Here is a 57,671-nt window from a genome sequence, read left to right as displayed (position 1 = left end):
ATTGCTCCCAGGCCTCGAGTGCGGTGGTGAGGTCGTCGCCGTGGGCCGCGAGGGCGGTACCGAGCCGGTCGGCGCCGTCGAGGGCCAGGGCCGCGCCGTAGCCGGCGAAGACCGTGACGCACCAGGCGGCATCGCCCAGGAGTACGACCCGGCCGCTACTCCACCGGTCGATGACGATCTGGCCGACCGAGTCGAAGTAGGCGTCGGCCGGGTCCGCGGCGAGCTGCTCGAGCGCTTCGGCCACCCCGCGACCCAGATCACCGAACGCCGCGGTGAGCGCCGGTGCGGCGCCGCGGGCGAGCTCGGCCGCCGGGTCGGCGCTGCGGTAGGTGAAGAACGCCGAGGACCGGTCCGGGCCCAGGTTCATCACCGCGGCGGTACGCCGGGGCCCGAGGAAGGTCGTGCCGACACCTTCGGCAACATGCTCGGGCACGGTGTCGAGCGGAAAGGCCCCCACCATGTGGTTCAGCTCGACCAGATAGTCGGATTCGGGGCCGAAGACGAGTTCCCGGATCCGGGAGTGCACACCGTCGGCGCCGATGAGCAGGTCGGCCCGCAGATGGGTGCCGTCGCTCAGGATGGCCTCGACGGCACCGGGTTCCTGGGTCACCGCCCGCACGGTGGTGCCGAATCGGATATCGATGTGTTCGGCCACCGCTTCGTACAGCGCCGATTCCAGGTCGCCACGGAAGAGACTCAGCGCCCGGTCTCCCACCGCGGCCTGCGCGACGGCGGGGGGAACGGTGAACTTCTCCCGCCCGTCGGCGTGGACGAGCACCGAGGTGAAGAACCCGATATCGCGCGGAGCGAGCGCGGGCACGAGACCGAGCCGCTCGGCGGCGTCGTATCCGGGCCCGTGCAGGTTCAGCAAGTAGCCGCTGCTCCGCCGTGCCGGGGCGCGTTCGAGCACGACGACGTCCCAGCCCTCCCGGTGCATCCGCAGGGCCGCCGCCAGCCCGGCGATACCGGCGCCCACGATCACCACCCGTCTCGCCCCGCATCCGCCGGGGTGCCGCACGGCGTTCTCGACATCGACCATTACCGCTCCTCGGAATTCGCTGCTGCGCCCATGCCGTCAACTAATAGTTGACGAACTCCACGCCGTCAACCTAAGGTTGACGAAGGCGCTACCGAGCGTCGGCGGCATCGGAGCTGCGGCACCTCGATACCGACCCCGGGAAGATCGAGCGGCCCGAGCGGGGCGGATCAGTCCAACGCGTTCGCGAGGCGGGCGTGCAGATCGAGCAGTTCCGGGATCTGGCCGGCCGGGCGGCGTCCCATCCCGCATTCGGTGGCGATCCCGAACTCGGGCAGGAACTCGGCCGCGGCCTTGATGCGGCGGCGAGCACCGTCGAAACCGTCGGAGGCATGCACCAGACCCAGGAAGACGGTGGTCTCCGGTTCTGTCGCCAGGCCCGCGAGCGGGGAGAAATACGCAGCGTCCGAGCGCTCCTTCGGGACGGGCAGGTGGATCCAGTTCAGCGGACGCTTCAGCGCGGTGGCCACACCGGAGGCCACATCGACCAGTTTCGAGGTATCGGCGGGTTCGACGAAATGCCGATGACCGAAATCGCCGTAACAGAGGTGATAGCCCAGCTCGACCCCGCCGGGGACCGCATCGCCGAGACGGGTGAGCCGCTCGATCACGCCGCCCAGCCGGGCGGGATAGTCGTCGCCGAACCAACACGGGAAGACGCCTTCGAACAGCGCGAATTCGACGGGCGCGTCCCACTGGATCGCCAGATCCTCATGGGGAATCGCCGAGGTGATCTGATCCAATTCGGCCAGGATCGCTGCCTCGTAACGGATCTCCAGTTCCGCCTGGGGGCCCGCGACGAACGCGCCGATCACCGAGATCGGGGTCGGCAGGCTCACCTGGAACCGGATGCCGGGCCGGAGCACACCCTGCGCGCGGAGCTGTTCGAACACCCGCCATGACGCCCGGGCGGCCTGTGCATACCCGAGCGTGCCGAAATCGATTGCCGACGCATCGATTCCGGGCGCCGGCTGCACCCGCTCGCTCGGTCCGTATTCCGGGCTCGGCGGCGGCACGGTGACAAGATTGGGGTGCGCCTGCAGTCTGGGCAGCTGCCACACCACGAAGTTGTCGCGCTCTCCGGTCTCACCGTCGGGGACTCGGGCGATATGCCCACCCAGCCGGGTGGCCACCTGCGCGAAGACCGCCGCGGCGTCGGAGAGCGGCACACTGCCGCACAGATGGACACCACGACCGGACATAGAACATACCTCCACACATTTGTCGGTTACCGCCGAAAGGAGTGTAGGAGCGCCGGCGCGGTTGCGCGCGCGGAACACTCGGCCCGGGCGACCCGCCGAACCGGACTTCGACGCGGGAGGTGTCGTAATGTTCGGAAAAATCCCCCGGGAACGGAGAATGATTTGACTCAACCACCGGCAGGCCCACCCCCGACCGGACCGCAGCCGCCCGACGGCAACCGGCCCCCACGGAAGCGGCGCACCGGCCTCATCGTGGGCGCGGTGGCGGCCGTGGTCGTGGTCGTCGCCGCCATCGCCGCCGTGGTGGTGCTGACCATGCAGGGACGCACCCCGCTGTCCTCCGACGACCAGCAGATCGAGGCCTCGCTGCGCGAGTTCTACGGCACGCTCAGCGACGACGGTTTCGCAGCCGCCACCCGGCTGGCCTGCAAGGCCGACCGGGACGAATTCGATGCCATGTCGGACGCGGAGAAATCCGAGGCCGAGAAGCTCGGATTCACCGTCGCCATCGACTCCGTCGACAATATCGTCGTGACCGGAGACCGGGCGAAAGCCGAGATCAAGGGCAAGTTCAGCCTGTCGGCGCCGGGCGGGGGCGAGGACGAGGAGATGGACGACAGCTCCGAAGAGAACCTCGTGAAAGAGGACGGCGAATGGCGGGTCTGCTCCTCCTCCGACAGCGACCCGAAATGATCGACGGCGGGTGCCGATGAGCTGCTGCGGACCCTCGCGCCGCACCGTGCTGGGCGCACTCGGCCTCGCGGCGCTGCTGCCCGCCGCCGGATTCTCCGGTACGGGCCGGGCGACGGCGGCGCCCGGCCCGGCGCGGGCGACCGAGCTGGAAGTCGTCACGGTCACCGATACCGCCGCCGTGCTCACCTGGACCAGCCGTGACCCCGGCAGCGCGCTCCCGGTGCCCACCGACGGCGAGCTACTGCTCGGCCCGGCGGACAGTGCCCGCCCGCTCCGGCCGGTCTGGGCTTCCGAGAGCCCCACCCCGTTCCACTACGCGCAGATCGACGGTCTGGAGCCGGGCCGCGCCTACCGGTTCGAGGCGCGATCGGCCGGAATACGGGCGACGCCCGCGCTCTCGGTCGCGACCGGCGCGCCCGGCACCCCGGAGACCACCGCGACGTTCACCACCCTGGTGCCGCCGCCGGGAAGGCTGTTGCGCACCCTGGCACTCGCCAACGACGCCCACTACGGGGAGACCGTGAGCGGTCTGGTGGCGGGCGGGCTGCCGCCCGGGATACGCCAGGAACCGGGTCTGCCGCCCTATCCGGAGGTCATGTTCGACGCCGTTCTCGGCGATCTGCGCCGCCCCGATCGCGGCGCGGAACTACTGCTGCTGGCCGGTGACCTGACCGCCGAGGCCACACCCGCGCAGGTGCGCGCGGTGCGTGCCCGGCTCGACGGCTGGGGCATCGACGGTCAGGATTACCTCGCCGTCCGCGGGAACCACGACCGCCCGCACACGGGCGCGGAATACGCGGACTGCCCGGCGGTTCCCGGTGCCACGGACCACCGTGATTGCTGGAGCGAGGTTTTCGGGACCCGGCAACAGGTGGTCGAACACGAACTCGGCGGTCTGCGCATCCTCGGCCTGGACACCAGCGCACTGGACGGCGCGGGCGGGGTTCTCGACACCGCGCAGTTCGACCGGGTCGCCGAACTGCTGCGCGCCGAACCCGACCGCCCCACTGTGGTTTTCGGTCATCATCCGATCACCGTGGAGGCCGGGCTCACCAATACGGCCGGTCCCGGTTTCGTGCTCGACCGCGCGACCGCGCTGCGGCTGCAGCGGTTGTACGAGGACGCGCCGGGGGTCTTCCTGCAGCACAGCGGCCATACCCACCGCACCCGCCGCACCCGGCCGGATACCGCGTGCGCGGTGGAATTCCTGGAGGTCGGCGCGATCAAGGAGTATCCCGGCGGGTACAGCCTGCTGCGGATCTACGAGGGTGGTTACACGGTGAACTTCTACAAGACCCGCACCCCGGAGTCGCGACGCTGGAGCACACTGACCCGCGCCGAATACTTCGGCCTGCTCCCCGAGTACACCCTCGGTACCTTCGCCGATCGCAATCACGCTGTGCTGCGGGATTTCTCGGGCCTCGGCTGACGAACCGATCCGCGCGCGGCCCGGGCCGGAATCGCCGACGATTCCGGCCCGGGCCGGCATACCGAGCGAGCGGCGGGAATCGAACCCGCGTAAACGGCTTTGCAGACCGTTGCCTGAACCACTCAGCCACGCCCGCGTGACTCGATGATCATGGCGTGCCACCGCCGCGCGGCACACAGTTGCGCTCAGCCGGATCGCAACCGGTGACAGCGCCCGGACCGGTGGCGGCGCGGCCCGGCCTCGCGGGTGACACCCGCCACCGGGGAGCGCCCACGACGCGGCTCACCGGCGCGGTGCCGTGCAATGATCGAACACATGTCTCGCCCCCGCCCGCTACCCCTCGACCCGATCCAGGAGGCCCACCGTCAATGGGTCGGCCACGGATGGGGTGCGGTCGCCGACGGGATGGCCGCGGTGACCTCACTGGTCCGCGCCCAGCAGATCGTCATGGCGCGCGTCGACGAAGCCCTGCGCCCGACCGGCCTGACCTTCTCCCGCTACGAACTGCTGCAACTGCTGAACTTCAGTGCCACCGGCGCGCTGCCGATGGCGGTGGCCAGCGCCCGGCTGCAGGTGCACCCGACCAGTGTCACCAATTCGGTCGACCGGCTGGAGGCGGCGGGGCTGGTGAACCGGGTACCGCATCCCAACGACCGCCGGGCCACCCTGATCGAGATCACCGATGCCGGAAGGGCTCTCGTCGCCGAGGCCACCGGCTATCTGAACGAGCGCGTGTTCGCGCGACCGGAACTGCCGCCCGACCGGTTGCGGACGCTGCTGCAGTTGCTCGCCGAGTTCCGCCACACCGCGGGAGACTTCGATACCGGCGAGGAACCGGCCCGCTGGGCCGAACCCTGACCGCATACCGGCCGCCCGGTGCGGGGAGCGGCAAACCCGGCCCGGAACAGGGCGTATCGGATGTTTGCCGGACCGGCACGGCGGCGAACACATGACAGCCGGGCACCCGTTCAGCAAATTTCTCGGGGGTTCGGCTTGGCAACGACCGACCCGCGGCGCACCATATGTTTATGGTGCTGGTTCTCGGGGTATCTGTAGGCGCCTCAGGTGCGCGTGCGGTGCTCACCCATTCGGATCAACCGCACCTGCCGCCGATCGATCGATGCCATATCCCGCGCCCGGCCCGCGCCTCGGTGGCCGAACCGGCTCTCATCGCGATCCGCCGCATGTACGGCGCCGCCGACCGGCGCGACGAGTACATCACCGGAACCGCGGTGACCTGCCATAACCGGGAGCAGGCCGAAGTGGTGGGTGACGCCCTCGGCACCGGCCGCGTCACCCTGGTGGACGAGCCGCTGGCACAGCTGCGCTACCTCAGGTTCACCGAGAAACTGCCGACGACCGGGGTGGTCTCCCTGTTCGACCTGGGCTCCTCCGGTCTGACCCTCACCCAGATCGACTGCCGCACCGATACCGTGCTGGCCGGGGCCCACTGCCCGGGTCTGGGCGGCGACGGCTACAACGAACTGCTGTGCGAATGGCTGGACTCCGCCGGTGTGTACACCGACGAGACGGCGGCCCGGCGGTACCGGGAAGCGCTGAGCAGCGCCCGCGTGGTGACCGCCGCCGACCCCGATACCGCCGAACGCGCGGTGATCACCCGAAGTGACCTCGCCGAACTCTGCGCGGACGCGGTGCAGTCGGCCGCCACACTGGTGCACCGGGTGGCCGAGCAGACAGAGGCGGCGCCGGATGCGGTGGCCCTGCTCGGCGGGTGCGCCCGCAACCCCACTCTGCGCACCCGCCTGAGCGAACTGCTGGACCTGCCGGTGGTATGCGATTCCGAACCGGAGTACGTCTCGGCGCGCGGCGCGCTGCTGTTCGCGGCCGAACGGCCCGCCGCCGGGATCCGCACGGCGCATATCCGGGCGGGCGGGCAGGTGGTGCCGCTGGCCCCGCCCACCGTCGGGCGGCGCAAGGTCTACGCGGCCGCGGCGGTGACGATCGGGCTGGGCGCGACCGTGGCCGGACTGCTCACGGCACAGAACGGGGCCGCGCAACCCACCCGGAACAACTACGTCCCCACCGACATCCTGGACGCGCCACCCGCGCCCTGAACCGGGCGCGGGCCGCGCACCGCCAAGATCAGCGGTTGATGAACTTCGCGGGCCGCTTGTCCACGAACGCCGCCATACCCTCGGACTGGTCCGCGGTCGCGAACAGCGAATGGAACACGCGCCGCTCGAACCGCAGGCCCTCGCCCAGCGTGGTCTCGAAGGACCGGTTCACCGCCTCCTTGGCGATCATGGCCACCGGCAGCGACATCGACGCGATGGTGGCACCGACCTCCAGCGCGGTGTCCAGCAGTTCGGCGGCGGGCACGATCCGGGCCACCAGACCGGCGCGCTCGGCCTCCTCGGCATCCATATTGCGGCCGGTGAGCACCAGATCCATGGCCTTGGCCTTACCGACCGCACGGGTCAGCCGCTGCGAACCGCCGATACCGGGGATGACACCGAGCTTGATCTCGGGCTGGCCGAACTTGGCGGTATCCGCGGCGATCAGGATGTCGCAGATCATGGCGAGCTCACAGCCGCCGCCCAGCGCGTAACCGGCGACGGCCGCGATGGTCGGCTTACGGAACTGGGCGAGCCGCTCCCAGCGGGCGAAATAGTCGTCCATGAACATGTCCATGTAGGACTTCGGCTGCATCTCCTTGATATCCGCGCCGGCGGCGAAGGCCCGCTCCGAACCGGTGATCACGACCGCACCGATCTCGTCGTCGCGTTCGAGCTCGTCGAGAGCGGCGATCACATCATCGAGGACCTGCGCGTTGAGCGCGTTCAGCGCCTTGGGCCGGTTCAGCGTGATGAGGCCGACCTTGTCCTTGCGCTCCAGCAGAATCGTCTCGAAGTCGGTCACAGCACATCCTCTGGTCGAAACGGTTATGAATATCGGTGACGATACCGCGCGGGTCGCCACCGGCGGCCAGGTGGTTTTGCCCGGTTGCGCCCACTCGGCGGACTAGACGTACCTCCGCCTTCGCTCCGGCCATGCGCGGACTGCGGACGGGCCAGGCCCGGCAGCGCCCTCTAGGCGGACAACCTGGTCATGATGTGCGCCATCTGCGCATCCACCCAGTCGGCCTGGGCGGCGCTGTCCATCCCGGTCGCGGTGTCGACCGGTTCACCCACGGTGATCGCGTACCGGCCGTCGCCCGGAACATCCCGCCAGGCCAGCCCCACCTCGACGAGGCCGCGCGCGCGGAACCCGAGATGGCCCTGGATCACTTTCACGAAACCGCAATCGGTGAGCGCGGCGGCGGGCGCCACGGCCGGCGCGACGTCATCACCTGCGTAGGGCTCGTTCCCGGCGTCCGCCAGTTCCTCGCGCACCGCCGCGGCGTCGCGTCCCGCGACCGCCTCGGGCAGCAGGCCGATCACGGTCCGTCCGAGTTCGGCCGGCGGGCAGTCGGCGATATCGAAACCGCCCGCATGGGCCAGGGTCTCCCCCGGCCGCTGGGTGATCACATAGCCGCGCGCACCGCGCCGCACGGCGTGGACGCGGGTACGCCGGCCGGGGTCGGCCGGCGCCCGGGTGTCCCAGGCGTGCGCGACGACCATGAGATCGGGGCGCGACAGAGTGGCGGTGAACGCGTCGAGTTCCGAACCGGCCACCCGGGCGAGACCGGCGCGCACCGCGGCCTTCTCCACCTCGTAGTCGTCGGCGTAACGAGTGCGGCTGGTGAAGACGAACGGGGCGGGCAAGCCGCCGATCCGGTGGTCCGCGCACAGCAGCACGAACTCCAGATCGGTCAGCTCCCGCCGACTCCCGGTTCCCATTCGGTCACCGGCGGTCATTCCTCGGTCTCCATATTGCGATCCAGCCGGGCCACCACCACGGCGACCTGCTCGTCGACCCATTCGATCATCCGTTTGGTACCCATCGCCGTCGCCGACGGTTCCGGCTGCCCGAGTGGGATCACATACCGCCCGTCGTCGGGCAGATCCCGCCACAGCAAACCCATTTCCACGATGCCGCGCGGTCCGAACTTGGACCGGCCCTGGCTCACCTGGACATAACCGGTGCCGGTGGCCGGGGTGTTCAGGAAGGCCGCGGTGTAGGCGGACCCGTCGTCATCGTCGTCGTTGTCGGAGATGAACGACAGGAGAGGCCCGCGGTCACGGTCGGCCGCCGCCGGGTCCGGTATCGGCATATCGGGCAGGCGCCCGGCCCGGGCGAAGGGCACCAGGCCGAGCACGGTATCGGCGAGCGCCCGCGGATCGCAGCCGACGATATCGAAACCACCACTGTGGTCCATGGTTTCGCCCGGACGCTGGGTGATCACGAAGCCGCGCGCCCGCTGCCGGAGGGCGTAGGCGCGAGTGCGCGCCTTCGGATTGTCGAAATCCTGATCGTCCCAGGCCTGAAGAGTGACGACGATATCCGGTTTCGCCAGCGCACCACCGAACCCGCTCAGTTCACCACCGAAGCGGTCACGCAGTGCCCGGCGCGTCTGCGACACCTCGTAGGCGTAGTCATCGGCCAGCCGGGTGCGGCTGGTGAAGGTGAACGGGTCGGGCATTTCGCCCTGCCGGTACTCGTCGCAGAGGACCTTGAACTCCAGATCGGTCAGTTCCCATCGCTCGCTCACGGCTCGATCACCGGCTTCACCTTGTCGGGCCCGTCATCGAACACTTCGTCCAGATTCGCCCGTGAGGTCAAGAACTTCGAGGGTTTGTACTCGTTGTTCTGCCCACCCTGGGCGGCCGAGCCCGGAGCGCCGCCGCCCATCATCGGGGCACCGCCCGGGCTGCCGTAACCCGAAGACCCCTGCTGCTGGCCCAGTGCCTGGAACTGCTGGGATTCCGCCGCGGGCAGCGCGGCGCGCGGGAACAGCTGAGAGGAACGGGTCTCGACGGGCTGGGTGGCGGGCACCTCGGGAGCGCCGCCGCCACCGCCCATCCCGCCGCCGGCCCCGCCACCCGCGCCGCCGCCGATGGCCGGTTCGAGCAGTCGGCGCAAACCCTGTTCCAGCTGGGCCGGATCGGTGAGGCGCTGGAGTTCCTCGAGACCCGGGAACATACCGCCGAGCTGGGTGAAGGCCTGTAAGCCCTGGGTGAGGGAACCCACCAGCTTGTCGAGGATGCCCTGCAGCGGGGACGACGATCCGCCGGTGCCGCCGGTGGTGCTGCCCGGATTGTTCGGGTCACCGGCCCGTGGAACATTCGGATCGTTGCCGCCGGTCTGCGACGATTCGCCCTCGCCGCCCAACATATCGGTGAGAAGGTCGGACAGAGGCAGGTTCTTGAACGAATCCGCGACCTTGGAGGCGTCCACGCCGGGAATGTTCTCCAGCAGTTCGCCGACCGTGGGCATCTTGCCTCCGAACAGGCCGTTCAGCAACGATTCGAGTCCCGACCCGGAACCGTCGGCACCGCCGCCCAGGAGATCCTCCAGGGCGGAGCCGGGGTCGTTGCCGGTGAGCAGATCCTCCAGCGACGGGATATCGGGCGTCTGGGGGGTACCGCCGGGCGAGGATTGGCTGCCGCCCTTGCCTCCACCCTTACCACCGCTCTGGCCACCGCCCCTGCCGCCACTCTGGCTACCACCCGTACCGCCACTCTGGCCGCCGGGGATCCCGCCGCCGGAGCCGCCCTCGCTACCGCCGGAGCCGGAACCGGAACCGGGGCCTCCGGGCATATTGCCCGCCACGTTCTCGAGCTGTTCCTTGCCTGCGGTGAGGCCCTCTTCGTAACCGGTCTGGTAACCCTGCTCGTACTGCTGCTGACCCTCGCCGCTGCCCGGGCCGCCGGCCGAACCGGAACCGCTGCCCTGGCTCGAGCCGGGCCCACCACCGGAAGAACCGGGCCCACCACCGGAACCGGCGGTTCCACCGAAGTCCGCGCCGCCGCTCCTGCCACCGGCACCCGAGCCGGAACCGGAGCCGGCGCCGAAACCTCCCGGACCGCCACCGTAGCCACCGCCGTAGTCCCCACCGGAGCCGGAGCCGGAGCCGCCGGCGCCGCCGCTGCCCTGCCCGTCGGCGAAGCCCTGCTGGTAGCCGTCCTCGTATCCCTCCTGATAGGTGCCGCTGCCGGAACCGGATCCGGAACCACTTCCGGAGCCCGAACCGGAGCCGGAGCCGGATCCCGAACCGGAGCCGGAGCCGGAACCACTGCCCGAACCGGACCCTGAACCACTTCCGGAACCCGAACCGGAGCCACTACCCGAACCCGAACCGCTACCCGAACCGGAACCGCTACCCGAACCTTGACCGGGCGGCGCGGCAATGGGCCCGTCCAGGACCGGCATGACCGATACCGTTTCCTTCAGCGGATCCAGGTAGTACTTCTGGAGGAAGTCCCGGAACCACCCGGTGATCTTGCCGGCGCAGCACCCGCTGGGCGGGTTGGGATCATTGGGCATGAACGCCTTGGTGAAGCTCAGCCACGTCGCCGTATAGGCGAGACTGTCGCGTACCTGCTCGAGTGCGCCGACGAGCGGCTGAATATCTTTGCGATAGGTGCGAATAGCATCCAGAGCGGCCGCGGAGCCCGCACCTTTCCACGAACTGCTCAGTGGCATGATCTTGTCCACCAGCGAATTCAGCTTGGCGTTCAGATCGCCGGCATACGATCCCCAGGTCGCCGAGGTGTCCATCACGGCCTGCGGGTTGATGGACTGGCCGTGATCGTACATCTCCCGCCAGCCGACGGAATCCTTGTTCTCGATCTTGACGATATCGCCGGGATCCTTGTTGCCCGAGTAGTACTTCATCCCGGTGGGGATCGGGGGCAGCGAATCGGTCGGGATCTCCCCGCCGGAAGTACTCGGCTTGTATACCGCCGCACCTTCGGGGATCTTGATATTGCCCAGCGTATCCGCCGACGACTGGTCGACATCGGTGTAGGCCTTACCGGCCGCCACGAAGAGCTCCTTGAAACCCTCCAGGATCTTGGCGTGGTCGTTCAGGATCTCGTAGAGCCGGCTGCCCTTCCCCGAATAGACACCCGCCAGCTGATTACTGGAGCCGAGTGCACCGAAGATCGCCGGATCCAGCATGTCGATCTTCAGGTCCACGATGGACTGCGCCATACCGCGCATATCGTCGACCAGATCGGCGGCCGCCCGCGCCGCGGTGATCGCGTCCTTCGGCGAGAACTGCAGATGGCCCTCGTTCGCCTGAGTGGTCAGGTCGGTCAGAGTGCTCGGTTGCAGTGCCATGGAAATTCACCTTCCGTAACGCGTATCACGCGCGGTCGTGACGAACCGGTTCGCGGGCCGGATCGAGAATCGGCCGGCGCCGGGCGTGCTCTGTCAGTCTCGGTCCGCGACCACCGACCGCGGCCCCGCGTCGTCCGGGTCGTCCGATGCGTTGCCGGGCCATTCGGGGGAACTCGGCGCCACCGTCGGGGCGGGCGTCGGCTGTGGGATCAGCCCGCCCAGATCCGGTGCCCCTTCGACCATCTCGGACAGCTTGGGCAGCGAACCGCGATGCTCCAGTAGCGGATTCATCAGTTCGCGGGCCTTGACCTGAACCTCCCGCGCCGCCTGCTGCACCGCCAGGGTGATGTTCTCGGCGATCTCGTCCATGGTGAGGTCGGCGACGTCCTCGGCGAACCTGGTCTCGATCAGCAGACCGTCGGCATTGACCGTCACCTCGATCCGCTTCTCACAGACCAGCGCGGTCGCGGTGAGCAACGAGCGTTTCTTCTGCACCTCGGCGATACCACGCATCTGAGTGCTCAGTCCGGCGAGCATGGTCGCCATATCTTCCTGCAGACGTTCGTTCACCACGGCGCTACCTCAGTCCTTCCGGTCCGGGAGTGGACCCGCACCGCGGGCCACTTCCCGGATTACAGCGCAGCACATTGAATACCGAGTGGCGCGCAAGGAAATTCGGCACACCACCCCGCGCGGACCGGGCTCAGAACTGCTCGTCCATCGACCGCAACTGCCCCACCGCGTCACGCTGACCGGTGGCGAAAGCGCCGAAAGTCCCCGAGATACCGTCGACACCCTCGAGCAGATTCGGTTTCGAGGTGCCGTAGCCGTCGTTGTTCTGACCGTTGACGAACTTCTCGCCGAAGGCGTCGTTACCCCACGGCTGATTATCGGCCTCGTCCTCGAGCCCGTCGAGCCGGCCACGCAGCCGCTCGCCGACGCCGTGCACGGAATCGGCGAGTTCCTGGGTCAGCACCGCGGCCCGCTCGAGCTGGTCGGGGTCGACTTCGACACGATCCACCATAATCGGATCTCCTTCTCTTTCCGCTGGTCACCGCCGCATCACGTCAATGTGAACGGCACATCCACGCCCGCGGAGTCGTTCCCCGGGGCGCCACCCACCACTTCGCCCGGTTGCACAACCGCGCCGTCGGGCACCACGGCGCCGGGCAGCACCACCGCACCGTCGCCCATCACCGCGCCCTTGCCCACCACCGCACCGGGATGGATCACGACGCCCCTGTGCACTTCGGCGTCCTTGCCCACCACGGCGCCCTCTTGCACCTGCGCCCCGGGGTGGACGACCGCGCCCTCGTGCACCTCGGCGTCCTTGCCCACCACCGCACCGGCGCCGATCTCCGCCCCGGGGCCGATCGTCGCCGAGGGGTCCACCGCCGCTTCCGGATCGATGACCGGGGGCGGCGGAGTGGCGCCGGGCGGCTCATCGGCCGGATCGTCCGGCTCGTCATCCGGCGGGACGGCGCCCTCGGGCAACCAGTCGCCGGTGGGCACATCCGGCCCCTGGAAGTCCACGATCGGATACGGCACCTTCATCGGCCAGCGCTGGGGCCGCGGCTTCCCGCGCACATCCTTGCCCTCGCCGAGTTCGTCGTGGATCGGGTTGTTCGCCCGCTCCGCGTACGCGTCCCGGTACGCCTCGTAGGCCTCTCGCGAACCGGGCTCCAGGCCCCGCAGCTGCCACAGTGGTAGTGGCTGCGGCACCGGTGGCCGGCCCGGCGGGGCTCCGGGTAGCGGGGGCAGGGGCCCGGACGGCGGTGGGCCGGGTGGCGGTGGCGGCGGACCCTGCTGCTGCGGCAGCCCCGGCGGAGGCGGGGGCGGACGCCACGGCGCCGGTGGCGCACCCTGCTGACCCGGCGGCGCCGGGGGCGGACGCCACGGCGCCGGAGGACCGTGCTGCTGCAGCGGTTCCGGCGGAGCCTGCTGGTGCGGAGGCAGCGGGAAATTCGACAGGGACACCGAATCGTCGGAGTCCGACAGCGGTGATACCGGCCGGGACAGCGGCGAAACAGGTCGCGACAGCGGCGAAACAGATCGCGACGGTCCGGATTCATCGTCCGTATCCCGAGAGAACCCGAAGTCGTCGTCGGCGTCCCGATAGAACCCGGACCCGTCGTCCGAATCCCGGTACAGCCCGGATTCACCCTCCGAATCCCGGAAGAACCCGGGCGGGTACACCGGACGCGGTGCCACGGGCGGCGGGTCCGGCCGCAGCGGTGGGCCCTGATGGCCGCCCGGTGGTGACGGGAACTGCGACAGCGACACCGAATCCTGCGAACTATCCGATAGCGACTCCCGGTCCCACGACTCCCGCCCGGGCGGCAGCGGGAACTGCGACAGCGACACCGAATCCTGCGAACCGTCCGATAGCGACTCCCGGTCCCACGACTCCCGCCCGGGCGGCAGCGGGAAGTCCTGACGGGGGTCCCACGAACCGTCGGAAGGCGACTGCCGCCCGGACAGCGAGCCGGTATCCGATCCCGAGTCCGTATCACCGAACCACTGCGATTCCTGCTGCCGGCCATCGCCGGACAACCCGGCCGGAGGTACGGACCTCGAGGGATCGGGTTGCCGGGAGGGCTGCTGCGTGGACTGCGACGACTGCTGCTGGGCGGCGGAGGACTGTGCGGCGGACTGCTGAGTGGACGACTGCGGCTGACCCGCCGGCTGCACGGTATGCGATTGCCCCGGTGGGGGTGGGGGCTGGTGTGAGGGCTGGGTCTGCGGCGAAACATGCTGCACCGTGGGCGAATCCGGCCGCGGCGTGCCCGGTTGCGATTCCCCCGGTGGCGATCCGGTGTTGTCCGAACCCGAATCGGAGATGAATCCGTACCGACCATCGAACCCGTCATTGCCGCCCACCGGCCCGAACTGCCCACCGAACCCGTGGTTGTCGCCCGCCGGGCTGTTTCGACCGCCGAATCCGTCGTCACCACCCATCTGGCCGAACTGCCCACCGATCCCGTCATCACCACCGAAGTGGCCGTACCGACCACCGAACCCCTCGTTGCCGCCCGCCGGACCGAACTGCCCGCCGAATCCGCCGTTCCGGTCGTCCCCGCCCAGAGCGCCCGACATCATCGCGCCGTCGGAGCCCTGTATCGGCGTTCCGCCGACGACGGCACCACCCGAGCCCGGCGTCCAGTTCCCGCCGGGCGAAACACCACCCGCGGTGGACAGCGAGGACTCCGAGGAGAACCACGAGCTCTGAGGCATGTGATCGGACCTGAACCCGCCCGGGTTCCCGCCGGGACCGCCCACCTGCCCGCTGTTCCCCTGGATGTTGTTCAGCTCGATGCCTCCGCCCCGATCACCACCGAAGCCACCGCCCCGATCACCACCGAAGCCACCGCCCCGATCACCACCGAAGCCGCCACTCCGGCCCCCATCGCCACCACCGGAACGACCCCCGTCACCACCGGAACGACCCCCGTCACCACCGGAACGACCCCCGTCACCACCGGAACGACCCCCATCGCCACCACCGCCGCGACCCCCATCGCCACCACCGCCGCGACCCCCATCACCGCCGTTGTGTCCCCCATCCGACGAACTCGGTGCGAACAGGCCGGGGCCCTCGTATTTGGGGATACGCCACGCCTGCCCCCGGAACCAGTACTCCGACCGGAACGCCGACACATCGGTGAACCCGTCGGCCGTTTTCGGGATATAGCTGTTGAAGGACGCGCCGCCACGTACCCCGCCGACAATGCCGCCCTGGGCGATATTGCCGACCCAGCCCGGCGCGTTGGAAAAGGCGGAGAAGTCACCGCCGGCCGCGAGCGCGGTGGCGAGGTTGCCGAAGACCGCGCCGAAAGCGTCCGAGGTGGCGCCGATGAACATGCCCCGGAAGGTGCCCATGCCGGGGTTGTAAACCAGTTTGGGCGGTAGTTTGCTGAGGCCGTGGTCGACGAGTTCGCCGAAATACCGGCCGAATTCGCGGGCGGGAATCGCGCCGGCCGCGCCACCGAGGGCCCCCAGGCCGAACTCCTTACCGTTGAACTCGTGACGTTTGCCGTCGGCGATCTGGCCGGCCTGGATACTGCCGTTGATCGCCATCGGCACCACCGCGCCCTCGATGGCGCGGGCGCCGTACACTCCCCAGCCCTTGGCCGTCGGCCAGACCGGGTTGCCCTTGGCGAGCTCTTTCCAGAAGTGCCGTTTGGTCTGCGAACCGGCCGCGCCCAGCCGCCGGGCGATATTGGAGATGGTCTTCTGCACGGCGTCCTGGATGAACTTCAACGCCGAGCGCGTCGAGACGATCGCGGCGGCCTCCACGGCGGGGGCGGTCGGCGGGAAGAGCCAGGCCCAGGCGATCTCGATCGCCAGCCAGCACAGGGTCACGATGATGGTGAGTTTGGTGGCCTGCAACTCGGTGCCCATATCGAACGTCGAGTCGTACTGCGTCATCATCAGATTCGCGATCTGCTCTAGTGAGTGATCGCCGCTGCGGAACTGGTCGTAGCGCGCACCCATCTCCGTGCGCGCGGCGCCCTCCGGATAGGCGCCCATGGTCGCCTGCTTCGCCTGATCGATCTTGACGAGCAGCGCGGTGAGTTCGTGGCTCGCTTCCTCCCAGGCCGCGGCGACCGCCCAGGCCTTGTCCTCGTCGCCGTCGGGCCACTCGGCTCCGGCGATCCAGCCCAGCCAGCGCAGTTCCTCCGGTAGATAGAGCGTCATACCGGCCGGGCCGTGACCATCCGACCTTGCTGGCTCACCGCTACCTCCCTGACGGCCGACACCGAAACCATTCCAGCGCATCCGGCTTAATTCGCAGTGGCGCCCCGGCGAATTCGGCTCGAGGAGCGCGCGAATACGCCCCGGTCAGGGGGTGAAGGGTTTGTCCACCTCCGGCGGCTCCGCCGCACCGCTGTCGTCCGGTACCCGGGCGTCCTCGGCCGCGGGCCCCGGATCGGGAGCGGGGGTCGCAGGCGTCGCGCCCGGAGGCAACCACGTCACGTCCGCGGCCTCGGGGGCCCGGAAATCCGCCGGCAGCGACCACTCGACCGGACGCCGGCGCTGTGGACGGCCGTGCCCGTGGTAGAAGCGCCGCCCCGGAACGGCATTCAATATTCCGTCGTCCCCATTTCCGGCCACACCCCGTCCTGCTCCTGGCGCCAGGCCGCCCACGACGCCGCCACCATCGCGTCGGTGCTCGTCGGTTGTGGCAGGCGTGTCGTCTTGTCGATCACCATCGAGAAGCTCGCCGCCGGTTTCCCTGCCGAGCGGACGCCGATCCGATACTCGATCAGGTCCGCGGTTTCCGCGATCCGCAGGAGTTCGACCCTGTTCCGGCGCGGATAGATCTGCCGTGCCGCCGGTTCCCGGCCGGTGGTCGCCGCCTCCGTGTAGTCGTCCAGCACCGTCGAACCCGACCAGCTCGGATATTGCAGGATCACGCCGGTTTCCGCGTTCACCACCAGACACGACATCCCGACCGTACGGCCCGTCTCCCAGTCCTCCTCGGTGGTCTCCGGCTGGAGCAGCCAGGCGCCCACCGGCATCCGGCCGATCAGATACCGGTGGTCCCCCGGCAGAACTTCCCGCACGTAGTTCCGTACTTGGTCCTCGGTCTGCAACGGCGGATTCATCATTCGCTCCTTCTGAGAGGTGGTCGAAGTACGGGTCGCCCGCGACGGCCTGCGCCGGGCCGGGTACCGCCCGGGCGGGCGCCACGGTCCGGCCCGGTGGTATCGCGACAAAGTTGAGGTGCAGGGTGCGCTGGATCAAGGCCGGGGACGGGTGTTCCGACACTTCGCCGGTCACCGGATCCCACCACACCGGCTGCGCCGCCCCCTTGGGGAAGACGACCACCGGGGCTTCGGCACCGGTGACGACCAGCTGGTCCTCGGGCAGTGCGCGGTCGAAGGTCCCCGTATTCGGATCCACCTCGACGGTCGCGCTCACGGCCACCGCCGCGGCGCCCGGACCGAGACTCGCGACCCAGTCGTGCAGTGCGGCGAACTGCGCCACCACAGGACTCTCCGGGAAAGTGTTCAGGCCGGTCTTCGCCCAGCCCAGCAGCCGGTCGAGACCGTCGCCGGCGCCCATGTCCTCGTCGTCGGACCCCGCGGACGGCTGCCGCGGCGCGGCCACCAGCGGCGTCCCGAGGAAGGTCGAGACCGCCGCCATGGCCGCGTCGAATTTGTTGAGACCGAACGCGGGAGACGGCGGGTCGGTCACCTCCACCAGTGTCCGGTAGGGGTTCTCGGGTGTGGGATACGTCCGCGGATCGGCCGCGGTGACATAGTTTCCGCGACTGTCGCGCAGAGCGTCCTCGAGCGCCCGCTGCGCGGCCGGGTCGACCGGGTCGAAGAACGGGTCACGGGCGGCCGCGGGATCCGCCAGGCGTGCCGGCGGCTGCGGCGGATCGAATTCCGGCCGGACCAGCGGCCCGACATTGCGCTGCGCGAACGGCGTATCGATGATGCGGCGGCCGGGCGGTATCTCCAGGAACCGGAAGTCCACGGTCTCGGGGTACGCGTGCACCGGCGGTGCGTCCCACGTCTGCCCGGTCACCGGGCTCCACCACACCGGCCCCGCGGCGTCGACCGGGTAGACCACCAACAGCATCTCGGTCTCGTCGTCGAAGGTGGAGACGAGTTGCCCGGAATGCGGGTCCACCGTGCCGAGCCCGATCACGGCCACCGCCGCGGAGCCGGGACCGAGCCCGCCCACCCAGTCGTGCAGTGCCCCGAAATGCGCCGACTCCGGACCCACCTCGGACCCGAACCGGCCGAGATTCGTTCTACCCCAGTACTGCAGGCGGTGCAGGGCGCCGTTCTCGTCGTCGTGATAGTGGAGGCCGAGCCCGGGATCGGGATGACGCGGTACCGCCACCTGCGGCTTGCCCAGAAAGGACGACAGCCCCGACAATACCGCGTCGACCCTGTTGTATCGGCGTTCCGGCGTCGTCGGGCCCCCGGCGTTGACCAGTTTTCCGTAGGGCAGGTCAGGGGTGGGATAGGAGCGCGGATCCGCACCCGCCACGAAATTCCCGCGCCTGTCGCGGAGGGCATCCTGCAAGGCTTTCTGATGTCCCGGGTGTTCGAGCCGGTCGAGGTGGAACCGCTCGAACCGGCGGCTGTCGGTGATATCGGAGAGCAGCATCGCGGCCGGTCGCCGCCGCCGCGGCCCGACCGCGGGCAGCGGGCGCGACGCCGGTCCCGGAGCCGGCAGGGCGGGGTTGCCGGCGGGTGGTTCGGTGGCCACCGTACGACCGGGCGGGATGGGCAAGAACCGCACGCTCGCCGATTTCGTCGCCATCTCGGCCGGTGGATCCCCCGATATCTCGCCGCTCTGCGGGTCCCACCACACCGGCCCGTCGGCACCGGGCGGGTAGACGATCGCCACCGCGTGTCCACCGGCGGTCTTCGGGGAACCGTCGGCTTCGAACAGCGGAGCCTTGGTCACCGGATCCGTCGCCTGCCAGCGGTTGGTGACGAACGCGGCCGAGCCCGGTCCCAGATGTTCGATCCACGAGCCGATGGCCGCGAACTGCTCCGGTACCGACCGGCCGTCGTGCGCGTAGGACTCGAACTCGGTCCGGAACATGTGGACCACCCGGTCGAGCCCGGCGGTCTCGCCGTAGGTCGGACTCACCAGGCCGTCGACCACGTGGAAATAGGAGGGCGCGGCCACGACCGGGTATCCGAGGAAGGTCGACAGCGCCGACAGAGTGCAGTCGACACAGTTGGTGTCGCGCCCCGGCACGGATTTGCCACCGGCATTGATCAGTTCACCGTACGGCCGGCCACCGGCCGGGTGGACCCGAGGATCGGCGTTGACCACGACGTGGCCGTCCTGGTCCCGCATCGCCTGATCCAGCGCGCGCTGGGCCTGCGGGCTCTCCAGCGGAGCCATATGGCCCGTGCCGAAAACGCGGCTCCGTGTCGGATCCAGCACCTGCGCGAGAGGCGGGCGGTGTCCGGGCCGCGGCGAGGGCGGTGCAGAGGGCGGTGCCGGAGCGGGGGCTCGAGTGGACGCGGACGCGGGCGGCTCCGGCACCGGGCGTTCCGAGTCGGGTATGGACTGTTCGGCTCGCGGTGGCTCGGGCGACCGCGTCGCCGGCTCCACCCGCGGCGGCTCCACCTCCGATCGATGCAGCCAGTGGCGTATCCGCCGGCGCAAATGGAACGGGGTACCCGCCGGGTCCGGCCGCCGCGCCGGGTTCACCGGCGAGTCGCCGGTCACCTGATCGACAGATACGGCAGCACGGTTGCCCGATAGCCGGAAAGGCGTGCCGGCGGGGTCCTGTCGCGGTCGGCCGGATATCGAGGCGGGCTCGGCGCCGGAATTCCGGCACGGCGGGTACCGGGGGTCGTCGCCTGTTCTCGTACCGAGTAGACCCGTATCGGCCCCGCCGCCGGTAGCGGTACCGGCGGCCGGGGTCACCGTGGGATTCCCGGCCGGATCGCCGATCACCCGGCCCGCGGGGATGGGGACGAAGGTCAGCTCTCCCGTCTCCGCCACCAGGCTTTCCGGCGGCGCGTCCCAGGTCTCCCCGGTCACCGGATCCCACCACACCGGCCCGGGTGCGGCGGGCGGGTGGACGACCACGAGGGGTTCCGGCCCGCCGAGGACGACGCTGCCGTCCGGGGAACGAAGCGGCGAGCCGGTCTGCGGATCGAGCCGGGGTTTCACCGGAAGGACCAGCGCCGCCGAGCCCGGCCCGAGATGGGTCACCCAGTTGTGCAGTGCGTCGTACTGCCGGGCCATCGGCAGTGCGTCGTCGAAACCGGCCGGGTCACTGCGCAACCACGCGACCGCGCGGTCCTGGCCGCCGGTTTCGTCCGCGCGGTCGTCGCCGGGAATGGCCGGATCGGGCTGACGGGGCACGGCGACCTCTGGTTTACCCAGAAAGGTCGCCAGCGCCGACAATGCGGCATCGAACCGGTTGGTGTCGCGACCCCGCAGGGCCGTGCCGCCGGGATTGACCATCTGCCCGTACGGATACTCCGGCCGCGGAAAAGTACGCGGATCGGCCCCGGTCACGAAATTCCCGTCACCGTCGCGCATGGCGTCCTCGAGCGCCTTCTGGAACCCCGGGTGCTCGGCCGCGCCTAGGCCCCCCTTGCCGATGCGCCGGCTGTCGGAGGGGTTGGCCAACCGCGGCGGCGGATCCGGGCGGGCGGGTACCGGTGCGAGCACCGGTACCCGCACCGGCTGCCGCGGCACCGGGGCCTCCGGCGGTGCGGGCCGCTGTCCCGGGGGGAGATCGTCCAGCACCGTGGTCCCCGGTGGCACCGGAATGAACCGCATCATCACCGTGCTCCGCGTCAGCCGCAACGTCGGCCGGTCGGAGGCGATATTGCCCTGCGGATCCCACCACACCGGACCGGGCGCACCCGCCGGGTACACGATCAGGGTCGCGTGTGAGCCGAGAACGGGCTGCCCGTTCACCGACAGCGGTCTATCGGTGTACGGATCCCGTGCCTGGTAGACGATCTGCACATAGGCCGCCGAGCCCTCGCCCAGATTCGTCACGTACTCCTGGAGCGCGGCGAACTGTTGCGGGATGGTACGCGTACCGTCGTTGAAATCGTTGGGCTGATTGCCGAGCATCCGGTGCAGCCGGAACTGGTCGAGACCGTCACCGCCGACGGTATCGACCACACCGTTCACGATCCGGTGGTAGCGCGGCAGCGCGACCTTCGGCTTTCCGAGAAAGGTCAGCAACCCCGAGATCACACAGTCGAGGCAGTTCTTGTCGCGGCCGGGCGTGGTCGTACCGCCGGGGTTGATCAGCTCACCGTACGGTCTTCCGCCGGCCGGATGGGTTCGCGGATCGGCGTATCGGACGATATCGCCCCCGGAATCGCGCATGGCCCGGTCGAGTTCCTGCGGCAGCGCCGGGTCCTCCAGCGGTGCGAGCCATCCCGGCCCGAACATCCGGGCATCCGAGGCATCCGCCAACAGCCGCGGCGGCCACGGCCGGTTCAGGCGCGGCCGGGGCGAAATATCCTGCTGCGAACCCGGATGCGGCGCCGGCGGCGGTACCGGTACCGGATTCCCGAGGCGGGGTCCCGGCTGCTGCACGAGGGGGCCCGACGACACCTGCTGCGCAGCCTCCAGCAGTGGTTTCTTCGCCGGGGACTCATCCGGCCGGGGCTCGGGCAACGGCCGCTCGGTCCCCGCGGATTCGGCTTCGGTGCCGGCGTTCCCGCTCGGCTCGCGTAGCGGTTCGAACGTCCCGGCCGCTGCCGTGCCGTCCCGCCCGGCCGGGCTGCGCGGCGCTGTGTCGGTCGTGGAACTGCCCGCCGCCGGTGGCGCCGCGGGTGGATCGACGGTCCGGCCCGGCGGTATCGCGAGAAACCCCAGCCGTGCGGTGGTCGTCACCGCGCTCGCCGGCGGATGGTCCCAGGTCTCCCCGGTCACCGGGTCCCACCACACCGGGCCGTCGGCGCCGGGTGGATAGACGACCACCAGGGGTTGCATGCTCGTCACCGGACGGTTCTGTGGATCACGCGCGATCGTCCCGGTCCTGGGATCGATCTCGGGGACGACACGGAAGGCCAGCGACGCGGCTCCCGGACCCAGATGGTGCACCCAGTTGTGCAGATTCGTGAACTGCTGCGGTATCGGCAGGGCGGGGTCGAAATGGTTGGGCCCGGTCCCCAGCCATTGCGTGGCCCGCAGATAACCCTGGTGCTCGTCGGTGTGGGTGTACAGACCCGGTCCGCCGTCGGCGTGCCGTGGCGCGGCGACCTGCGGGTTGCCGAGGAAGGACGAGAGCGCCGATATCGCGGCGTCGAACCGGTTCGTGGCGCGGCCGGGCAGGGCCGGACCACCGGCGTTGATCAACCGTGCGTACGGATTCTCCGGGCTGGGATGGGTCCGCGGATCGGCGCCGGCCACGAACCCGCCGTTGCCGTCGCTCAGCGCGTCGGCCAGGACTTTCTGCAAACCGGGGTGTTCGACCGGAGCGAGCCGGTCCGGGCCGAAGGTCCGGCCGGCCGCGGGGTTCGGCAGCCGCATCGGTGGATCCGGGAGCGTCCGGGCCGGGGGTGTCACCGGGCCCGGCGGCGGCTGGTGTACGGCCGGGGCGGGCGGTGGCGCGGCGGGAGTGTCGGCGACCATGCTGCGGCCCGGCGGGATCGGGATGAAGTCGAGTTTGGTTGTGTTCCGGACCATATGCGGCGGCGGTCCGTCGGACATCGCGCCGGTTTGCGGATCCCACCACACCGGGCCCGCCGCGCCCTTGGGATAGACGATGACCGTGGCGTGAGCGTAGGAGGTCTCGGGGCTGCCGTTCGCGAAGAGCGGTGCACCGGTGGCGGGATCGGTCCGGTGCCACTCGTTGTTGACGAAGGCCGCCGAACCCTCGCCCAGGTGGGTCATCCAGTCGTGGAGGGCGGCGAACTGTTCCGGGATCGACCGACGGCCGTCCCGGTAACTGTCCGGGTAGGTCCGCAGCATATGGAACACCCGCTGGAGGGCCTTCGGCTCCTGGATCATGGTGTCGACGACACCGTCCACGATGTCCGGGTAGCGCGGGGCGGCGACCTCGGGGCGGCCGAAGAAACTCGCCAGCGCCGACATCGCGCAATCGGGACAGTTGTTGCCGCGGCCCAGCACGGCCGGACCGCCCGGGTTGATCAGTGTGCCGTAAGGCGTACCGCCGGCGGGGTGCGTCCGCGGGTCGGCGTAGTGGAGGAAGTTTCCGTCCTCGTCGCGGAGCGCGTCCTCCAATGTCTGCTGGGCCTGCGGGTTCTCGATGGGGGCGAGCAGACCCGGCCCGTACACACGGGTGTTCGACGGGTTGGTCAGCAGCATGGGTGGTGGCGGCCGGCGCCGGGTGGGCGGGGGCGGTGCCGCCACTGTCGACGCGGTGTCCGGTTGTGTCGAGGGGCCTTGCGCCACCGGCGGCCGCGGGTCCGGGCGTTCCGGCGGGCGGCGCTGCGGCGGCGCGCTCCGCGGTCCCGCCTCGATCGGCACCGGAACGGGTTGTGCGAGCGGATTCGGCTGCGCGTCGGATACCGAGGGCACAGGGTGCACTGGGGAAAGCCGCGGGTCCGCCGCCGGTTCGCCGGTGCGCGGCTTCTTCGGCGACGGCGCCGGCTCGGCCTCCGTATCGGAGTGTGTCCGCTTCGGCCGCACCGTTTCGCTCTCCGCCGGGTTCGCGGTGGACTGCTGACCGCTCTGGGTCGCCGGTGGCGGATGCTGCGCGGAGGAACTCGGGTGCTGCGCCGGGGCCGGTGGCGGCGGCTGGGCCGGGTTGTTCGTCGTGGGTACCGGCGAATGAGGGACCGGACTCGACGGTAGCGGGGCGGGGGACGGCATCGCGGGATCGACGAGCGGGACGAACTCCTCGCCCTCGCTCACCGAGAGGAACGGTTCGAAACCACTCGGCGACCACTGCGAATCCCGGTCGTCGGCCTGTTCGGCTCCCGCCGTCCCCGCCCGGTCGATATCGCCGGGCTGCTCGGTCGAGTGCACGGACTCGATGGCGGACGCTCGCTCCGGCGGAGCGATATCGAAGTCGGCTCCGGCACCGGGCGACGAATTGGGTTCGCTGCCGACAGCGTTCGCCGGTGCCGAGCTACCCCGTGTCGAATCCGACGGCGCGGATGGGGCGCTCGCGGCCGATGACGCCGAACCCGGCCTGCTTCCAGCGGAATTCGACTGTCCGGCCGCCGTTTCCGTTTTTCCGGGCTGGGCCGGCGAAGCGGGCTGCCCCGCCCCGGTCGCCTGCCCCGCCCCGGTGGGCTGCGCCGGTCCGGTGGGCTGCGCCGGGCCGGAAACCGGGGCTGTGGACGAATCCGGGAGCGATACCGATTGGTGCGGGCCCCCGGCGACCGGCCCGTCACCGAACCGGCCACCGGTATCCCCGCGATCACCGTATCCGCCGGCCGGCTCGGCACCGGTCCCCGAACCCGGCCGCTCCGACCGGTGCCCGGACTCGCCCGGCTGCTCCTGGCCCGAGGGCCGGGGTTGCTCCCCCGGCCGATCACCGGGGGCCGGCGAGTTCTCACCGACGGTGGCAGCCTGGTCCGGAGAGTGCCCACCAAGTGATTCCCGCCCGGCGCTTTCACGGCCGTCCTCGCTCCCGGGTCCGCGATCGTCACCTACCGGTCCGGCACCGTCGCCGGTGCCGCCGGTCGACCCCGCCGTCGTGCTGTTCCCCCCGGCACCCGGATCACTCGGCTGCGGCCGGCCGCCGGTTCCCGCACCGGTGCCGTCCGATCCGTTATCCACCGCCGGTGCCGAGGAGTTCGCCGGCCCGCCGCGGATGTCGCCGGGCCCGGACCGCGGTGACTGCCCGACGGCGGGAGATGGTGACTGCCCGACGGCGGGCGATATCGCCGACCCCGGAACGGCAGATAGGACATTGTTCCGGTGGCCCGAAGTATTCGAGTTCTCCGCCGGGAAGCCGGTGGGATCGGAGAACTGCCGCCCCGGCGATACCGGCCCGTTGTCGGAAGACTGCCGACCGTTGGAGAAATACTGCGACCCGATGGGCGATCCGGGCGGCCCGCCCGCGGTGAACGGCGACCCACCGGCCGGTACGGTGGGCTGCCCGCCCGGCCGTGCCGGCCCGGACCCGTCCCCGCGCATCGTCGTCCCCGATTCCACCAGGGCGCGCGGACCGTCACCGGACAGCTTCCCCTCCTGCTCCGAGTATTCCGGTGGCGGCGAACCCGGTACCGACCCGTCCCCCGGGCCCTCGGGGAATTCGGGCCCGCTGCGGCCGAACGGGAAGCCCGCGGGCTGACCGCCGGACCCCATCGGGCCGAAACCGAAAGTCGACGGACCCGCCGCGCCGACCAGGCCGCCCTGGATGAAGCCGCCGGCGATACCGATCCCGGTGAGCGAGTCCGCCAGGCTCTGCCCCGAGATCGCGGAGACGAACAGACTGCCGAAGATTCCCGCGCCACCGTCCGCCGCGGCCCCGACCACAGTGTTCTGCCCCGCCCGACCCCACCAGTGCTCGAGCTGACCGCCGAAATACTTCCCGAATCCGCCCGAGAATCCTTTGTTGAGCCCCTTGGCGATGCCACTGCCGATCGGCTCCGCGAAACCACCGGCCGCGACGCTGTACCCGAACTCCTCGCCGTTGAATTCGTCGCGTTTCCCGGCGGCCATCTGCCCCGCCTGGATGGCGCCGTTGATCAGCGCTTCCTCGGCCGCGCCCTGGATCACCTCGCTGCCGAACATGCCCCAGCCCTTGGCGGTCGGCAGCACCGGTTTACCGGCCGGCAGGCTCTTCCAGAAGCTCCGCTGGATAGTGGGCGCACCGAGTTTGGCGGCCAGGTTCTGGATCGCCCGCTGGACGGAGGTGGCCACCGCCTGCAGGGTCGCCCGGGTGGTGCCGACCGCCGCGGCCTCCACCGCGGGCGCGGTGGGCGGGAACAGCCAGGCCAGCGCTATCTCGATGGCCAGCCAGCACAGAGTGATGATGATGGTGAGCTTCTGCGACTGCAGCTCGGTCCCGAAGTCGAAGGTCGAGTCGGCTGTCTCGAGCAGGTAGTTGCCGAGGGCCTCGAGTGAAGCGTCCCCCGTACGCAACCGGTCGTACTGGGCCCCCATCTCGGCACGGGCGGCACCCTCGGGATAGGCCGCCATGGTCGCCTCTTTGGCTTCGTCGACGGCGGCGAGCAGCGCGAGCAGCTCGTTCGCGGCGTCCTTCCAGACCGCGGAGACCGCCCAGGCGGTGTCCTCGTCGCCGTCCGGCCACTCCGCTCCGGCGATCCACCCGAGCCAGCGCAGTTCCTCCGGTAGGTACAGGCTCATCGAGACAGGACGCCGGCAGACGCTGTGCTGATCACCGCCACCTCCTCGCAGAACCGCTCGCGCAATTACAGCCGAGGGGGGTTAATCAGCAGTGGCGCACAGGCGAATTGGGCAGAAATGACCTGCTCGATGGCAAACATTCCCCGAACAGCCGCGTGCAGGGTCCGGTCGGTGCACGCGGCCCATCCGGGAATCGAACACCGGAATTCCGCCTTTCGAACAGTGGTCGAAGCGGGACCGATGGCCTGTTGGACAGGCATCCGTACGCGCGCCCCGCCGGAAACTCAGCGGTACGGTTGACACGATCACGGTGTTCTCGGAAGGCTGAAAATCGTCATGGATCCCTCGCGCTGCGTTGTTCTGGTACCCGTCGCCAGCCACATCGAACACGACTGTGACGAGGCATTGAAGCGATTGGAACGACGCGGCTACCGAGTGTGGCGCAGATACGGCTCCTCCGCCATCGACCAGGCCCGCAGTCAGATGGCCACCGATGCGCTGGCCGAGGGCTTCGACGAGTTGATGTGGATCGATTCGGATATCGGATTCGACCCGGACGCGGTGGACCGGTTACGCGCCCACGACCTTCCACTGGTGGGTGGGGTGTACGCCAAGAAAGGTACGCGCGCACTGGCTTGTCATATCTTGCCGGGCACCGAGAAGTTCGTCCTCGGCGAAGGCGGCGGTCTCACCGAAGTCCGCTACGTCGGAACAGGTTTTCTGCACACCAGGCGGGAGGTCTACGAGAAGGTCGCCGAACATGAGGAGTTGCCCGTGTGCAACCTCGGATTCGGCACTCCCATTGTCCCGTATTTCCTACCGATGCTGCTACCGGAAGGCGACGGCAATCACTGGTATCTGGGCGAGGATTTCGCGTTCGCCGAGCGCGCGCGGCGCTGTGGATTCACCGTGTACGTCGACACCGGCTTCCGCCTGGACCACATCGGCACCTACGCCTACACGTGGGAGGACGCCGGGAGCGACAAACCCCGCTACGGGAGCTACACCTACCACTTCAGCTGAGGTCCGCCGGAGCCCGCCGCCGATCCCCGGCTCGACGGGTAGGGACCTGCCGTGCTGGCACACGACAGGTCCCTGTGCCGGCCCCACCGTTTCGCGAGGGGGCGCCCCCACGGCTCCGCTACCGACTCACGGTGGACGGTGAGACGTTGCGCGCCACCGGGCCGGCTATTCGGCCGGACCGGTTCCGCCGCTGCGTTCGCGTACGTCGGTGATGATGGCCGAGAAATCCCGGTCGCCCGAGGTCTCGTTGAACTCACGATAGATTTCGGCGGCCAGCTGCCCGATCCGGCCCTCGACACCGTTGGCGCGCAACGCCTCCACCGCCAGACCCAGGTCCTTGTTCATCAGCGCGGTGGCGAACCCCGGCTTGTAGTCGTTGTTCGCCGGGCTGGTCGGCACCGGCCCGGGCACCGGGCAGTAGGTGGTGAGCGACCAGCTCTGCCCCGAGGCCGTGGATACGACATCGAAGAACGCCTGATGACTCAGGCCCAGTTTCTCACCCAGCACCAGCGCCTCCGACAGGCCGATCATGGAGATGCCGAGGATCATGTTGTTGCAGATCTTGGCCGCCTGCCCGTTTCCGGCGGCACCGGTGTGCACCACCTTGGCGCCCATCACCTCGAGCACCGGCAGCGCCTCGGCGAAATCGGTATCCGCCCCGCCCACCATGAAGGTCAGCGTTCCGGCGGCCGCGCCGGAGACACCGCCGGAGACCGGCGCGTCCAGGGCCCGGTGCCCGGCCGCCGCCGCGGCCGCGGCCGCGGCACGGGCGTCGGCCACATCGATGGTCGAACAGTCGACGAACAGCGTGCCCGGGTTCGCGGCCGGCAGCAGTTCGTCGTACACGGTGCGCACCAGCTTGCCGTTGGTGAGCATGGTGATCACGATGTCGCGCCCGGTGGCCGCGGCGACGCCGGTGTCCACCAAGGCGACCCCGTCGGCGCGGGCCTGCTCCTGCGCCGCGGGCGAGGGGTCGAAGGCGTGTACGTCGTACCCGGCCTTGACCAGGTTGGCCGCCATCGGGCCGCCCATATGGCCGAGGCCGAGGAAGCCGATCGTCTTGCTCATTGGTTGTCCTCCGGAATCGTCAAACCCAATTCCCGCGCACCGAGTTCGGCGAAATATCCGTCGACCTGCGCGGTGGTCACATCGGACAGGGTGGCGGGCGACCACTGCGGGTTGCGGTCCTTGTCGACCACTTGGGCGCGGATGCCCTCGACCAGGTCGTGCGAGGCCAGCGAGGCGATCGACACCCGGTATTCCTCGTTCAGCACCGCTTCCAGGCTGCCGGTGCCCTTCGCCGAACGCAGCGACCGCAGCGTCACCTGCAGCGCGACCGGCGATTTGCCCAGGATGTCGGTGGCGGCCTTGTTCGCCTCCGGCGATTCGTGGGCCTGTAGGCGGGCCACGATCTCGGCGACGGAATCGGCGCTGTAGCAGGCGTCGATCCAGTCGCGCTGCGCGACCAGCGCCGATTCCGGGGCCTCGGCGGCGAATTTCGCGATGGCGATATCCGCGGCCTCGGACTCCAGGGTGGTCAGCAGCGCCGGGATCTGGTCGGCGGGTACGTAGTAGTCTGCGAAACCGGTGGCGATCGCGTCCCCGGCCCCCAGCCGCGCGGTGGTGAGCGCGATATGCGTGCCCAGTTCACCCGGTGCCCGGGACAGCAGGTAGGTGCCGCCGACATCGGGGATGAATCCGATACCCACCTCCGGCATTCCGACCTTGGACCGTTCGGTGACGATCCGGTGACTGCCGTGCGCGGACAGGCCGACCCCGCCGCCCATCACGATCCCGTCCATCACCGCGACATACGGTTTCGAATAGCGGCCGATCAGCGCGTTGAGAATGTACTCGTCGCGCCAGAACTTCCCGGTCGCCGAATCCGCCGCCGCGCCCACATGCCCCGCCGCCTGCTGTTCCCTGGCGTCGTGGTGGATGGCGACGATATCGCCGCCCGCGCACAGACCGCGCTCACCGGCGCCACTGATGGCCACCGTCCGCACCGAATCGTCGGTGGCCCAGGCATGTAGCTGCTCGGTGATGGTGAGCGTCATCGCGTGGTTGAGGGCGTTGATGGCCTTGGGCCGGTTCAGCGTGATCAGGCCCAGGCCGCCGCGCTGTTCGACCAGGACTTCGGGTTCGTCGCTCATTCATATCCTTTCGCGCTCGCCGCCGGGCGTCCGCCGGTCACGACACACCCGCCACGGACGCTGTCATCGACCGGGCGACGACCATCCGCATGATCTCGTTGGTGCCCTCCAGGATCTGGTGCACCCGCAGGTCGCGGACGATCTTCTCCAAGCCGTATTCGGCCAGGTAACCGTATCCACCGTGCAGTTGCAGCGCGGCGTTGGCGACCTCGAAACCGGCATCGGTGGCGAACCGCTTGGCCATGGCGCAGAGTTCCACCTTGTCCGGGGCATCCGCGTCCAGCGCCGCCGCGGCCCGCCACAGCAGGGTCCGGGCGGCTTCGAGTTCGGTCCGCATATCGGCCAGTTCGAATTGCAGCGCCTGATTGTTCAGCAGCGGGGCGCCGAACGCATTGCGCTGGGCCAGGTAGGGCACGGTTTTCTCGAGCGCGGCCTGTGCCCCGCCCACCGAGCACGCGGCGATATTGAGCCGCCCGCCGTTGAGCCCGTTCATGGCGATCCGGAATCCGTCGCCCTCGGCGCCGAGCCGGTTGGCCACCGGCACCCGCGCGTCGGTGAGGATCACCTGCCGGGTGGGCTGGGCGTTCCAGCCCATCTTCTTCTCGTTGGGCCCGACCTCCAGGCCGGGCGTATCGGCCGGGATGACCAGCGTGGAGATACCCCGCGCCCCGGTGTCCTGGGTACGGACCATCATCACGTACAGGTCGTTGCTACCCGCGCCCGAGATGAACTGCTTGGATCCGTTGACCACATAGTCGTCACCGTCGCGTACCGCGCGGGTGGTGAGGGCGGCGGCATCGGAACCCACACCGGGTTCGGTGAGCGCGTAACTGGCCAGCTGGTCCATCGCCGTCAGCCCGGGCAGCCACTGCCGGCGCTGGTCGTCGTCGCCGTAGGCGTCGATCATCCAGGCCGCCATATTGTGGATCGAGATATAGGCCGCCACGGTGGGGCATCCGGTGGCGAGCTGTTCGAAGATCCGCACCGCGTCCAGCCGGCGCAGCCCGGATCCACCGAACTCCTCACCCACGTAGATGCCGCCGAGCCCGACCGCACCCGATTTCCGCAGCACATCCACCGGGAAGTGTTTGTTCTGGTCCCATTCCACGGCGTGCGGCGCCAGGTATTCGTCGGCGAATTCCCGGGCGGTGTCGCGGATGGCCCGCTCGTCTTCGTCGAGCGCGAACACGGCCGTCATTCCATCGTCGGGATGACGAAGCTGTTGCTCTCCTTCAATCCCGCCGGCCAGCGCTGGGTCACCGTCTTGGTCTTGGTGTAGAAGCGGATCGAATCCGGGCCGTGCTGGTTCAGGTCACCGAACCCGGACCGTTTCCAGCCGCCGAAGGTGTAGTACGCGATCGGCACCGGGATCGGGACATTGATCCCGACCATGCCGACCTGTACGCGGGCCGCGAAATCGCGGGCGGTGTCACCGTCGCGGGTGAAGATGGCGACACCGTTGCCGTATTCGTGGTCGTTGGCCAGCCGCAGGCCTTCCTCGTAGTCGGCCGCGCGCACGACGCTGAGCACCGGGCCGAAGATCTCCTCCTTGTAGATGGACATCTCCTTGCCGACCCGGTCGAACAGCGTCGCGCCGACGAAGTACCCGTTCTCCGCGCCCTCGACGGTGAGCCCGCGGCCGTCGACCACCAGTTCGGCGCCCTCGTCGATGCCCTGCTGGATGTACTTCTTCACCCGGTCCACACCGTCGAGCCCGACCAGCGGCCCGTAGTCCGCGCCCGGATCATCGGATTTGCCGACATTGAGCTTGTGCACCCGATCGGTGAGCTTCTCCACCAGCCGGTCCGCGGTCTCCTCGCCCACCGGCACCGCCACCGAGATGGCCATGCAGCGTTCACCGGCCGAACCGTAGCCCGCGCCGATGAGCTGATCGGCGACATCGTCGAGATCGGCGTCGGGCATGACGATGGCGTGGTTCTTGGCGCCACCGAAGCACTGGGCGCGTTTACCGTTCGCGGTGGCGGTCTCGTAGATGTACTGGGCGATCGGGGTGGAGCCCACGAATCCGACAGCCTTGATCCGGGGATCGTGCAGGATCGTGTCGACGGCCTCCTTGTCGCCGTTGACCACGTTGAACACGCCCTCGGGCAGACCGGCTTCGAGGAACAGTTCGGCCAGCCGCAGCGGCACCGACGGGTCGCGTTCGGAGGGCTTGAGTACGAAGGCGTTACCGGTGGCCAGCGCGGGGCCGGCCTTCCACAGCGGAATCATGGCCGGGAAGTTGAACGGGGTGATCCCGGCGACCACGCCCAGCGGCTGGCGCATCGAGTAGACATCGATCCCGGTGCCCGCGCTCTCGGTGTACTCGCCCTTGAGCAGATGCGGAATGCCGACCGCGAACTCGATCACCTCGAGGCCACGCTGGATATCGCCCTTGGCGTCGGGGATGGTCTTGCCGTGCTCACTGGACAGCAGTGCGGCCAGCGAGTCGATTTCGTCGTTGACCAGGGTCAAGAACTTCATCAGCACCCGGGCCCGGCGCTGCGGGTTGGTCGCGGCCCAGGCCGGCTGCGCCGCCTCGGCATCGGCGATAACGGCCTCGACCTCGGCCCGGCTCGCCAACGGCACCCGGGCCTGCACCTCGCCGATATTCGGGTCGTAGACATCGCCGAACCGGCCGGAGGTCCCGGGGACGTGCTGCCCGCCGATGAAATGTGTGAGTTCTCGAACCATGCGATTCCTGCCTCGTGTCGGGGTGGCGGGCGCGGCGCTGCGGCCGTCCGTCACACGAAGATCGTTTTTGCGGGCTTCCAATAGTTGGACGTCCAATCAAAACGATACACCCGGCCCCCGGCCGAGGCCAGAGCCCGCCGCAAATGCCCCGCCCGGGCCCGCGAGTCCCCTCGTCCGCCCGGCTAACCGACAGTTTTCGTGGACCGCGCCAGCAGATAACTGCCGATCCCCAGTACCACCGCGCCGATCACCAGGATCGCCCCGGAGGCCCCGGCCGAATCTCCGGTCCAGTCCGCGACCGCCTCCACCGCCGCCAGAGTCAGGGCGGCAGCGCCGCCCAGCACCAGCACCCAGGAGCGGTCGGTCGCGTAGACACCGAAACTCACCAACGCGACGAAGGCCGTGAGCGCGTAGGCCGGCCACATCCCGTCGAATGTGTCCACGGTCTGCGCACCCGCTACCGCCAGGACCACGCCCGCCAGATACCCGGCCCACACCTCGAGCACCACCCGGGCGCGGGTGAGACCGAGCCAGCCGATACCCAGCGCCAGTACCCCGCCGCCGACCCAGCTGTCGTCGAGGTCGAAGACCTCGTCCAGTACGCCCACCACCAGCGCCACGCTGAATCCGGTGCACACCAGCAGACCGAGCAGGGAGGGCAACGCGGCATAACCGGCGGCGGCCGCCAGCAGACCCGCCCCCGCGGCATAGACCCAGGTGCTGTCACCACCGACATCCCCGTTGTCGAAAACCGACCCCGCGGCCGCGGCCACACTCGCCGACGCGAGCACGAACAGGACTACCGCGAGCCGTGTCCGGGCGGTGTGCCCGGTATCCGGTACCGACCGCCACGCCGCCCGCAACAACACCGAGCGACCGCCCGCCGTCGCCACACCGGCCACGATCAAACCGAGAGCGACCAGCGCGAACAGGACGAACCGGCCGAGTTGGGCCATATCGTCCCAGGACTCCACCAGGATCAGCACCAGCCCGCTCAGTAGCAGGCCCGCCCCGGCATAGGCCGCGATCTCGGCCAGCAGCCGGGCCGGCGTGGGCCGCGGCCGTTCGTGCTCCAGCGCGGTGACCACCGCGGTCAGCTGGGTTTCGTCGAGCACACCCTGCTCGACCAGATCGCGCAGCGCGGCGGGCGCCCGACCCGGTTCCGGCGCCAGCGCACCGGCACTCCGCGGTTCCGCCACGGGGCCGCCGGCCGGGCGGGGCGCGGCGGCCGGGACGGATTTCTCCGTCACGACGCGGTCGGGAACCGGATCGGCTCCCGACACCGGCGCCCGCGGCGCCGAATCCTGTTCGGCCACAGACCCAGTATGACGCCGGATCCGCCGACTCGTCCGGCGCGAGCCGATCCGCACCACCGCACCCTGGTCACGCGCTACCCTCGGCGATCAGACCGCAGACGATCGCAGGAGGTGCCGGAGCGCAATGGACATCGGCGAGATCCGGATCATCGACGCACACATCCACCAGTGGGACCCGTTCACCACCGCGCGCGAGTTCAGCCGTACGGCGAAACTGTTGCGTGCCGTCCCGATCCCGCTCCCACTCGCGCTACGTCTCGCGCCGCGTAAGGACCGGGAGTTCATCGGCGAACCCTCGGCCTATCTGGCGCCGTACCTGCCCGCCGACTACCGGGCCGACACCGGCGGCCTGCCGGTCGAATCGGTGGTACACATCGAGGTCGAGTGGGCCGGGCCAGAGGTCGAGGAGACCCGCTGGGTCACCGCCCTGCCGTTCGGGGTGGACACCCCCGCGCTCGCCGCGGTCAGCGCGAGCGGATTCCCCGGTGCCCCGGGATTCGCCGAACTGCTCGACGCGCATCTGTCCGCCTCGCCGCTGGTACGCGGCGTGCGCAGCATGGTCGCCCACCATCCGGACGCGGGTATCCGCAGTTTCACCACCGATCCGGGTGCCCTGCGCAGCAACGCGTTCCTCGACGGCTTCGCCGCACTGGTCGACCGCGACCTGGCCTTCGAGGCCTGGGTGTACTCGCACCAGCTGCCGGAGCTGACCGCGGTGGCCCGGCGCTACCCCGAAGCGAAGATCGTGCTGAACCACCTCGGCACTCCGGCGGGGATCTTCGGGCCGATGGGCAAGTACACCGGTAACGACGCCCGGCAACGCGCCGCGATACTCGAACGCTGGCGCACCGATATCACCGCACTGGCCGAATTCCCGAATGTGGTGGCCAAGGTCAGCGGGCTGATGATGCCGATCCTGGGCCACCCGGTACCCCGGCCCGGCCATCCGACGCCGGTGTCGCGCCTCACCGACCGGATCGGCCCGCTGCTGCGGCATGCGGCCGACGTCTTCGGCGTCGACCGCCTCGTCTGGGGATCGAACTTTCCGGTCGACCGGCCGATCACCTCGATCACCGGCAGCGCCGAGGCGGTGGCGACGGTGCTGGCCGAACATCTCGGCAGCACCGAGTTCCTGGAGAAGGTGTTCCGCACCAATGCCCAGCGGGTGTACGGCCTGGAGTGAAACCGGGCGGCGCACGCGGCGCCGCGCCGGAGATCCGCGCGGGCCCGTCGGACAGCGCTTACGGAACCTCGCGCTTACAGAACCTCGGCGCGGACCCGGAAGCGGTCCCGGTAGGCGGCCGGGGTGATGCCGAGAGTGCGGCGGAAGGCACGGGTGAGCGTATCGGTTGTCCCGAAACCACATTCGCCGGCTACCCGGTCAAGGGTGTCGTCGGTGGTCTCCAGCCGGTTGCGGGCGACTTCGACCCGGGCGGCCTCGACGTAGGCCGCCGGTGTCGTACCCAGTTCGTTCTTGAAGATACGGGTGAGTTGGCGGTCGCCGATTCGGGCGTGGGCGGCGAGGTCGGCGACGGTGAGCGGTTCGGAAATGTGCTGCGCGATGTGATGTCGTAGGTCGTCGATACGGCGGGTGGACGAGACCGGATCGAGGGACACGCTGAACTGGCTCTGCCCGCTGGGACGCCGCAGGTACATCACCAGCTGCCTGGCCACCCGCATCGCCGGCTCCTGGCCGAAATCCTCCGCTACCAGCGCAAGGGTCAGATCCAGACAGGCGGTGAGCCCGGCGCCGGTCCACACGTCGCCGTCGCGGATGAAGATAGGGTCGGCGTCCACCGTGACAGCCGGATGTTCGGCGGCGAGTTGGCCGGCGGTCGACCAGTGCGTGGTGGCGCGTTTGCCGTCCAGCAGCCCGGCATGGGCGAGGATATGCGCGCCGACGCATACCGAGGCCACTCGCCGGGCGCGGCCGGCCGAGCGGCGAACCCAGTCCACCACCGCCGGATCGGTGACAGCGCGCACCTGCCGCCGCGCGTCGACATCGACCGCACCCGGCACGATCAGGGTGTCGATACCGCGGCCGGAGATGTCCGCGAACGTCATATCCGGGAGCACCCGGACGCCGGCGGAGGTCGTCACCGGTTCCGGTGTCTCGGCGGCGAGTACGACGCGATAGCCGGTGGGTTCACCCATCTCCCGTTGCAGCAGGGAGAACACTTCGGGCGGCCCGGTCACGTCGAGCAGATCGACGCCGTCGAACAAGGCGACGACGATCAACCGTTCGATCATTGTCTCGTCCTCGGATCCACACAACTGATGTCGTTTTTTGCAGGTTACATGTCATTGCCGACATATCGGTGGGCTCCTAACGTGAAAGACGCGCCGGAAACCCGGGCGAACTCCCCGAAAGGACGATCTCGATGGCCACCACGTTGCGTGAGCTCAGCGGCTTCGACCAGACACCGGCCACTCTGGCCGAGGCCACCCTGCTGCTCGTCGACTACCAGAACACCTACACCCGCGGGGTCATGGAACTCGACGGCTGGAAGCCCGCACTCGAGGCGGCCGCGGACCTCCTGGCACGAGCCCGGGCGGCCGGTGCGCCGGTCATCCATATCGTCCACAACGGCGGCGCGGGATCCGCCTACGACCTCGATGCCGAGATCGGCCGGATCCATCCGGCTGTCGCACCCATCGACGGCGAACCCGTCGTGGTCAAAACCGCGCCGAACGCCTTCGTGGACACCGATCTCGCCGCACTCGTCGACGCGACCGGGAACAAACAGGTCGTCATCGCCGGATTCATGACCCATATGTGTGTCACATTCACCACCGAAGGCGCGTTCCTGCGCGGGAACCAACCCACTGTCGTAGCCGACGCGTGCGCCACCCGCGCCCTGCGGAGCCCCGCGGCCGAGGTCTCGGCAACCCAGCTCCACCACAGCGCTCTGGCCACCATCGCCGACCTCTACGGCGTCGTCGCGCTCTCCGCGGCCGATCTCGGCCAGGCCGTGGTCGCTGGGACTGTGGATTCAAAGGTGTTACCGGCCTGATTCGCTGACCGATGGTCAGCGAAGCCGAGATCTATGGCGCATAGTCGAGCCGAACTCTCGACGAGGTATGTCGCGATCTTCATCGACGCGTTCGCGAGCGCCTTCCCCGACCGCCGGCCCGACGCCCGAATCTACTGACGCTCCTCGACAGAGGAGCGAGAGATAGTCCCCGGTCTCGACCAAATGACTAGATGGATACCCGATCGAGTACGAGCGGCGTTGTCTGATAGCTGTAATGGCGCCTCGTGACGCCGGGGCGGGGTATGAGCTCATAAACAATGCCGGCCGCGTGTGCATCAAACACTCGGTGCGTGTGCTGGTGCCGTACGCTCTCGATCGCGAGGGTATACGCAATAGGTCCGGTTGTTCGGAGTGCCGCCATTTTACCGACGCCATCGCTGATTTCGTCGTAACATCCGATGTTCTGGATCACCCTTTCGATCACAGCTTCCAGAAACGGGTGCCCCGGACTGCCGATGACATGCCAGTTCTGAAACTCGCCACCAGCAATATCCTCGAGCTCGGGATGCATTCCCCATCCGTCGAACTGCTGCCCCGGCTGGTTCTGCCATCGCGATAGAAGATATTCGTCGGAGGGCCGGATGATATCCGGCAAGGAAAGAAGCGGGCCTGACTTGATGTCAAGATACACACCACCGCACTGATAGACACAAAGATAGCGGAAGAAATCTGCCCTCGCCGCACCGTATCGCGGATTCAGGCTCAGGTAGGTTTTCAGCACATCCCAGCCGTAATATTCGTATATGAAATCGTGGCAGTCCTTTCCAGAATAATAGTTGTACTGCCAGTCCGGATTAGCGGTCCGGAACCTGTCGATGCCATCGGCCAGCACGTCGGGAATGGTTGCGGTCTCGTATGTCTGATGGATGATTTTCGGTATCCGGCGCTGCCGGGCCTTCCGGGCCACCGAGGGAAGAGCGGCGCTCCATGCCCTGGTCAATTCGCCCACCGGAGCCAGGCGGAACGTTTCCCACTCCCTCCTTGCGGAGCTGTATCCGAACGTGCCGTTCGGCTGGGCACACAGGTACAGCTCGCCCGCCATGATGCAGTATTCGTCTCCGGCATCGAGAAGCCGTGGTCTCAGCCCCTCGAGCTCATCGGAAACGCTGGTAAGAATCTTGCCGGACTCATTCAGGAGCAGAGTCGCCGTGCGTGGATTGAATTCCTTATGGATTAGTCCGCCTTGCGCGGAGACTGCCAGCACCGTGCCGAAATACGTGGTCAGGACGCGATCGTCCGGTGAAATGGTGCCGGCTTGTAGCCTTCTTGCCAACGTCTTCCTACTGTCGTTCTGTTGTCGGTTCGGGTCATTCCCGGTCATTGCGATTGTGGTAGCGACGCGGGCCGGGTTTGTCGGATCGGCGGCGGATTCGGACGGCTGTCGCATCGGGTCCGACAATGACGGGCAATAGCTGGCGTAGGCGATTCTGTCATGTTTACGTCGATAGGCTGGCGGGGTGGAGCTGAGTGTGCAGCCCGAGGTGCTGCGGACCTAACCTACCGCGTCGGGCATTATCAACTCGAGTGGATCACCTGACTCTGCCGACGAAGTCGGGTCGTCGATCAGAACCGACTGCCGGTCATATAGCCGGAATCACGCGAGGCCGGGTAGGAGACGAAGCTCGCCACGTCCTCCGGTGCCGATACCCGGGCGAGGTGGATCGGACACCGGGACGCTCCGGGTGTGCTAACGGCCGGTCAGCGTCGAGTACACGACCATCAGTGCCCGCCCGGCCTCGGCCGCCGTCGACTCGTCCGCGGACAGCATGCGCAGGGCCCGCCGCAGCAGCGCCGGATCCAGGTCGTCGGGGGCCGGCCGGATCCCCGGTGCCGGCAGCGCGGGTAGTTCCACGCTCTCACCGTAGGGATCGGTGACCTCCCCACTCTCCGGCGCCGTCGCCTCGACCCCGCTGATCAGGGTGTCCAGGCTCAACCCGCGCAGGGTGAGCAGATCACGCGGATGGTCGTCGAGACGTTCGGCGAGCAGGCAGGCGACCGCGATCGCGTGTTTGCACGGCCAGCCCGGATCCGGGCAAGTGCAGCCGAAATCGATATCGGCGGCGGTCTCCGGGAGCAGGTGCGGGGCGAGTTCGCGGGGCAGATCACCGGAGACCACCCGGGCGAGCATGCCGGGCGAGCCCCGGATCAGCTCGACCAGCAGCTCCACCTCCTCGTCGCGCAAGCGCCGGATATCGCAGGTCGTGGCGAACGGGCGCGGCTGGCTGCCCTGCACCTCGGCGGCCACGACGCCGGGCTCGATCCGGTAACTCACCACCTGCCCCGCCCGGGCATAGGTGCGGCCCCGGGCGAGCCGGCCGGGTTCGGCGAGCCGCTCGACCACCTCCACGAAACTCTTGCCCCAGAAGGTGCGGGCGAAGGCACCGCGCCGGCTGCGCGCGCCGACGCCACCGGAAACGGGCCGGCGCCTGCCGAATTCGCTGAAATCGGCCATCACTCACCCACCGCCTCGGCGCCGAGGGTGAACAGCCGGGCCAGGTCGTCATTGCCGAGCTCGGTGATCCAGTTCTCGCCGACCCCGACCGCCAGATCGGCGAGTTCGCTCTTGCCCGTGATCATCTCGTCGATACGTTCCTCGATGGTGTCGACGCAGACCAGCTTGCGCACCTGCACCGCCCGGCGCTGCCCGATCCGGAACGCGCGGTCGGTGGCCTGGTTCTCCACGGCCGGATTCCACCAGCGATCCAGATGCACGACATGATTGGCGGCGGTCAGGTTCAACCCGGTGCCCCCGGCCTTGAGCGAGAGCAGCATGATCGGCGGACCCCCGACACCCTGGAACGCCGCGACCATCCCGTCACGTCGTTTCTTGGCGACACCACCGTGCAGGAACGGGATCTCGCCCCCGAACCGTTCGGCGAGGTACGGGACGATGAGCTCGCCGAACTCGCGGAACTGGGTGAACAGCAGTGCCTTTTCCCCCTCGGCCAGGACGGCGTCGAGCACATCCTCGACGAGCGCCAGCTTGCCGGATCGGTGGGCGCCGCGGCGCAGCACCGCGGAGGAATCACCGAGGAAATGCGCAGGGTGGTTGCAGACCTGCTTCAACCGGGTGAGCGCGCCGAGCACCGCCCCCTTACGGGCCATTCCCTTGGCATCGCGCAGTTTCTCGAGCATATCCTCGACCACCGCCTGATACAGGGCGGCCTGTTCGACGGTGAGGTTGGCCCGGACGGTCATCTCGAGTTTGTCCGGCAGATCGCTGATCACGGCGGGATCGGTTTTCACCCGGCGCAACAGGAACGGGGAGGTCACGGTGCGCAGCCGGGCCACCGCGTTCTCGTCGTTCTCCCGCTCGATCGGTACGGCGAAGCGGGCCCGGAAGGTCTGCGGGCTGCCCAGCAGTTTCGGTACCGCGAAATCGAAGATCGAGCGGAGCTCTTCGAGCCGGTTCTCCACCGGCGTACCGGTGAGCGCCAGCCGGTGCCGGGCGGGCAGCGCCCGGGCGGCCCGGGCCTGCCTGGTCGCCGCGTTCTTGATGTGCTGGGCCTCGTCGAGCACCACCCGTTCCCACTGCTGCCGGGACAGGTCGGCGATATCGCGGGCGAGCAGCGCGTAGGTGGTGACCACCAGATCCGCTCCGGCCACCGCCGTGTCGAGGTCACGGCCCTGTGCGCGGCCGGGACCGTGGTGCACCAGGACCCGCAGGTCGGGCGCGAACCGTTCCGCTTCGCGCTGCCAGTTGCCGACCACCGACATCGGGCACACCAGCAGGGTCGGCCCGGGTGCGCGGTCACCCTCGCGTTCGTGCAGCAGCAGGGCCAGCACCTGGACCGTCTTACCCAGACCCATATCGTCGGCGAGGACCGCGCCGCACCCGAGCCGGTTCATGGTCGCCAGCCAGGCCAGGCCGCGTTCCTGGTAGGGGCGCAACTGGGCCTTCAACCGTCCGGGCACGGGCACCGGATCCGCCGGTCGTTCGGGATCGAACAGCGCGGCGGGCCAGCCGCTCGCCGTGACCTCGGTCAGCGGCACGCCCCCGGCCCGGTTCTCGCTGATCTCGCCGATCAGATCGGAGAGGGTGATCTCGTTGTCGCCGTGGTGCAGGGCCACGAACTTCGCGGCGGCCGCGAGCACGGTGTGATCGGCCTGCACCCATTCGCCGCGCAGGCGCACCAGATCGGACTGGGCCGAGATCAACCGTTGCATCTCGTCCTGGGACAGCACGGTGTCGCCCAGTGCCAGTTCCCACCGGTAGCCGACCAGCCCGTCCAGCCCCACCGTGCTCTCGGCGGCGGGTACCGCGGCGCCCTCGACCCGCAGCCGCAGGCTCGGCTCGGTGATGTTCCAGGCCCGGGGCAGCAGTAGCGGAATACCCGCGGCCGACAGTGCCTGCGACCCGTGCGCGACCAGATCGGCCACCACCTCGGTCGGCAGCAGCAGATCGAGGCTGTGCGGGTCGCCCGGGACATCCCGCAGCCGGGGATAGGCGCGCTGCGCCCGGCCCAGCCATTCCAGGCCCAGCCGTACCTCGTCGGCCGTACCGGGTACCGGGATCGGCCGCGGTGCCGTCCCGTCGGCCCGCAGGCAGACCTCGAGGCGCCACAGCGCGGACGCGTCCGCGGTATCGGCGAACTCGCCGTCGGGTTCGCGCAGCCGCAGCACCAGCCCGGTCTCATCGGAGGCGCGGCTCTCCCGCCACTGCCGCAGCACCTCGGCGGCCTGGTGGCTGCCGGTCTCCACCGGAACATCCGTGCGCAGACCGTGTACGAGCGGATGCGGGTGCGGATCCGCCGCGATCAGTTCCCGCACCATCGGATCGGTGAGCTCGGTGACCATATCGTCGAGCACATCGCCGGGCGGTCCGGCGACCCGCAGCGCCGGCGGCAGCAGGGCGGCCAGTTCCGCGAGCCAGGCCCGCTGGCCGGAGCCGCCGGACAACCGCCAGCGCGCCCACCATTCAGCGTCCTCGCGCCGGAGTTCGGGAACCACCGCGCCGGCCCGCACCCAGCGTTCGATCCCCTGGGCGATATGGCCCAGGAAGCGCAGGTCCCCGGCCACGGCGCCGGTCGGCAACCGCTGCCGCAGCGCGGCGGCGGCCGGCCCCGGGGCGAGCGCGTGCGCCCGCACGGTCTCCCGTCGGGTGCCCGCGTCGTCCACCACGAGCACCTCGGCCCGGTGCCGGAAGCGCGATTCGGCCAGGACCGATCCGAGCAGCCCCGGCACGGGCGGTCCGTTCGCGCTACCGGGGGCACGCCACAGCAGCAGCCCGGAACCGGGCGACCACAGTCCGTGCAACATGGCCCCATCAAATCAGCCGGGTGCGACAGCCCGCGCACGGTCCCCCGCCCCCGCGTCCCGCGACCGTGGGCCGGTGGACGCGATACCGGCCCGGCGCACCCGGGCTGTCCCTGGATTTATCCTCCGCGACGGCACATACTGGAAAATATCCGCTGGTCACCGCTGATATCCGCATTTGCCGTGCGCAGCCCCGCCGGGCAGCTCGGGCTGTCTCCGGCGGCCACCAGTGGCGCCCGGCGCAGCCCGGCCCGCGAACAGCGGTCCCATCAACAGCGGCATCCCGGCACTGCGGTGCCATCGAAAAGCGGAGGGCAGCAGTATGACGATCCTGCTCCAGGTTCTCGAGCAGAGCTACACGCCGACGACCCCGTGGGAACGGCGCAAGTTCACCTTCGTGAATGCCGACAAGATCGTCGGCATGCGGCTCGACGGGCAGTGCGGAGTATGGCTTGACCTGTCCCGGCCCGGCGAGTCGCAGCGTCTGGCCCACACCACGGTGCCCGAAGAGGCGGTCACCTTCCTCCTCACCGCCTTCGCCAAGATCGCCGAATGTACCGACAGCGGTGGGTCATGGGTGATCGGTCACGACGGAGTACATATCGAATCCCTGGTCGCCACGCGCTTCCCGCCCCGCACCAGCCGGGTCGACAACGACGAACTGCTGGCCCGCGCCTGGCTCTGACTCCGAGACCGCGGTAGCTGTCGGAGGGGTCCGGTATACCGGTATCCGTGATGACACGGGGGACGATTCACGCGGTTACCGCTCTGTGTGCCGCCTTTCTGCTACTGGCTTCGGGGACCGGATGCGCGGCGGTCACCGGGCAGCGGCCCGCACCGGGCAGTCCGGGGCGGGCGCAGCTCGAACAATTGCTCGGCGCGGTCCGGGTGGTGCCGCAACGCCCACATCCGGGCGGATACGAACGCGGCTGCGGGGCCGGGCAGGGGTGCGTTTTCGGCCCCGCCTGGTCCGACGACCACGACGGCCCCGGCGGCCGGGACGGCTGCGACACCCGGAACAATGTGCTCGCGCGCCAGCTCACCGGAGTCGGCTACCGGCCCGGTAGCCATCGGTGCGTCGTACAGTCCGGCACCCTGGCCGACCCCTACACCGGCGCCCTCATCGTGTTCAGCAAGGAGAACGCCCGGCGGATACCGATCGACCACATCTATCCGCTGGCCGCGGCCTGGGATCTCGGGGCGGCCGGGTGGCCGGCCGCGCAGCGGATCCGGTTCGCCAACGATATCGATTACAACCTGCAGGCCACCGACGATGCGACCAATACCGACAAGAGCGACAGCACTCCCGCGGACTGGCTACCGCCGTCCCGGCCCGGGCACTGCTACTACGCGGGCCGCTACCTCACCGTCGCGTTGCGCTACGGGCTTCCGGTCACCGCCGCCGATCACACGGCGTTGCGTCGGGTGGCCGCGACCTGCGGATGATCACCCGGCCGATACGCCGGTGGCGACCGGCCGCTTCGGATCGTGGGCCCACTGCGACCAGGAGCCCGGATAGAGCGCGGCCTGTACCCCCACCACGGCGAGCGCCGCGATCGCGTGCGCGGCCGTGACACCCGAACCGCAGTACACCGCGACCGGGGCCTCGCCGATCTCACCGAACCGCTCGCGCAGTAGGTTCTCGGGCAGGAAGCAGCCGTCCTGATCGAGGTTCTCGCTGCTCGGCGCGCTGATCGCGCCGGGTATGTGCCCGGCGCGGGGATCGACGTGTTCCTGTTCGCCGCGGTAGCGCTCGGCCGCGCGGGCGTCCAGCAGGACCCCTTCCCAGCGAGCGACCGCGTCGGCGTCGATCACCGGCAGCCGGCCCGGCCGGAGTTCGATATCACCGGGCGCCGGATCGGGTTCCACCCCGGTGGCCAGTTCCCCGCCGGACCGGGTCCACGCCGGGAGCCCGCCGTCCAGGATCCGGACATCGGCGATACCCGCCCAGCGCAGCAGCCACCACGCCCGCGCCGCGGACATTCCGCCGATCGCGTCGTAGACCACCACCGGATCGCCCGTGCACAGACCCCAGCTGCGCGCGCATTTCTGGAGCCGGCTCGGGTCCGGGAGCGGATGCCGCCCGTGGGCGGGTGAGGGCAGGGCGGCGAGTTCGGTATCCAGGTCGACGAACACCGCTCCGGGTATATGACCGTTCTGGTAGTGCTGTGGCCCGTCGGGATCACCGAGTTGCCAGCGCACATCCAGCAGGCGCAGATCCTTCTCTGTTGATTCCCGGAGTTCTTCAGCCGAGATCAATACCGCGTTCAACGCAGCTCCTCGTCCAAGGGTCTGGAACAGATTTCGCCACCGTACGCGCGGGCGGTCCGCGAAGTCCATGCGTACACGGATATCCGCGGGTGAATTCTGATGTCAGATCCGGGCGAGCAGCGTCAGCGGGTCCTCCAGCAGGCCGGCGACGGTCGCCAGGAACCGGGCGGCCGCCTCACCGTCGATCATCCGGTGATCGAAACTCAGCGTCAGCGTCGCCACCGAGCGGACCGCCAATTCGTCTCGGAAGACCCACGGCCGTTTCACCACCGCACCCAGGCACAGGATCGCGGCCTCGCCCGGATTGACCAGCGGCGTACCGGATTCCACACCGAAAACGCCGACATTGGAAATGGTGAACGTGCCGCCGCGTAGATCGGCCGGCCCCGCCCGGCCGTCCCGCGCGGTCCGGGCCAGCCACCCGATTTCACGGCACAGTTCCCGCAGGCTCAGGGTCTGGGCATCCTTGATATTGGGCACCAGCAGCCCACGCGGGGCGGCCACCGCGATACCCAGGTTGACGTAGTGCCGGGTGACGATCTCCGCGTTGGCCTCGTCCCAGAAGGTGTTGATCACGGGGAATTCGGCCAGCGCGGCGAGTACCGATTTCGCCACCAGCGCGAGCAGGGTCGGGGTGATCCCTTCGAAGGATCGGGTGGCGCGCAGATGTTCCAGCAGTTCCAGCGAGGCCGTGACATCCACCGTGATCGAGGTATCGGCCTGGGGGATCGTGCGCGCACTGGTCACCATGGCCGCCGCGGTCCGCTTACGGACCCCGGCGATCGGCGTGCGCTCCTCCCGGACCGACCCGGCGGCTCGTTCCCCGGGCGGCGCGGCCTCGTCACCGGGATCGCGATCGCGGGTATCGGGTTCCGAAACCGGCACCGCACCACGGACATCCGCGACGGTGACGGCCCCCTCCGGCCCGGAACCGGCCACATACCACAGGTCTATGCCCAGCTCCCGGGCCAGTTTGCGGGCTCCCGGCGTCGCGGCCACCCGTTGCGATTCGGCCGCGGCCCCGCGCGCGAAGTCGCCACCGTGTTCCGGCGGTTCCGCCGCCGTCCGGGCAGTCGTGCCGTGCGATCCGCCGATCACGCCGCTCTCGTAGGACATCCCGTTGCCCGCGGACGGCTCCGTCGGCGGTACCGCCGCACCGCCGGCGCGTTGCCCACCGCGCCGCCGCCGCGAACCGCGCTCCTCCGACGGCCCGTAACCGACCAGCACCGAAGGCCGCCCCTCGGCTCCCGATTCCGTTGCGGCCGTGCGTATCCGGAGTAGCGGTGCACCGACGTCGATGGTCTCGCCGGGCTCGGCGAGCAGTTCCACGACGGTCCCCGCGAACGGGGACGGTAGCGCGACCACCGCTTTCGCGGTCTCGACCTCGGCAATGGTCTGGTTCAACGCGATCTCGTCGCCCACCGCCACCGTCCAGTTCTGGAATTCGGCATCGGTGAGTCCTTCGCCGAGATCGGGGAGACGGAACTCCAGGATCTCGCCGGTATCTGCGGCACGACCTTCGTCGGCGCGGGCGTCGTCGTCCACGGTTTCGGGCACCTCCGGCTGGCATCAGGGCGGGATCACACTTCAGGCGGCAAGCGTTCGATCGACCGCCTCCAGGATCCGATCCGGGTCGGGCAGATGATGCTTCTCGAGCTTAGCCGGAGGGTAGGGGATATCGAACCCGGCGACCCGCAGTACCGGCGCCTCGAGCCGGTAGAAACACCGCTCGGTGATCCGGGCGGCGAGCTCGGCGCCGATACCGCCGGTGCGCGACGCCTCGTGCACCACGATGAGCCGGCCCGTCCGGTCCACCGATTCGGCGACGGTGTCCACGTCCAGCGGGGCCAGGCTCCGGAGATCCACGACCTCCAGCGAGATCCCTTCCTCGGCACCCATCTTCGCGGCGGCCAGCGCGGTGGCGACCGTGCCCCCGTAGGCGACCACCGTGGCATCGGTCCCGCGCACGCACACCCGGGCCCGGTCCAACGGCAGGTCCGGTTCGGCTGCCGGATCGAACTCGGCTTTGTCCCAGTACCGGCGCTTGGGTTCGAAGAAGATCACCGGGTCGTCCAGGGCGATGGCCTGCCGGATCATGGTGAAGGCGTCGGCCGGATTGCTCGGCGCCACCACCCGCAGCCCCGCGGTGTGCGCGAAATACGCCTCCGGCGATTCGGAATGATGCTCGACCGAGCCGATGCCGCCCCCGAACGGGATGCGGATGGTCAGCGGCGCCCGCACCGCGCCCCGGGTCCGGTAGTGGATCTTGGCGACCTGGGAGACGATCTGGTCGAACGCCGGATACACGAACCCGTCGAATTGGATCTCGCACACCGGGCGGTAGCCGCGCAACGCCATCCCGAACGCGGTACCGATGATCCCCGACTCCGCCAGTGGCGTATCGATCACGCGACGGTCGCCGAAATCTTTCTGCAGCGCGTCGGTGACCCGGAAGACGCCGCCGAGCCGGCCGATGTCCTCACCCATCAGCACCACTTTCGGATCCTCCTCGAGCGCACTGCGCAGCCCGGCGTTGAGCGCCGCGGCGAAGGTGGTGATCATGAGCGGACTCCTTCCTCGCGCAGGGTGGGCGCGACGGTGGCGAGCGCCCCGGCCGGGTCGTCGGCCAGGTACGCGAGATAGTCCCGACGCTGCTCGTCGAGGCCCCGGTGCGGGGTCGCGTAGACGTGCTCGAAGAGTTCCGGCGGTTCGGGGTCGGCCATGGTGAGGGTCTCGGTGCGCATCCGGTGGGCGACCTCGTCGGCGCGTTCCTCCACTCGCCGCCGGGTCTCGGCGTCGAGCAGGCCCTCGCGGTCCAGTAGCCGCCGCATCCGCAGGATCGGGTCCCGCCGCGCCCACTCCTCGGTCTCGGCCGCGGCGCGGTAGCGGGTGGGGTCGTCGGCGGTCGTATGCGGACCCATGCGGTAGGTGATGGCCTCGACGAACGAGGGCCCGCCTCCGCCGCGGGCGCGCGCGACCGCCTGCCTGGTGACAGCCAGTACGGCCAGCACATCGTTGCCGTCCACCCGGATCGCGGGGATTCCGTAACCGATCGCCCGCTGGGCGATCGGCGTGGCGCTCTGCAACTGCACCGGCTCACTGATCGCCCAGTGATTGTTCTGGCAGAAGAACACCACCGGCGCGCTCCAGCTCGCGGCGAAGGTCAATGCCTCGGCGATATCCCCCTGGCTGGTGGCGCCGTCGCCGAAATAGGTGACGGTCGCGATCTCGGCGCCGTCGAGGTGGGCGGCATAGGCGTAGCCGGTGGCGTGCAGCGCCTGGGCGCCGACCACGATGGCCGGGTTGGCCATATTGGCCGCCGCCGGATCGCCGATCCCGTGCGACACTCCCCGCCACATCCGGGTCATGGCGCTCGGCAGTACCCCGCGGCAGTAGGCAACGGCACTCTCCCGGTAGCTGCCGAACACATAGTCGTCGGGGTGGAGCGCGTGCGCCGATCCCACCTGGGCCGCCTCCTGTCCCTGGCACGGCGCCCAGAGGCCGAGTTGCCCCTGCCGGGCCAGCGCGACGGCCTCGGTATCGATCCGCCGGGTGACCACCAGGTCTTCGTAGAGTCGGCGCAGTTCACCGGGACCGACATCGGCGACCAGGGCCTGATATTCCGGGTGGTGCACCCGAGCGCCGTCGGGCTGGATCAATTGCACCGGATACTCGGTTGTGCCGGGCATCGGCCTCGCCTCCTCACGCGGGTCACGCGTCGATGTGGCCTGTAACACATAGCATCCACTCTTAAGCGATCTGCGCAAGTCTCGATCCGACAACTGAGCAGATTGCACGGTTTTGCGGCCTTCAGGCCTGTCATACTGCGTTACATGACCAGTCCGGAGACTTCCGATGCGGTAGTGGACGCCACCGACGCGCGCCTGCTGCTGGAACTGATCGCCAACCCCCGGGCCACCGGCGTGGAGCTGGCCGCCCGGCTCGGGCTGTCCCGCAACACCGTGCAGGCGCGGCTCGCCCGCTGGGAAGCCACCGGCGTACTGGGCAGTTTCGAACGCCGGGTCGAGTTGCGGGCGCTGGGCTACCGGCTGTCGGCCTTCGTCGCGGTGGTCGTGGACCAGCACCGGCTGGAAGCGGTGGTCGGCGAATTGGCCGAGATCGCCGAGGTGACCGAGGTGTGCGGCATGACCGGCCCCACCGATCTCACGGTCCGGGTGGTGGCCCGCGACGCCGACGACCTCTACCGCATCACCGGACAGATCCTGAAGATTCCCGGGGTCGTCCGCACGAATATGGCCCTGGTGATGCAGGAATCGGTGGGACCGCGCACCGCCCCGCTGCTGCGCCGGCTCGCCGGGCAATCACGCCCCGCCGACGGGCGCCGATCCGATTAAGCGACACATAGGGGCATATGTCGCATGTAAGCGTTAGAGTGCCGGCATGGAGCTCTCAGGCACAGTAGCGGACGCTTTCTCCGGACGGACCGCTGTCGTCACCGGCGGCGGATCCGGTATCGGCGCGGCGCTGGCACGACGGCTGGCCGACCACGGGGCGCGGGTCGTCGTGGCGGACCTCGATCCGGCCACCGCGGAGCAGGTGGCCGGCGAGATCGGCGAAAGCGCCGTCGCCGCCGGCGGGGACGCCGCCGATCCCGCGGTGATCCAGCGGCTGATCGATACCGCGGAATCCGCCTTCGGCCCGGTGGACCTGTACTTCGCCAATGCCGGGATCGGCGGCGGCGCCGGGCTGGACAGCACCGACGCGCAGTGGGCGGCCGCCCTGGAGATCAACACCATGGCCCATATCCGCGCCGCCCGCCTGCTCGTCCCCGGCTGGCTGGCGCGCGGTACGGGCTACTTCGTGAGCACCGCGTCGGCGGCCGGGCTGCTCACCCAGCTGGGTTCCGCGCCGTACTCGGTGTCCAAGCACGCCGCGGTCGGTTTCGCGGAATGGCTGTCCATCACCTACGGCGACAAAGGCATCCGGGTCAGCTGCGTATGCCCGATGGGCGTGGATACGGCGCTGCTGCGCGAGGGGATGATCCCGCCGGACAACGAGGCCGCCGGGCGGCTGGCCATCAACGCCGTGAAATCCGCAGGCGCGGTGCTCACTCCGGAAGAAGTCGCCGATACGGTGCTGGCCGGAGTGGCGGCCGGACAGTTCTTGATCCTGCCGCACCCGGAAGTGCTGACCATGTACCAGCACAAGGGGTCGGACTACGACCGCTGGATCCGCGGGATGCGCCGATTCCAGCACGCGCTGGAGAACCCCGGCTCCCAGCAGTGACTCCCGCCGGTCTCCGCGGGCCGCTCCCGCCGTCGTCGCACTCCACCGCGCACGGCCCGCGGAGTCGCGGCGGCCCCTGCCGATACGGCCACCGGAGGCGGTGGTCACGCGCGGGACGCGCCGAAATACCGGGTTACCATAACTCGGTGAATGGGCCCGTTGAGGTGGATACGGCGGCGCGAATCCTCGATTCCGTGGTCGAGATCATCGAAGCCGACGGATACGACGCGGTGCAGTTGCGCACGGTCGCCAAACGGGCACGGGTATCACTCACCACGATCTACGGCCTCTACAGCAGTCGCGACGAGCTGATCGTGGCCGCGGTGGCGGCGTGGATGGCTGCCCACTCCTACGACGAGCTGGCCCTGCATCCGCGGGAGGAGCCGCTGGCCGACGGGTTGATGCGCCTGATCCGGCAAGTGTTCCAGCCGTGGGAGCAGAGTCCGCGCATGGCGCTGGCCTTCTTCCGTGCCCGCGCCACCGCGGGCGGCCACCGGCTGGACCGCCAGGGGTTCGAGGCGGTCCTGCCCGCCGCCGCGCATCTCCTGGCCGGGCTGGACCGCGATTACGTCACCGATATCGCACTGGTCATGGTCAATCTCTGCTACGCGATGGTGGGCCGACTGGTCGACGGGACGGCCGACGTGCCCACGATCCTGTCCTCGCTGGACCGGGTGATGCACCGGTTGACCAGCGACAACACCCGGCTGGCGACACAGCGCCCGGCGCCGGGAGCGCAATCGGGCGCACCGGCACTGGACTTCTCACTGTTCTCGCTGTTCGGCCCCGGCGTCGGCGAGCCGAACGGTTCCGCGAGCGGCGGCGGGCCGGGCGGCCCCGGCGTCGAGCGGACAACCCGGTAGTCCACCACGACGCCCCGCCATCCACGTCGCGGAGCTGTTCACGCCCGGCCTTCCCGGTAGACCGATCGGATCGGCGCGGACCGGATTCCGGTAACCGTTCGCGGTGCGCGAGACTTGGCCGTCGGCTCCACCAGGCTGCCGATAGCCGGGCAGAACGCCTCTGTCACTGATGTCCGGGGTGTTGCGGCGGTTCCTCCTCGGCCGCGTCGAATGCCGGTACGAGTGGGGCGAGCGCGGCGCGAAGCAGGTCGGGCAGCGAGCCGGATACGACGACGAAGCCCGCGGTGGCCGGTGTACCGGCTGCCGGCTGTAGCCATTTCTCCAGTGCGACGCGGAGGGCAGCGGCCACACTGGCCGCGAGCACGGGGGCGGCGAATTCGTCTGCCGCACCGAGGCGCTCGGCGATGGCGGCGGCGAGGGGTTCCGAAATCGCGTCGGTAGCACCGAGGAACGCCTCGCGCAGCGCCGGGTGCGTGGTGATCAACAGCAGTGCCTCGCGATGACGTTCGCCCGGATCGGTGTATTGCGCCAGGATCGCCTCGATGACGGCGTCGGCGAGGCGATCCCCTGCGGGCCGCGCCGCTATCGCCGAGGCGACTCGCGCCTCCCGCTCGGCGGTGACGGCGGCAACGATCGCCTGCTCACGACTGGAGAAATAGTTGTTGTAGGTACGCGGTGAGACACCGGCCGCCTCGGCGATGTCCTCGACCCGCACCTGGTCCGGCCCCTGCTCCAGAGCCAGGCGCAGCGCTGCTTCCCGCAGCGCCTCGCGAGTGGCCTGTTTCTTGCGCTCGCGCAATCCAGCCGGTCTCGTTCCCACGATCCGATCCTGCCACAAAAACCTGCGTGCACGAAATATTGCGTGCACGCATTTTTTGCGGCTAGGCTGGCGGCGACCGAAACCCGATCGACAGGAGGGAGCACCATGCGAGGCAAGGGAATGACGTACGACACCGGTTTCATCCGGAACGGCCGGGCGTCACGGAAGGAATTCGACCTCGAGATCGTCCGGCGTGAGCTGGCCATCATCCGAGACGATCTGCACTGCACTGCCGTGCAGATCGTCGGCGGCAATGCCGACCGGCTGGAACTGGCGGCCCGGTGCGCTGCCGAACTGGGCCTCGAGGTGTGGTTTTCGCCCTACCCGCTGGAACTGACCACCACGGAGATCCTGTCCCTGTTCGCCGACTGCGCGCGGCGGGCCGAGCGACTGCGGCAGACGGGGGCCGAGGTCGTGTTCGTCACCGGCGTCGAACTGAGCTTGATGAACCGGGAATTCTTGCCCGGTGACACCGTCTGGGAGCGGCTCGAGTTCCTGCTCGGACACCCCGATGGCCGCAGCGAGCGACTCGCCGAGCTGATCACTCGCCTCGACGACTTCCTCGAAAAGGCGGTAACCGTGGTCCGCGAGCACTTCCGAGGCAAACTCACCTACTGCGCCATACCGCTCGAGCGGATCGACTGGACATCATTCGACATCATGTCGATCGAGCTCATCCGCTCCGCCGAGGTGGCCGACCAGTTCCGCATGGGCGTGCGCGAGCTGGCAGCACAGGACAAGCCGCTGGCGATCACCGGTTTCGGCACGGCCACCTGGCGCGGCGCCGCCGACGTGGCGCCTCGCAGCAACGAGATCGTCGAATACGACCCCGCCACCGGTGATCCGATCCGATTGACCGGGGACTACATCCGGGACGAGGCCGGGCAGGCCGCGTACCTCACCGAACTGCTGGAGATCTTCGACAGCGAAGGTGTCGACAGCGCATTCGTGTTCCTGTTCGCGCTCCACAACCACCCCCACCGCCCCGACGGCGACCCGCGAGACGATCTGGATCTCGCCAGTCTCGGCATCGTCAAAGTTCTCGACGGCCGCCGCGGCGCGACCTATCCGGACATGGCATGGGAGCCCAAAGCGGCATTCTCCGCCGTCGCCGGGTACTACGGCGGCGAGGACGACACGAATCGCGAGCAGCAATGAACCATGTATCCGTTGTTTTCCGCGCGGCTACCGGAATTGCCGCCCGCTACCGCCGGCCGGGATCCGCCCACAGGGTCTCCGCGGCCGACGGCGATCCGGCCGGGACGCCGGCCGCGTCCAGTGCCGCTCGCTTGAAAGCCTGTGCCGCCAGGCTGACCTTATGGGTGTTCACCAACGCGAACCCGTCGCCGAGTTCGACAGCGGGCTCCCGGCCCCACAGGTAGGTCTGCCGGGTCAGGTGGCCACGCCGCGCCAGGACCTCGTCGCGGACCCGGGCGTCGGCCAGGTAGATATCCGCGGCGGCGGCGAGTATGTCTAGGTCGGCGGTCCACCCGGCGCGGACCGGCGCATCGGCGAGTGCGATCGCCTTCGCGCCCAGAATGTCCAGAGCCCGGGTATCACCGGGATCCGGTAGGAGTACGACGGTCTCGCAACCCGCCGCGGTTCGATCGAAGATCCAACCGCCCAGGCAGTCCACCGCGGCGGCGACGGTGGGCGCCACGACCGCGGCACGGTTCCGGATCGATCGGCGCCCGGGACTGTCCGCCCAGCGGGCGGCCGAGCTGGTGGAATCGGCTCCGAAGTCGCCGGAAACAGCGAATTGCACTGCCATATCTGCCATTCCGTTCTATCGAACTACACCGTCGGCTGCCGCGTCCCGCGCGCAGGCGGAGACTGCGGGCATACCGAGAGAGATCCCGTTCGCGCGCCGGATAGGACCGGCCGCGGTCCGGGGAAGTGCGGGCGGCCGGATCCGCCGACCGTCGCCGGGCACCGTCCGGATCCGCTGCGACGAGCCGCCGCCACCGGATTTCCCGACGCCCGCTCGACCACCGACGACTCCATGCACAGGCCTGCCCTTCCGTGCGATCGAGGAGACGCCTCGACCACCCTGCCGCGCTGCTATCGCACCTACTCCGCAGCGCGGCGCGGCACGACAGTAACACGGTTATTGCCTGTTCATGGCCGGATTCGACAGTCCCGGCGAAGAACTGTCCGCGGCCGTGCGCGTTCCCCTGCATGAGCTCGCGGAACACCGGAGAACGCGCTGCACAGATCACGAAAGGTGACCGGAAGTGCCCGACGGCGATTCGCGGGCGCCCGGAAACCGGCTCTCCGGGGGCTCCCGGAGAGCCGGTTTCCGGCTACTGCTCGGCGGTATCGGTGACCAGGACCGCGGCGGCCTTACGGATCACCTCGGGGATCTCGACCGGTTTGCGGCTTTCCGAATCCACGTAGACGTGGACGAAAGTCCCGGTGGCGGCGAGCTCGAGATCGCCGCCCGCCTCCCGGAAGATCGCGAGGTCGTAGGTGATGCTGGACCGGCCGAGGCGGGCGATCCGCAGACCCACGCGCAACAGGTCGGGGAAACTCAGCGAGGCATGGAAGCGGCACGACGTCTCCGCCACGATCCCGATGGCGGGCAGTTCCCGGATATCGGTACCCGTCGCATCGATCAGCCAGGCATTGACCGCGGTATCGAAGTAGGCGTAGTAGGTCACGTTGTTCACGTGCCCGTAGTGGTCGTTGTCGGCCCAGCGGGTGGGCACCGGCCAGAGCACCGGATACTGCTTGGTCACCCGGCCGACGATACCGGGGTCAGCCGACCGTGGGCACCGCGACGGCCCCGAGCCGATGATCGCGCGGGCTCACCCCGAACTGCCGTTTGAACGCGGTACTCAACGCGAAGGCGCTGCCGTACCCGACCCGGCGGGCGACGGCCTCCACCGTCTCGTCGGTGCCCTGCAGCAGATCGGCGGCCAGATCCAGCCGCCACTCGGTGAGGAAGGCCATCGGCGGTTCGCCGACCAGTTCGGTGAACCGCCTGGCCAGGGCGGCCCGCGAGGACCCCACTTCCCGGGCCAGCTCGGCCACCGTCCAGCCGTGGGCGGGATTGTGCTGCAGCAGCCGCAATGCTCTGCCGACCAGCGGATCACTGTAGGCGTGATACCAGGGCGGTGCCTCGTTCCCGGCGAACCAGGTCCGCAGGGTCGCGATGAGCAGCAGGTCCAGCAACCGGTCCAGCACCGCGCTCTGTGCGGGCCGGTCCTTCACGGTCTCCTCCACCAGCAGGCTCAGCACCCGCTCGTCGGAACGTCCACGCGGCACCACCAGGGTCTGCGGCAGAGCCCGCAGCAGGCGTCGGCTCACCGCACCCGCCTGCTCGTAGGACCCGGTGACCAGCACGGTCTCCCCGGCGGGGTCGTTACCCCACTGCCGGACACCGAGGCTCATGGTCTCGCAGAGCACCTCACCGTCCACCGTGGTGGTGATCTGGCCCGGGTTGATCAGAATCTGCGGCTCGGTGGCGGGGTCGTCGGCGACGGTATAGGGCTGCGGCCCCCGGAACACCGCCACATCCCCGGCGCCCATCCGGTACCGGCCGCCGTCCTCGGTGAGAACCCACGCATGCCCCCGGATCACCGCGGCCAGCGTCAACGGCGATTCGTCCTGAATGCGTAGCGACCACGGCGGGCTCAGCAGTGAACGCAACAGGAACGCGCCTCGCGCCCTCGGCCCCTCCAGCAGCCCGGCCAACGCATCCATTCGCCCAACGATAGCCGCGGCGCCGGGCGCACAACGGCTCCGGGCCGCCCGGTGGCGGGAAGGGTGACACCTCGGCGGAGCTGTTTCGGCCGGCCGCCGGAGTAACCCGGATGCGGTCGGCCGGAGCTGCTGCCGTCGCTCCACTGCTCATCAATCATGACGGCGGTTGTGCACCGGAATCGACGGCCCCGCCCGGCATTCGACGGCCGCCGAGGGTGTCACAGCGCACACCTATCATGTAGATATGGAATAAGTAGAGGGTGAGGGGAGGGTACCGATGCCGGACATGTCGAAAGTGGAACTCTACGCCGCGATCCGGCAGGACCTTCGCGCCGGCCTGTCCAAACGCGCCATCGAGCGCAAATACGGTGTGGGATGGCGCACGGTGGCGCGAGCAACCGAGTCGGTATTGCCCGAGCCGCGCAAAGAGTATCCCCCGCGGCCCCAGAAGCTGGATCCCTACAAGCCGTTCATCGACGAGGTGCTGCGCGCCGACCTGAACGGTCCTCCCCGGCAGCGCCATACGGCCACTCGGATATATCGGCGTCTGCTGGCCGAGCAGGGCATGACAGATGTGTCGTATCAGCGGGTCAGCGCCTATATCCGCGAGCGCAGACCGCAACTGCGAACCGAACAGACGACCGCCCGCCGCCGTACCGAAAGACTGGTCGGGGCAGCGGGCTTCCCACTCGTCAAAACTCTGCAGGACTTCGATTTCGACGCCAACCCCGATATCGACCCGGCGGTCGTCCGGGCCCTCGCCGAATGCAACTGGGTGCGAGACGGTCTGGCGCTGTGCCTGATCGGCGATTCCGGCACGGGAAAATCCCACCTACTGATCGCGCTGGGCACCGAGGCGGCGAGAGCCGGCTATCGGGTCCGGTACACCTTGGCCGCCGGACTGGTCAACAAACTGGAGGAAGCCGCCGACGAGCAACGACTCTCTCGGGCCATCGGCCGCTACCGGGGCATCGATCTGCTGTGCATCGACGAGCTCGGCTATACCGAGCTGGGCCGGCACGGTGCCGAACTGCTGTTCCAGGTGCTGACCGAACGGGAAGAGAAGAAGTCGGTCGCGATCGTGGCCAATCGCGATATCGCCCACTGGTCGGAGATCTTCCCCGACGCCCGGCTGCGCGCCGCCATCATCGACCGGCTCACCTTCGGTGGCACGATTGTCCGGACCGGGTCCCGAAGCTATCGCCGGGCCCACTCCCGGTCGAACGCACCCACCGATACACCTCGCTGATCCGACCCGTTCCACCTCGCCGAAGCAGGCGCGGTGATCAGCCGCGGTACCGCGATCGTCCGTCCGCCGTTCATTCCGAAACGCCCTCGCGCGCAGCCGATGACCATAGTGCCGCCGGACGCCGGAAAACCAGCGAATCGGCATTCTTCTTACCACCGTCGAATTTCGTGGGAAAACCTCCCCGGAATTCATGAGCAAACGCTGTCGGAATTCGCGATAGCTCCGTCGCATTCGATGATAAAAAGCCCCACTCCGAACTACACGACAGTCCTGACCTGGGCAGATCGATCGAAATTCACTGTTGCACTCAATGTTCGAGAGACGTATCTTTGCGAGTGGATTGTTTCCGACTCATTAACATGAGGGGCAATATGGACCATTCGTAATCATGCGTGAGGCGGCCGGCCGAAACCGGCGGCGCGCCTGTACAGAACGCAATTACGTCACCGGCAACGGCGTACCGCGCCACCGGTCGCCGGCAACGCCTCCGGCGAGACCACCATTACGGTGAGAGCCATCGCCCGGATGGCGTGATCCTCCCCGCCGGCATCTCCCGGTGACGTTCCGGACGGCAGCCCTGTCAGGGCAGCATTCCCGTTTGCGCCCGCCGAAAGCCGTACAGGCTGCGGGCGATTCGAACGACAACTTCCAGCGCGACAACTCCGCTCGGTGGCATTCGGCCGCCCGGCGTCGGTCGGTCGCGCCCATCGAACACCTCGATCAGAAAGACAGCATCATGCCTATCTCTCCCAACCAGGGTTCCACCGCGGGCGGTACCGCCGTCACCATCACCGGTACGAACCTCGGCGGCGCCACAGCCGTGCGCTTCGGTGCCAAACTCGCCACCATCACAGCCAATACACCGACCTCGGTCTCGGTCACCTCCCCATCGGGGACCGGCACAGTCGGGGTAACCGTCACCACGCCGGGCGGGACCAGCAACCCGCTGTCGTTCTTCTACGTCGGCCCGCCGTTCAAATCGAGCCTGTCTCCGGTCTCGGGAGTGACGGCGGGCGGTAATACGATCACCCTCACCGGGTCCGGTTTGGCCACAGCCACTTCCGTGTCCTTCGGCGCCAATGCCGCCACTCCGACCGTGGTGAACGACGGCGTGCTGACCGTGGTCGTGCCCGCGGGCGCGGCAGCGGGTTCGGTCGGGGTCACCGTCACCACGGCAGGTGGGGTCAGCAATGGCCTTTCGTACACCTACGTGGACGCGCCTACCGTCGGCACCCCGGACCCGGCCTCCGGTCCGGCCTCCGGTGGCACCGCGGTGACCATCCCGGGCACCGGTCTGACCACCACCGAGTCGGTCACGTTCGACGGTGTCCTGGCGCCGTTCAACATCCTCTCCGATACGGCTATCGTGGCGGTCACACCACCGGGAACCGCCGGTGCCGTCGATGTCGTGGTCACCACCTCCGGTGGCAGCGACACCGCGACCGATGCGTTCACCTACGTCGCCGGACCGGGTATCTGACCGGATCATGCCGCCGGTTCCGGGCAGGGCAGCGACGCCCTGCCCGGCACCGGCACTCTCCGCACACCCTCCGCCCCTGCTCGTGGCCGGACGGGGGCTCCGACGCCCCGCTCTGAGAGGAGCACTCCATGGCCCCCACCTTGACCTCCCTTTCACCGACTTCGGGCCCTGCTTCCGGACTCAACAACGTCACACTGACCGGCACCGGATTCGTCGGTATCGTCACCGCTGTGCGTTTCGGCACCACGACAACCACTTTCACC

The 57,671-nt window shown here is 69.2% G+C and carries 43 protein-coding genes and 1 tRNA gene (1 of these 44 running past the window's edge); 16 read left to right on the top strand and 28 right to left on the bottom strand.

Features of this window, described 5'->3' with window-relative positions:
• Together NF4_RS33390 and NF4_RS33385 are read right to left on the bottom strand one after the other, a co-directional pair.
• On the bottom strand, positions 1–1,039 hold the 5' portion of the coding sequence (locus NF4_RS33390) for an FAD-dependent oxidoreductase (protein WP_063131395.1). The gene continues 170 nt to the left of window position 1, outside the view; 1,039 of the gene's 1,209 nt are visible here — the first part of the coding sequence; it begins with the start codon at positions 1,037–1,039; its stop codon lies beyond the left edge, outside the window.
• Between the two features lie 167 nt (positions 1,040–1,206).
• On the bottom strand, positions 1,207–2,238 hold the full coding sequence (locus NF4_RS33385; RefSeq protein ID WP_063131394.1) for a hypothetical protein: 1,032 nt from the start codon (positions 2,236–2,238) through the stop codon (positions 1,207–1,209).
• A 162-nt stretch (positions 2,239–2,400) separates the two neighbouring features.
• Between NF4_RS33385 and NF4_RS33380 the strand changes: the two genes are divergently transcribed.
• Together NF4_RS33380 and NF4_RS33375 are read left to right on the top strand one after the other, a co-directional pair.
• On the top strand, positions 2,401–2,931 hold the full coding sequence (locus tag NF4_RS33380; protein WP_063814787.1) for an Rv0361 family membrane protein: 531 nt from the start codon (positions 2,401–2,403) through the stop codon (positions 2,929–2,931).
• Positions 2,932–2,947: 16 nt separating this feature from the next.
• A complete protein-coding gene (locus NF4_RS33375) occupies positions 2,948–4,360 on the top strand; it encodes a metallophosphoesterase (protein WP_063131392.1) in 1,413 nt (470 codons plus the stop codon).
• A 64-nt stretch (positions 4,361–4,424) separates the two neighbouring features.
• Here the strand turns inward: NF4_RS33375 and NF4_RS33370 are convergent.
• Positions 4,425–4,496 (bottom strand) — tRNA-Cys (locus NF4_RS33370).
• A 179-nt stretch (positions 4,497–4,675) separates the two neighbouring features.
• On the opposite strand from NF4_RS33370, the gene NF4_RS33365 reads away from it, so the two are divergent.
• On the top strand, positions 4,676–5,218 hold the full coding sequence (locus NF4_RS33365; protein WP_063060382.1) for a MarR family winged helix-turn-helix transcriptional regulator: 543 nt from the start codon (positions 4,676–4,678) through the stop codon (positions 5,216–5,218).
• Between the two features lie 218 nt (positions 5,219–5,436).
• The gene (locus tag NF4_RS33360; protein ID WP_198165568.1) at positions 5,437–6,435 is read left to right on the top strand and encodes a DUF7159 family protein; all 999 of its coding nucleotides are present in this window, start codon (positions 5,437–5,439) and stop codon (positions 6,433–6,435) included.
• Positions 6,436–6,463: 28 nt separating this feature from the next.
• On the opposite strand, the gene NF4_RS33355 is transcribed toward NF4_RS33360, so the two are convergent.
• From NF4_RS33355 to NF4_RS33320, 8 genes are all read right to left on the bottom strand, one after another.
• Positions 6,464–7,240: an enoyl-CoA hydratase gene (locus tag NF4_RS33355; RefSeq protein WP_063131390.1), complete on the bottom strand. Its 777-nt coding sequence runs from the start codon at positions 7,238–7,240 to the stop codon at positions 6,464–6,466.
• A 170-nt stretch (positions 7,241–7,410) separates the two neighbouring features.
• The gene (locus NF4_RS33350; protein WP_157120736.1) at positions 7,411–8,160 is read right to left on the bottom strand and encodes an ESX secretion-associated protein EspG; all 750 of its coding nucleotides are present in this window, start codon (positions 8,158–8,160) and stop codon (positions 7,411–7,413) included.
• A 14-nt stretch (positions 8,161–8,174) separates the two neighbouring features.
• A complete protein-coding gene (locus NF4_RS33345) occupies positions 8,175–8,972 on the bottom strand; it encodes an ESX secretion-associated protein EspG (RefSeq protein ID WP_063131388.1) in 798 nt (265 codons plus the stop codon).
• Complete coding sequence (locus tag NF4_RS33340; protein ID WP_063131387.1) at positions 8,969–11,545, bottom strand: WXG100 family type VII secretion target; 2,577 nt, start codon at positions 11,543–11,545, stop codon at positions 8,969–8,971. Before NF4_RS33340 ends, NF4_RS33345 begins: the two co-directional genes overlap by 4 nt.
• A gap of 93 nt (positions 11,546–11,638) precedes the next feature.
• Positions 11,639–12,115 (bottom strand): YbaB/EbfC family nucleoid-associated protein, encoded by a 477-nt coding sequence (locus NF4_RS33335; RefSeq protein WP_157120735.1) that lies wholly within the window; start codon positions 12,113–12,115, stop codon positions 11,639–11,641.
• Positions 12,116–12,248: 133 nt separating this feature from the next.
• Positions 12,249–12,569 carry a hypothetical protein gene (locus NF4_RS33330; protein WP_063131385.1) on the bottom strand — a complete coding sequence of 107 codons (321 nt, stop codon included), beginning with the start codon at positions 12,567–12,569 and terminating at the stop codon, positions 12,249–12,251.
• Between the two features lie 38 nt (positions 12,570–12,607).
• A complete protein-coding gene (locus NF4_RS39885) occupies positions 12,608–16,243 on the bottom strand; it encodes a WXG100-like domain-containing protein (protein ID WP_063131384.1) in 3,636 nt (1,211 codons plus the stop codon).
• 144 nt (positions 16,244–16,387) lie between these two features.
• Complete coding sequence (locus tag NF4_RS33320; protein ID WP_063131383.1) at positions 16,388–26,296, bottom strand: toxin glutamine deamidase domain-containing protein; 9,909 nt, start codon at positions 26,294–26,296, stop codon at positions 16,388–16,390.
• 336 nt (positions 26,297–26,632) lie between these two features.
• Here NF4_RS33320 and NF4_RS33315 point away from each other — a divergent pair, with 336 nt between their 5' ends.
• Positions 26,633–27,319, top strand: coding sequence for a hypothetical protein (locus NF4_RS33315; protein WP_063131382.1), 687 nt, complete (start codon positions 26,633–26,635; stop codon positions 27,317–27,319).
• Between the two features lie 165 nt (positions 27,320–27,484).
• On the opposite strand, the gene mmsB is transcribed toward NF4_RS33315, so the two are convergent.
• The 5 genes from mmsB to NF4_RS33290 all read right to left on the bottom strand — a co-directional run bounded on the left by mmsB (position 27,485) and on the right by NF4_RS33290 (position 33,482).
• Positions 27,485–28,387, bottom strand: coding sequence for a 3-hydroxyisobutyrate dehydrogenase (mmsB, locus tag NF4_RS33310; RefSeq protein WP_063131381.1), 903 nt, complete (start codon positions 28,385–28,387; stop codon positions 27,485–27,487).
• Entirely contained in the window at positions 28,384–29,472 is a 1,089-nt protein-coding gene (locus tag NF4_RS33305) for an enoyl-CoA hydratase/isomerase family protein (protein WP_063131380.1), read from the bottom strand. The genes mmsB and NF4_RS33305 overlap by 4 nt, the downstream gene beginning before the upstream one ends.
• A 37-nt stretch (positions 29,473–29,509) precedes the next feature.
• On the bottom strand, positions 29,510–30,661 hold the full coding sequence (locus NF4_RS33300; RefSeq protein WP_063131403.1) for an acyl-CoA dehydrogenase family protein: 1,152 nt from the start codon (positions 30,659–30,661) through the stop codon (positions 29,510–29,512).
• Between the two features lie 5 nt (positions 30,662–30,666).
• Complete coding sequence (locus NF4_RS33295) at positions 30,667–32,166, bottom strand: CoA-acylating methylmalonate-semialdehyde dehydrogenase (RefSeq protein WP_063131379.1); 1,500 nt, start codon at positions 32,164–32,166, stop codon at positions 30,667–30,669.
• A 182-nt stretch (positions 32,167–32,348) separates the two neighbouring features.
• A complete protein-coding gene (locus tag NF4_RS33290) occupies positions 32,349–33,482 on the bottom strand; it encodes a DUF2157 domain-containing protein (protein ID WP_063131378.1) in 1,134 nt (377 codons plus the stop codon).
• Between the two features lie 124 nt (positions 33,483–33,606).
• On the opposite strand from NF4_RS33290, the gene NF4_RS33285 reads away from it, so the two are divergent.
• Positions 33,607–34,665: an amidohydrolase family protein gene (locus tag NF4_RS33285; protein ID WP_063131377.1), complete on the top strand. Its 1,059-nt coding sequence runs from the start codon at positions 33,607–33,609 to the stop codon at positions 34,663–34,665.
• A 74-nt stretch (positions 34,666–34,739) separates the two neighbouring features.
• Here the strand turns inward: NF4_RS33285 and NF4_RS33280 are convergent, their stop codons facing one another.
• On the bottom strand, positions 34,740–35,729 hold the full coding sequence (locus tag NF4_RS33280; RefSeq protein WP_198165569.1) for a GlxA family transcriptional regulator: 990 nt from the start codon (positions 35,727–35,729) through the stop codon (positions 34,740–34,742).
• A gap of 134 nt (positions 35,730–35,863) precedes the next feature.
• Here NF4_RS33280 and NF4_RS33275 point away from each other — a divergent pair, with 134 nt between their 5' ends.
• Positions 35,864–36,496, top strand: a complete 633-nt coding sequence (locus tag NF4_RS33275) for an isochorismatase family protein (protein ID WP_063131375.1) — start codon at positions 35,864–35,866, stop codon at positions 36,494–36,496.
• Between the two features lie 187 nt (positions 36,497–36,683).
• On the opposite strand, the gene NF4_RS33270 is transcribed toward NF4_RS33275, so the two are convergent.
• The 3 genes from NF4_RS33270 to NF4_RS33260 form a co-directional block, all read right to left on the bottom strand.
• The gene (locus NF4_RS33270; protein ID WP_063131374.1) at positions 36,684–37,838 is read right to left on the bottom strand and encodes a glycosyltransferase family 32 protein; all 1,155 of its coding nucleotides are present in this window, start codon (positions 37,836–37,838) and stop codon (positions 36,684–36,686) included.
• A 366-nt stretch (positions 37,839–38,204) separates the two neighbouring features.
• Positions 38,205–38,969, bottom strand: a complete 765-nt coding sequence (locus tag NF4_RS33265) for an SWIM zinc finger family protein (RefSeq protein ID WP_063131373.1) — start codon at positions 38,967–38,969, stop codon at positions 38,205–38,207.
• A complete protein-coding gene (locus NF4_RS33260; RefSeq protein ID WP_063131372.1) occupies positions 38,969–41,776 on the bottom strand; it encodes a DEAD/DEAH box helicase in 2,808 nt (935 codons plus the stop codon). Before NF4_RS33260 ends, NF4_RS33265 begins: the two co-directional genes overlap by 1 nt.
• Before the next feature lie 319 nt (positions 41,777–42,095).
• On the opposite strand from NF4_RS33260, the gene NF4_RS33255 reads away from it, so the two are divergent.
• Positions 42,096–42,458, top strand: coding sequence for a hypothetical protein (locus NF4_RS33255; RefSeq protein WP_063131371.1), 363 nt, complete (start codon positions 42,096–42,098; stop codon positions 42,456–42,458).
• 50 nt (positions 42,459–42,508) lie between these two features.
• Positions 42,509–43,219, top strand: a complete 711-nt coding sequence (locus tag NF4_RS33250) for an HNH endonuclease family protein (protein WP_084533769.1) — start codon at positions 42,509–42,511, stop codon at positions 43,217–43,219.
• Here the strand turns inward: NF4_RS33250 and NF4_RS33245 are convergent, their stop codons facing one another.
• From NF4_RS33245 to pdhA, 4 genes are all read right to left on the bottom strand, one after another.
• Positions 43,220–44,044, bottom strand: coding sequence for a sulfurtransferase (locus NF4_RS33245; RefSeq protein WP_063131370.1), 825 nt, complete (start codon positions 44,042–44,044; stop codon positions 43,220–43,222). It abuts the gene before it with no gap.
• 102 nt (positions 44,045–44,146) lie between these two features.
• Positions 44,147–45,601: a dihydrolipoamide acetyltransferase family protein gene (locus tag NF4_RS33240; RefSeq protein ID WP_232330765.1), complete on the bottom strand. Its 1,455-nt coding sequence runs from the start codon at positions 45,599–45,601 to the stop codon at positions 44,147–44,149.
• Positions 45,602–45,631: 30 nt separating this feature from the next.
• Complete coding sequence (locus NF4_RS33235; RefSeq protein ID WP_063131369.1) at positions 45,632–46,606, bottom strand: alpha-ketoacid dehydrogenase subunit beta; 975 nt, start codon at positions 46,604–46,606, stop codon at positions 45,632–45,634.
• Positions 46,603–47,733 (bottom strand): pyruvate dehydrogenase (acetyl-transferring) E1 component subunit alpha, encoded by a 1,131-nt coding sequence (pdhA, locus tag NF4_RS33230; protein ID WP_063131368.1) that lies wholly within the window; start codon positions 47,731–47,733, stop codon positions 46,603–46,605. The genes NF4_RS33235 and pdhA overlap by 4 nt, the downstream gene beginning before the upstream one ends.
• 144 nt (positions 47,734–47,877) lie before the next feature.
• On the opposite strand from pdhA, the gene NF4_RS33225 reads away from it, so the two are divergent.
• From NF4_RS33225 to NF4_RS33215, 3 genes are all read left to right on the top strand, one after another.
• On the top strand, positions 47,878–48,399 hold the full coding sequence (locus NF4_RS33225) for an Lrp/AsnC family transcriptional regulator (protein WP_063131367.1): 522 nt from the start codon (positions 47,878–47,880) through the stop codon (positions 48,397–48,399).
• A gap of 46 nt (positions 48,400–48,445) precedes the next feature.
• The gene (locus NF4_RS33220) at positions 48,446–49,291 is read left to right on the top strand and encodes an SDR family oxidoreductase (RefSeq protein ID WP_063131366.1); all 846 of its coding nucleotides are present in this window, start codon (positions 48,446–48,448) and stop codon (positions 49,289–49,291) included.
• 146 nt (positions 49,292–49,437) lie between these two features.
• Positions 49,438–50,154, top strand: a complete 717-nt coding sequence (locus tag NF4_RS33215) for a TetR/AcrR family transcriptional regulator (protein WP_084533767.1) — start codon at positions 49,438–49,440, stop codon at positions 50,152–50,154.
• A 163-nt stretch (positions 50,155–50,317) separates the two neighbouring features.
• On the opposite strand, the gene NF4_RS33210 is transcribed toward NF4_RS33215, so the two are convergent.
• Positions 50,318–50,974 carry a TetR/AcrR family transcriptional regulator gene (locus tag NF4_RS33210; RefSeq protein ID WP_063131365.1) on the bottom strand — a complete coding sequence of 219 codons (657 nt, stop codon included), beginning with the start codon at positions 50,972–50,974 and terminating at the stop codon, positions 50,318–50,320.
• Positions 50,975–51,094: 120 nt separating this feature from the next.
• Here NF4_RS33210 and NF4_RS33205 point away from each other — a divergent pair, with 120 nt between their 5' ends.
• A complete protein-coding gene (locus NF4_RS33205) occupies positions 51,095–52,132 on the top strand; it encodes a glycoside hydrolase family 113 protein (protein ID WP_232330764.1) in 1,038 nt (345 codons plus the stop codon).
• Between the two features lie 46 nt (positions 52,133–52,178).
• Here NF4_RS33205 and NF4_RS33200 read toward each other — a convergent pair whose 3' ends face one another.
• From NF4_RS33200 to NF4_RS33190, 3 genes are all read right to left on the bottom strand, one after another.
• Positions 52,179–52,745 carry a hypothetical protein gene (locus NF4_RS33200; RefSeq protein WP_063131363.1) on the bottom strand — a complete coding sequence of 189 codons (567 nt, stop codon included), beginning with the start codon at positions 52,743–52,745 and terminating at the stop codon, positions 52,179–52,181.
• A 532-nt stretch (positions 52,746–53,277) separates the two neighbouring features.
• Entirely contained in the window at positions 53,278–53,712 is a 435-nt protein-coding gene (locus NF4_RS33195) for an acyl-CoA thioesterase (RefSeq protein WP_084533766.1), read from the bottom strand.
• Between the two features lie 19 nt (positions 53,713–53,731).
• Complete coding sequence (locus tag NF4_RS33190; RefSeq protein ID WP_063131361.1) at positions 53,732–54,679, bottom strand: AraC family transcriptional regulator; 948 nt, start codon at positions 54,677–54,679, stop codon at positions 53,732–53,734.
• Positions 54,680–54,956: 277 nt separating this feature from the next.
• Between NF4_RS33190 and istB the strand changes: the two genes are divergently transcribed.
• The 3 genes from istB to NF4_RS40205 form a co-directional block, all read left to right on the top strand.
• Positions 54,957–55,928: an IS21-like element helper ATPase IstB gene (gene istB / locus NF4_RS39880; protein WP_269749673.1), complete on the top strand. Its 972-nt coding sequence runs from the start codon at positions 54,957–54,959 to the stop codon at positions 55,926–55,928.
• Between the two features lie 736 nt (positions 55,929–56,664).
• Positions 56,665–57,408, top strand: coding sequence for an IPT/TIG domain-containing protein (locus NF4_RS33180; protein ID WP_063131400.1), 744 nt, complete (start codon positions 56,665–56,667; stop codon positions 57,406–57,408).
• Between the two features lie 128 nt (positions 57,409–57,536).
• A partial coding sequence (locus tag NF4_RS40205; RefSeq protein ID WP_198165567.1) for an IPT/TIG domain-containing protein occupies positions 57,537–57,671 on the top strand: 135 nt, incomplete at its 3' end.

Source organism: Nocardia fusca NBRC 14340 (assembly GCF_001618425.1).
In the GTDB taxonomy this organism is placed as follows: Bacteria; Actinomycetota; Actinomycetes; order Mycobacteriales; family Mycobacteriaceae; genus Nocardia; species Nocardia fusca.
This window is presented reverse-complemented; position numbering and strand designations above follow the sequence as displayed.

Coding starts and splice junctions, on each gene's coding strand:
- NF4_RS33220 (WP_063131366.1), top strand. CDS start 48,446: ATGGAGCTCTCAGGCACAGTAGCGGACGCTTTCTCCGGACGGACCGCT.
- NF4_RS33375 (WP_063131392.1), top strand. CDS start 2,948: ATGAGCTGCTGCGGACCCTCGCGCCGCACCGTGCTGGGCGCACTCGGC.
- pdhA (WP_063131368.1), bottom strand. CDS start 47,733: ATGCCCGGCACAACCGAGTATCCGGTGCAATTGATCCAGCCCGACGGC.
- NF4_RS33205 (WP_232330764.1), top strand. CDS start 51,095: ATGACGTACGACACCGGTTTCATCCGGAACGGCCGGGCGTCACGGAAG.
- NF4_RS33315 (WP_063131382.1), top strand. CDS start 26,633: ATGGATCCCTCGCGCTGCGTTGTTCTGGTACCCGTCGCCAGCCACATC.
- NF4_RS33235 (WP_063131369.1), bottom strand. CDS start 46,606: ATGATCACCACCTTCGCCGCGGCGCTCAACGCCGGGCTGCGCAGTGCG.
- NF4_RS33265 (WP_063131373.1), bottom strand. CDS start 38,969: ATGGCCGATTTCAGCGAATTCGGCAGGCGCCGGCCCGTTTCCGGTGGC.
- NF4_RS33190 (WP_063131361.1), bottom strand. CDS start 54,679: ATGGATGCGTTGGCCGGGCTGCTGGAGGGGCCGAGGGCGCGAGGCGCG.
- NF4_RS33180 (WP_063131400.1), top strand. CDS start 56,665: ATGCCTATCTCTCCCAACCAGGGTTCCACCGCGGGCGGTACCGCCGTC.
- NF4_RS33275 (WP_063131375.1), top strand. CDS start 35,864: ATGGCCACCACGTTGCGTGAGCTCAGCGGCTTCGACCAGACACCGGCC.
- NF4_RS33285 (WP_063131377.1), top strand. CDS start 33,607: ATGGACATCGGCGAGATCCGGATCATCGACGCACACATCCACCAGTGG.
- NF4_RS33305 (WP_063131380.1), bottom strand. CDS start 29,472: ATGAGCGACGAACCCGAAGTCCTGGTCGAACAGCGCGGCGGCCTGGGC.
- NF4_RS33295 (WP_063131379.1), bottom strand. CDS start 32,166: ATGGTTCGAGAACTCACACATTTCATCGGCGGGCAGCACGTCCCCGGG.
- istB (WP_269749673.1), top strand. CDS start 54,957: ATGCCGGACATGTCGAAAGTGGAACTCTACGCCGCGATCCGGCAGGAC.
- NF4_RS33365 (WP_063060382.1), top strand. CDS start 4,676: ATGTCTCGCCCCCGCCCGCTACCCCTCGACCCGATCCAGGAGGCCCAC.
- NF4_RS33270 (WP_063131374.1), bottom strand. CDS start 37,838: ATGACCGGGAATGACCCGAACCGACAACAGAACGACAGTAGGAAGACG.
- mmsB (WP_063131381.1), bottom strand. CDS start 28,387: ATGAGCAAGACGATCGGCTTCCTCGGCCTCGGCCATATGGGCGGCCCG.
- NF4_RS33320 (WP_063131383.1), bottom strand. CDS start 26,296: ATGAGCCTGTACCTACCGGAGGAACTGCGCTGGCTCGGGTGGATCGCC.
- NF4_RS33200 (WP_063131363.1), bottom strand. CDS start 52,745: ATGGCAGTGCAATTCGCTGTTTCCGGCGACTTCGGAGCCGATTCCACC.
- NF4_RS33385 (WP_063131394.1), bottom strand. CDS start 2,238: ATGTCCGGTCGTGGTGTCCATCTGTGCGGCAGTGTGCCGCTCTCCGAC.
- NF4_RS33255 (WP_063131371.1), top strand. CDS start 42,096: ATGACGATCCTGCTCCAGGTTCTCGAGCAGAGCTACACGCCGACGACC.
- NF4_RS33250 (WP_084533769.1), top strand. CDS start 42,509: ATGACACGGGGGACGATTCACGCGGTTACCGCTCTGTGTGCCGCCTTT.
- NF4_RS33340 (WP_063131387.1), bottom strand. CDS start 11,545: ATGGCACTGCAACCGAGCACTCTGACCGACCTGACCACTCAGGCGAAC.
- NF4_RS39885 (WP_063131384.1), bottom strand. CDS start 16,243: ATGACGCTCTATCTACCGGAGGAACTGCGCTGGCTGGGCTGGATCGCC.
- NF4_RS33260 (WP_063131372.1), bottom strand. CDS start 41,776: ATGTTGCACGGACTGTGGTCGCCCGGTTCCGGGCTGCTGCTGTGGCGT.
- NF4_RS33330 (WP_063131385.1), bottom strand. CDS start 12,569: ATGGTGGATCGTGTCGAAGTCGACCCCGACCAGCTCGAGCGGGCCGCG.
- NF4_RS33350 (WP_157120736.1), bottom strand. CDS start 8,160: ATGGGAACCGGGAGTCGGCGGGAGCTGACCGATCTGGAGTTCGTGCTG.
- NF4_RS33225 (WP_063131367.1), top strand. CDS start 47,878: ATGACCAGTCCGGAGACTTCCGATGCGGTAGTGGACGCCACCGACGCG.